This is a genomic window from Pseudomonas entomophila, assembly GCF_013523165.1.
GTDB classification, from domain to species: Bacteria; Pseudomonadota; Gammaproteobacteria; order Pseudomonadales; family Pseudomonadaceae; genus Aquipseudomonas; species Aquipseudomonas entomophila_A.
This window is the reverse complement of sequence record NZ_JAAMQI010000001.1, coordinates 1-57,671: the sequence shown is the minus strand read 5'-3', so window position 1 is coordinate 57,671 and position 57,671 is coordinate 1. Positions and strand designations below refer to the sequence as shown.

General features: G+C 62.7%; 37 protein-coding genes and 5 tRNA genes (1 of these 42 running past the window's edge). 16 read left to right on the top strand and 26 right to left on the bottom strand.

All coding sequences use genetic code 11. The features are described from left to right. From G7Z99_RS00210 to G7Z99_RS00185, 6 genes are all read right to left on the bottom strand, one after another. Positions 1 to 974, bottom strand: partial view of an autotransporter outer membrane beta-barrel domain-containing protein gene (locus tag G7Z99_RS00210; protein WP_181090923.1) — the beginning only. 1,204 nt of this gene lie to the left of the window's left edge; 974 of the gene's 2,178 nt are visible here — the first part of the coding sequence; its start codon is at positions 972 to 974; the stop codon falls past the left edge of the window. A 124-nt stretch (positions 975 to 1,098) separates the two neighbouring features. After that, entirely contained in the window at positions 1,099 to 3,090 is a 1,992-nt protein-coding gene (locus G7Z99_RS00205; RefSeq protein WP_181090921.1) for a hypothetical protein, read from the bottom strand. A gap of 321 nt (positions 3,091 to 3,411) precedes the next feature. After that, on the bottom strand, positions 3,412 to 7,386 hold the full coding sequence (locus tag G7Z99_RS00200; RefSeq protein WP_181090919.1) for an RHS repeat domain-containing protein: 3,975 nt from the start codon (positions 7,384 to 7,386) through the stop codon (positions 3,412 to 3,414). Between the two features lie 11 nt (positions 7,387 to 7,397). Further along, a complete protein-coding gene (locus G7Z99_RS00195) occupies positions 7,398 to 10,265 on the bottom strand; it encodes a hypothetical protein (RefSeq protein ID WP_181090917.1) in 2,868 nt (955 codons plus the stop codon). Then, positions 10,262 to 12,733 carry a hypothetical protein gene (locus tag G7Z99_RS00190; protein WP_181090915.1) on the bottom strand — a complete coding sequence of 824 codons (2,472 nt, stop codon included), beginning with the start codon at positions 12,731 to 12,733 and terminating at the stop codon, positions 10,262 to 10,264. The genes G7Z99_RS00195 and G7Z99_RS00190 overlap by 4 nt, the downstream gene beginning before the upstream one ends. Positions 12,734 to 12,756: 23 nt before the next feature. Next, positions 12,757 to 14,580 (bottom strand): hypothetical protein, encoded by a 1,824-nt coding sequence (locus G7Z99_RS00185; RefSeq protein WP_181090913.1) that lies wholly within the window; start codon positions 14,578 to 14,580, stop codon positions 12,757 to 12,759. Positions 14,581 to 14,849: 269 nt separating this feature from the next. On the opposite strand from G7Z99_RS00185, the gene G7Z99_RS00180 reads away from it, so the two are divergent. From G7Z99_RS00180 to G7Z99_RS00165, 4 genes are all read left to right on the top strand, one after another. After that, positions 14,850 to 15,899, top strand: coding sequence for a hypothetical protein (locus G7Z99_RS00180; RefSeq protein ID WP_181090911.1), 1,050 nt, complete (start codon positions 14,850 to 14,852; stop codon positions 15,897 to 15,899). Between the two features lies 1 nt (position 15,900). Next, complete coding sequence (locus tag G7Z99_RS00175; RefSeq protein WP_181090909.1) at positions 15,901 to 21,045, top strand: RHS repeat domain-containing protein; 5,145 nt, start codon at positions 15,901 to 15,903, stop codon at positions 21,043 to 21,045. Positions 21,046 to 21,306: 261 nt separating this feature from the next. Continuing rightward, entirely contained in the window at positions 21,307 to 23,829 is a 2,523-nt protein-coding gene (locus G7Z99_RS00170; RefSeq protein WP_181090907.1) for a fimbria/pilus outer membrane usher protein, read from the top strand. A 2-nt stretch (positions 23,830 to 23,831) separates the two neighbouring features. Then, positions 23,832 to 24,917 (top strand): fimbrial protein, encoded by a 1,086-nt coding sequence (locus G7Z99_RS00165; RefSeq protein WP_181090905.1) that lies wholly within the window; start codon positions 23,832 to 23,834, stop codon positions 24,915 to 24,917. Between the two features lie 97 nt (positions 24,918 to 25,014). Here the strand turns inward: G7Z99_RS00165 and G7Z99_RS00160 are convergent. The 5 genes from G7Z99_RS00160 to G7Z99_RS00140 form a co-directional block, all read right to left on the bottom strand. Then, a tRNA-Gly gene (locus G7Z99_RS00160) sits at positions 25,015 to 25,090 on the bottom strand. 83 nt (positions 25,091 to 25,173) lie between these two features. Next, positions 25,174 to 25,249 (bottom strand) — tRNA-Gly (locus G7Z99_RS00155). Between the two features lie 3 nt (positions 25,250 to 25,252). After that, positions 25,253 to 25,328, bottom strand: a tRNA-Glu gene (locus tag G7Z99_RS00150). A 91-nt stretch (positions 25,329 to 25,419) separates the two neighbouring features. Then, positions 25,420 to 25,495, bottom strand: a tRNA-Gly gene (locus tag G7Z99_RS00145). A 2-nt stretch (positions 25,496 to 25,497) separates the two neighbouring features. Further along, a tRNA-Glu gene (locus tag G7Z99_RS00140) sits at positions 25,498 to 25,573 on the bottom strand. A 277-nt stretch (positions 25,574 to 25,850) separates the two neighbouring features. Between G7Z99_RS00140 and G7Z99_RS00135 the strand changes: the two genes are divergently transcribed. Next, on the top strand, positions 25,851 to 26,618 hold the full coding sequence (locus G7Z99_RS00135) for a hypothetical protein (RefSeq protein WP_181090903.1): 768 nt from the start codon (positions 25,851 to 25,853) through the stop codon (positions 26,616 to 26,618). Between the two features lie 11 nt (positions 26,619 to 26,629). Here G7Z99_RS00135 and G7Z99_RS00130 read toward each other — a convergent pair whose 3' ends face one another. From G7Z99_RS00130 to recQ, 3 genes are all read right to left on the bottom strand, one after another. Next, complete coding sequence (locus tag G7Z99_RS00130) at positions 26,630 to 26,911, bottom strand: SelT/SelW/SelH family protein (protein WP_181090901.1); 282 nt, start codon at positions 26,909 to 26,911, stop codon at positions 26,630 to 26,632. Positions 26,912 to 26,955: 44 nt separating this feature from the next. After that, positions 26,956 to 27,393 carry a transcriptional regulator SlyA gene (gene slyA, locus G7Z99_RS00125; protein ID WP_181090899.1) on the bottom strand — a complete coding sequence of 146 codons (438 nt, stop codon included), beginning with the start codon at positions 27,391 to 27,393 and terminating at the stop codon, positions 26,956 to 26,958. A gap of 289 nt (positions 27,394 to 27,682) precedes the next feature. Then, entirely contained in the window at positions 27,683 to 29,821 is a 2,139-nt protein-coding gene (gene recQ / locus G7Z99_RS00120; RefSeq protein WP_181090890.1) for a DNA helicase RecQ, read from the bottom strand. Positions 29,822 to 30,064: 243 nt separating this feature from the next. Between recQ and G7Z99_RS00115 the strand changes: the two genes are divergently transcribed. The 6 genes from G7Z99_RS00115 (at position 30,065) to G7Z99_RS00090 (ending at position 36,239) form a co-directional block, all read left to right on the top strand. Then, positions 30,065 to 30,652 carry a YecA/YgfB family protein gene (locus G7Z99_RS00115; protein ID WP_181090888.1) on the top strand — a complete coding sequence of 196 codons (588 nt, stop codon included), beginning with the start codon at positions 30,065 to 30,067 and terminating at the stop codon, positions 30,650 to 30,652. A 3-nt stretch (positions 30,653 to 30,655) separates the two neighbouring features. Then, positions 30,656 to 31,015, top strand: coding sequence for a YbaN family protein (locus G7Z99_RS00110; RefSeq protein WP_181090886.1), 360 nt, complete (start codon positions 30,656 to 30,658; stop codon positions 31,013 to 31,015). A 165-nt stretch (positions 31,016 to 31,180) separates the two neighbouring features. After that, on the top strand, positions 31,181 to 32,968 hold the full coding sequence (locus G7Z99_RS00105; protein WP_181090884.1) for an N-acetylglutaminylglutamine amidotransferase: 1,788 nt from the start codon (positions 31,181 to 31,183) through the stop codon (positions 32,966 to 32,968). 3 nt (positions 32,969 to 32,971) lie between these two features. Further along, a complete protein-coding gene (ngg, locus tag G7Z99_RS00100) occupies positions 32,972 to 34,717 on the top strand; it encodes an N-acetylglutaminylglutamine synthetase (RefSeq protein WP_181090882.1) in 1,746 nt (581 codons plus the stop codon). A 15-nt stretch (positions 34,718 to 34,732) separates the two neighbouring features. Then, on the top strand, positions 34,733 to 35,926 hold the full coding sequence (locus tag G7Z99_RS00095; protein WP_181090880.1) for an osmoprotectant NAGGN system M42 family peptidase: 1,194 nt from the start codon (positions 34,733 to 34,735) through the stop codon (positions 35,924 to 35,926). Between the two features lie 85 nt (positions 35,927 to 36,011). After that, positions 36,012 to 36,239, top strand: a complete 228-nt coding sequence (locus tag G7Z99_RS00090) for a YheU family protein (RefSeq protein ID WP_181090878.1) — start codon at positions 36,012 to 36,014, stop codon at positions 36,237 to 36,239. Between the two features lie 530 nt (positions 36,240 to 36,769). On the opposite strand, the gene G7Z99_RS00085 is transcribed toward G7Z99_RS00090, so the two are convergent. Next, entirely contained in the window at positions 36,770 to 37,102 is a 333-nt protein-coding gene (locus tag G7Z99_RS00085; protein ID WP_181090876.1) for a YnfA family protein, read from the bottom strand. Positions 37,103 to 37,317: 215 nt separating this feature from the next. Between G7Z99_RS00085 and G7Z99_RS00080 the strand changes: the two genes are divergently transcribed. After that, positions 37,318 to 37,470, top strand: coding sequence for a DUF3309 family protein (locus G7Z99_RS00080; protein ID WP_085987307.1), 153 nt, complete (start codon positions 37,318 to 37,320; stop codon positions 37,468 to 37,470). Positions 37,471 to 37,490: 20 nt separating this feature from the next. Here G7Z99_RS00080 and G7Z99_RS00075 read toward each other — a convergent pair whose 3' ends face one another. The 10 genes from G7Z99_RS00075 to G7Z99_RS00030 all read right to left on the bottom strand — a co-directional run bounded on the left by G7Z99_RS00075 (position 37,491) and on the right by G7Z99_RS00030 (position 51,813). Then, on the bottom strand, positions 37,491 to 38,702 hold the full coding sequence (locus G7Z99_RS00075; protein ID WP_181090874.1) for an EAL domain-containing response regulator: 1,212 nt from the start codon (positions 38,700 to 38,702) through the stop codon (positions 37,491 to 37,493). Between the two features lie 2 nt (positions 38,703 to 38,704). Next, positions 38,705 to 42,400, bottom strand: a complete 3,696-nt coding sequence (locus G7Z99_RS00070; RefSeq protein WP_181090872.1) for a transporter substrate-binding domain-containing protein — start codon at positions 42,398 to 42,400, stop codon at positions 38,705 to 38,707. Next, positions 42,397 to 43,023 carry a response regulator transcription factor gene (locus G7Z99_RS00065; RefSeq protein ID WP_181090870.1) on the bottom strand — a complete coding sequence of 209 codons (627 nt, stop codon included), beginning with the start codon at positions 43,021 to 43,023 and terminating at the stop codon, positions 42,397 to 42,399. The genes G7Z99_RS00070 and G7Z99_RS00065 overlap by 4 nt, the downstream gene beginning before the upstream one ends. 23 nt (positions 43,024 to 43,046) lie before the next feature. Further along, complete coding sequence (locus G7Z99_RS00060; RefSeq protein ID WP_181090868.1) at positions 43,047 to 44,255, bottom strand: hypothetical protein; 1,209 nt, start codon at positions 44,253 to 44,255, stop codon at positions 43,047 to 43,049. Further along, positions 44,252 to 44,989, bottom strand: coding sequence for a molecular chaperone (locus G7Z99_RS00055; RefSeq protein ID WP_181090867.1), 738 nt, complete (start codon positions 44,987 to 44,989; stop codon positions 44,252 to 44,254). Before G7Z99_RS00055 ends, G7Z99_RS00060 begins: the two co-directional genes overlap by 4 nt. Before the next feature lie 157 nt (positions 44,990 to 45,146). Continuing rightward, a complete protein-coding gene (locus tag G7Z99_RS00050; protein WP_181090866.1) occupies positions 45,147 to 47,630 on the bottom strand; it encodes a TcfC E-set like domain-containing protein in 2,484 nt (827 codons plus the stop codon). Positions 47,631 to 47,739: 109 nt separating this feature from the next. Then, positions 47,740 to 48,219 (bottom strand): CS1 type fimbrial major subunit, encoded by a 480-nt coding sequence (locus tag G7Z99_RS00045; protein WP_181090864.1) that lies wholly within the window; start codon positions 48,217 to 48,219, stop codon positions 47,740 to 47,742. 207 nt (positions 48,220 to 48,426) lie between these two features. Then, positions 48,427 to 50,091, bottom strand: a complete 1,665-nt coding sequence (locus G7Z99_RS00040) for a cation acetate symporter (protein WP_181090862.1) — start codon at positions 50,089 to 50,091, stop codon at positions 48,427 to 48,429. Beyond that, on the bottom strand, positions 50,088 to 50,399 hold the full coding sequence (locus G7Z99_RS00035) for a DUF485 domain-containing protein (protein WP_060393003.1): 312 nt from the start codon (positions 50,397 to 50,399) through the stop codon (positions 50,088 to 50,090). Before G7Z99_RS00035 ends, G7Z99_RS00040 begins: the two co-directional genes overlap by 4 nt. A 559-nt stretch (positions 50,400 to 50,958) precedes the next feature. Continuing rightward, positions 50,959 to 51,813, bottom strand: coding sequence for a glycine betaine ABC transporter substrate-binding protein (locus tag G7Z99_RS00030; RefSeq protein WP_181090860.1), 855 nt, complete (start codon positions 51,811 to 51,813; stop codon positions 50,959 to 50,961). A gap of 217 nt (positions 51,814 to 52,030) precedes the next feature. On the opposite strand from G7Z99_RS00030, the gene G7Z99_RS00025 reads away from it, so the two are divergent. Continuing rightward, complete coding sequence (locus G7Z99_RS00025; protein WP_181090858.1) at positions 52,031 to 53,605, top strand: glycoside hydrolase family 17 protein; 1,575 nt, start codon at positions 52,031 to 52,033, stop codon at positions 53,603 to 53,605. A gap of 36 nt (positions 53,606 to 53,641) precedes the next feature. Here the strand turns inward: G7Z99_RS00025 and G7Z99_RS00020 are convergent, their stop codons facing one another. Then, on the bottom strand, positions 53,642 to 54,001 hold the full coding sequence (locus G7Z99_RS00020; protein WP_181090856.1) for a hypothetical protein: 360 nt from the start codon (positions 53,999 to 54,001) through the stop codon (positions 53,642 to 53,644). Between the two features lie 233 nt (positions 54,002 to 54,234). Between G7Z99_RS00020 and G7Z99_RS00015 the strand changes: the two genes are divergently transcribed. From G7Z99_RS00015 to G7Z99_RS00005, 3 genes are all read left to right on the top strand, one after another. Next, positions 54,235 to 55,533, top strand: coding sequence for a serine/threonine protein kinase (locus G7Z99_RS00015; protein WP_181090854.1), 1,299 nt, complete (start codon positions 54,235 to 54,237; stop codon positions 55,531 to 55,533). Further along, positions 55,526 to 56,341, top strand: a complete 816-nt coding sequence (locus tag G7Z99_RS00010; protein WP_308812263.1) for an MlaA family lipoprotein — start codon at positions 55,526 to 55,528, stop codon at positions 56,339 to 56,341. The genes G7Z99_RS00015 and G7Z99_RS00010 overlap by 8 nt, the downstream gene beginning before the upstream one ends. A 115-nt stretch (positions 56,342 to 56,456) precedes the next feature. Further along, on the top strand, positions 56,457 to 57,455 hold the full coding sequence (locus tag G7Z99_RS00005; protein WP_181090852.1) for an NADP-dependent oxidoreductase: 999 nt from the start codon (positions 56,457 to 56,459) through the stop codon (positions 57,453 to 57,455). Positions 57,456 to 57,671: the final 216 nt, after the last annotated feature.

The following is a 57,671-nucleotide window of genomic DNA, read 5'->3' as shown; positions in this document are numbered from 1 at the left end:
TACTGATTGGCCTCGCCAAAACGCACTTCGCCTGCGCTCATGTTCAGCTTGCCGATCTGACTGTCTTCGATCAGGGTCCAGCGTCCCTGGTTGGCCAGGGTAAGGCTATCGACGTTTTGCAGGCGCCCGGCAAGGTGCGCCTGATTGGTGAGCGTCACGGTGGCCGAGGAGCCCAGCTCAGCGCTGATATCGCCGTTCAGTTGCGCGCCATCCGCCGTGAAGTTCGCCGTCGAGTCGTTCACGACCTCCAGCAATGTGCCGTCGCTGCCTTTCAGGGTCGCACCCGGGCCTACCAGAATGTCGGCTTGGGCCTGCCCCAAGAAGGGATTGCCCACCAGGATCGCGGCGCCGTCCAGACCCTCGACATGCGTGTCGACGAGGTTGATTCGGGTCGCTTCGGGAAACGCTGTATCGACGAACACTTGCAGGCCATCGCTGGCGCCAATCATCGTGCTGCCCTGAGCGTTCAAGGTGCTGCTGCCGAAGAGCAGTGCGGCAGCCGACGTCCCGGTGCCAACCAGGGTGCTGTTCTGCAGGCTCAAGGTCGAATGGGCGCTGAGCGATGCCCCCCCGGCACCCCCTGTGATCTGGCTACCGTTCACCGTCACCGTCGAACCGGCAGCGTCCCGGCGCAGCAAGCGCAGGGCAGTGGTGTTGGAGCGTACGCTACTGTCAGCGATGAACGCAGTCGATGCCGTAGTCGCCACTCCTTCGGCTCGCCCGCCATCGACCGTACTACTCTGCATGTTCAGCTCACCACCCGGGTTTATCGAAATACCGAGCGTACTGGCACCCGTGGCATTGAGCCGCCCGCCAGCGTTGACCTCGTAGCTGTCTAGTGGGTCGGTTGGACCGATGGTTTCCTCCTGATCCACCGGAGTAAGCGCCCAAACGGGCGTAGTGCAGAACATCAGCATCGATGCGCGAAGCACGCGTGTCAGCGACGTGAAGGTCAAGGCGTGAGTGCTGGTCATGAAAATCCCTGTGACAAAGGAGACATGGAATGACCCACCGGGTCGAAGACCCGCGAAATTACCCAGAAAAACCGCCAAACGATGTAGGAAAAGCCGACAATTCTGTTCGGCTTTTCTACAACCCTCAGGGCCTCAATGGACAGGCGCCGATGACGTCATGCATGGATACGATCTGCTCCTCCACATCCGAGGTATACACCTTGTTCGCTAAGGTGAATGAGTAATGCACCCGCCCGCGCCCATCAAGCGTGGGTGGGACACTCTGATCGAACTCATAGATGGGCAAGATGTGCTGGTCATAGGGTTGGACCCGCCACACGAAACCATTGAGGTTGGCCGCCGTCAGCACGACGTCCTCACTGAGGTCGACCCCCGGTATGGGGGTCTCGTCCGTAAAGCCGTGTACGGCAGTCCACTTGAGGGTGACCGTGCTGCCAACGGCAAGCCCATATTGCGCCAGATCGGGCACCTGTACACGGATGGCGGGGTCAAGGGGGCTGGGCGCTGCATCATCATACAGCGCGGCGCACGTCAGCCAACCGACGGGCGCTTCGGTGTTGCCGCCCAGAAACTCAGGCTTGTCTGGATGGATACCGATGGCCGACACCGCCACCGGCACGTTTCTGGACAGCACGATGTTCGGGTTACCCGGGCGACCGACTCGGTAATGCACAGGAATGTCGCCGTTGCCTTGCGCCTTGATCGCAGCCCAGGGCACCACGCGTTCCAGCACTTGTCCGATGTCAGCGGCGGCAAGCAAGTAATCGAGCGTATCGAGATGCACGTCGTTCCAATAGAAGGTGAGAACATCGTCTTCGCGCAACGAACCATCGACCAGCAGTACCAGTCTGGCGTCCTGATACTCGTCCTTGGGCAACAGTTTGTTGAGCGTATCGGACGTTTCCCCGTAGACCTTTGGTGCCGGCAGACGGGGGTTGACCGGGTCAGGCCAGTCCGGATCAGGATCGGGTCCCGGATCGACTGGACCAATCCGCTCCAGATTGACACTGACCTGAATGGCACTCCTGCCTTGGGGAACCGTGCCCCGACGCACCTCATACGCGACGTCGACCGTTACCTCCCCCGTGCTGGCAGCACCGTAGCTGTTCCAGACGGTTCTGCCAGAAATGTCGAAGACCTGCGGAAACACACCGGCATTTCCCAGCTCACGCCACGGTTGAGCCGCACCGCCCCAGATGGCGCGAACCTGGTCGGTTGGTTTGTAGTTGTCGAAGGACGGTACATGGACTTGGACACCATTGAACACATCCTGCTGCGTGACCAGGCCTGCCGTCACAGTCGGGACCAACGGCGCCTTCAGGTTACTTGGCAGGGACCCAATGGCCACGCCGATTTCCGTATACTCGGAAAGACGGCTGACGTTACCGGCCTTGTCCTCCAGCGCGTACAGCACATAAACCCCTCCGTCGCCCAGGGCGCGAATGGTGTCGGCAGGCACGGTGAGCATTTGCGGCAAGGTCGCCTCGACCGGTGCCATGCCAGTCGGTGGCACCGCGCTGGGGTCGTCAGGTAGCTCGTTGAGCCAGAACCAATACACCTTGTCGCCGTCTGCCCGATCGGCATAAGGGGGCAACTGCAACTTCACCGCCCCAATGTTGCTGTCGGTAACGTCGGCAATGGAAGGGAATTTCGCCGGTGTGGTGTTTCGATAAGGGGGGAAGCGATCGAACTTCAGCGCCAGGTCGTCCGACACACTGGATGCATTGTTGTAGCTGCGCACTTCGTAGTTGAAGGTGTTATTGCCCTCCCCCCATTCATCGAGTTGCGACCTGGAAAAATCGAGCTGCAACGGAAACTCGCTGGCATTGTTCTGGTTGTACTCCCCACTGAAGACCACCTTGTTGCTCTGCACATGCCTGACGGTCAGCGTGTCTACCAGGCCCGGTACTGGGGGCGCCAGATTCGGCCAAGACGCGATACTCAGCCTGAACGTCAGCTTGTCGTCCAGCAGGTACCTGGACCAAACGGTCATGTCTGTCTTGTCTGCCAACAATGTATCATCGATCCGTGGTGCCTCGAGTGGCGCCAAGGCCTGAACGTGGGCGGCACGGCGGATGGCCTTGCGGTATACCTGCTTGTCGTTGAAATCATTCATGGCGCTGAGGTTCCCGGGTCAGTTGGACCTCTGATCGCTTTCATCCTTCAGAGGTGTTCGATGCGGCCCGCTCGGTGGCTCAGACAGAGACGAACCAGAACGTGTCGCTTACGGTTGAGCACCAGCGTGCTCATAACCTGACAGCGCCACAACTGGCATTTCTATCAGTTCGCTGACCGCTTGAACGTTGATACGAGCGATCGAGCAGCTGACGCCCACTGCAGCCAGGCGGGCTGCGTCACGCGCAGTGCTCCATGGCATGGCGCACCCTGAAAAAGGCCCATGCATGCACGGGCCGATTCACTTCAGCTGCCTGGTGTATCAACTGCTCTGGCTGGCCAGACGGTCCACAGGGTCGTAACCGTATGTGCAGGATTGCGCCAGCTCATCCTGCGTCGCAGGCACGTTGACTTCGATCAGCCTGCCAAGAGGGTCGTAGCTCAAGGCACGCTGCTTTTCATCCTTGATCAGGTTCCCATTATCGTCGTAGGTCAACGTCACATTGCCGGATTGATAATCGGCATGGTCGTTCTCGATTCCGGTCAATTGCGCAGGGTCGGCGGCATTGCCGAACAGGTAACGGGCCGTATTGCGCCCCTCTGGGAACGCCGTCCGAACCTGGATGATATTGTCCAGTTCGTCCATGCGGAACAGCTGCTCCTGAATAACCTTGCCGAATGGGTCGATCGGGGACAACTCGCCCTCGCTGGTGTACTTTTCCAACCGAGCGCGGTCATCGTACTGGTAGGTTTCCGCGCGCAGGTTCGTCTGCCCTTCAGCCAGGGTGCGGCTGACCAACGCATCCCGCACGTCATAGGTCTGCGCCAAGGTTTGCACGGTGCCGTTGATGTCGAACGTGCGCAGGATTTCACGATCGAACTCGTCATAGGCCAGGGTCGTGGTGAGGTACTGCGCCCCGTCCTGAGTGTGCACCTTGATTTGCCGACCCAAGGTATCGTAATGGAAGCTGGCGCTCAGATCCCCGAGCCTGGTTTCATGCAGATCGCCCGCCGCATTGTACGTATAGTGCTGAGTCTGGCCCAGCACGTCGGTGTAGCTCAGGTCTCGCTCACGCAGGCTCATCTGGTAGTGCATGGTGTACTCGTCGGCCTCAAGGCCACGGGTCTCCGACTTCACCGCCCCAAAGCTGAAATACGTTCGCTGCAGGGCCTGCCCTTGCTCGGCACAGTCGACTAAACGCGCATTCTTCGGATCGAAGCTGAAGGTGGTTTCCAGATTCTGGGTGCGGGCGGCGCTGCCGGGATTGACGACCTTGCGGTGCACGGGTTGCTCGCTGAGCTGAAGGTTGTAGCGGTATTCGATGGTTTCCCCGGCAGGCGTGATGACTTTATGCGGCTGGCTTTGCCCTGGGCTGTAAAACAGCTTGCGCACTCTCCCGCCAGTCGTGGCCTCGATCATGCGATCCAGGCCGTCGAAGCGCTGCTTACCCAGTACCTTGCTGCCGACCTTGATCAACACCGGCAGGTCCTCATGGCTATGCGCAGCATAATCACGGTGCACCACGCTTCCGTCCGCCAGCCTCTGGTCCACCAATCGGTCGAACACATCGTACGTGGACTGCTGGGTAGCCTTGCGCGCATCGACTTCGGTCGTCAAACGCCCGAGGCCATCGTAGTGGTAGTGCTGCACGCTGTAGGAAACGCTTGCCATGGACGAGCGGTCGATACTGAAACGCTCGACCTGCACAGGCTTTTCGAACAAGTTGAAACGGGTGACCGTCTTGCCGGTACGACCAAGGCCGCCTGGCTGCAGCAGCTCGCCGCTGCCGGCATCGCGCAACTCACCATCGGCTGATTCACGCCAGACCGTCTGCATTGGCCCGAAGCGCCAGTGTTCATCACCCTGCGGGTCGGTCTGCTCGAAGTGCTTGACGCCATCCGGGGTTATCTGGCAATACGACTGACCCCAGTCATCATACAGATAACAGGTGGTGTACCCGGTCTCCGCCGAGGTCGCATGCACGGGTCGATCAGCCCGTTGTGTCGATCGTGCATCAATGTTGACAGGGTCGTAATCCAACCAGTCATATTCGGTTTCCTCGACCAGATTGCCCAGCCCGTCGTATGCCATGGCGTTACTGGCACGAAATGCCGGAGCACGCAGTTCGTCAGGGTTGTCCGCATCGTAGCGTTCCACTGCGACCGCACGGCTCAAACCGTCGACCCATGTGCGTGTGACCACGCCCTTGACATCTTCGCTGGTCTGCTGAGCCTGCTGGCCGGCGATCGTCACGAGGCTATACGTGTAGCGTCGAGACGCCTTGAAGGAGGCGTCATTAGGCGAGACGGTCTCTTCGACCACCCGACGCAGAGCGTCATAGGTATAAGCGATCTCCACGTCGTTGTCATCACGGTTGAGCAACGGCTGATTGATCAACGTATCATGCCGCAAGGTAATCACCTTGCGACTGTCTCGCAAGGTTCCATCTTCCAGCGCTTCGCCATGATCGAAACCAAGCAGCGTCTGCACGGTTTGCAGCACATGGTCACCGATGACTGCGGACATGTCGTACTGGTAGGCGGTCGTGGTGGATTCGCCGCCCTGGGTCGCGACCTGCTGCCTGACGCGCCCATGACGCAGCGGGTCGTCACTGGCGACAAAGTAGTCGTAGGCGGTGAAACGATGAACCTGCCCGGTCTCGCTTTCCTCACTGGCAAGCGCCAGAAGCGTTTCGTCCTTGGCCTGCAACATGCCTGCCGTGTCCTGCGCACCGTCCAGTGCCTGCAGACCTACATAGGTATACCGGGTCCGCAGGATCGCGGCCGCTGGCTGGTCGTTGTCGCCCGCGCCCGGGATCACGGTCTGGTCACGCAGACTGCGGACGAAACCGTGAGGATCAGGCGGGCAATCGCCACCCTCCCCCGCTGCGGGGAAATAGCGATACCGCGTGCGAGTCCCATTGGCCAACGCCTCTTCCAGCGGATTGCCGAAGTCGTCGAACGTGGTCCTGTCGACTTCCTCGCGCGGCCAGGTCGACCCTGTGCCCAGTCGCCAGCGGCGCGTGGTGCTGGCGGGCATCTGGAAGTACCGAGGCTGCACGGAAAAGCGCTGGCCAGGCCTTTCGTGGTAGACCGTGACCACCTCCTGCTCGTGGCCATTCTGCAGGGTGACGTGTCGGGTCAGGAGGTGAAAGCGGTTGTAATAGCTGGTTTCAAGGCGCACCACTTGCCCTGGCGCTTGCTCATCGGCGTTCAGGTAGTGGCTCGTCACCGTATGGTACTCGTAGTCACTGCCGGTAAACATGTAGAGGTTGTCCAGGCCATTGTCGACCCAGCCCACACCCGCGGCACCCCAGCCCAGAAAGTTGCGATCCGAATAGGCATAGGTGGTCAGCATGGCCGGTTGTCCGGCACCGGGATTGAGCACATGACGCTTGACTCTGGGCAACGGCGGGTGCGCATCCCCAGGAAACTTATGTCCGAGATTAGTACCATGCTCATGCTCGATGTGCTCGGTGCCACCGACCGGGTTGTACACTGTTTTCAGCAACGCCAGGCGACGCCCTGATGCCTGTTCGACCTGGTTGTATTCGAAGCGCCAGCTGCCCTTGTTCGGCGAAGCAGCATCCTGGTCATAGGGCAGTTCTACCATGTACACGACCCGCAGGGCTGGCGACCCCCGATTTTCGAGCTTCAATCCATAGCGCGCCAGCGGTCTGCCCTGTCCTTGCGCCTGCGGATGCAGATCCAGATACACCTCGCCGCTGGCATAGCTCACTGCCAGCAGGGGCAGCCCGGTGCCATCCTCGACTCGCGTCAGACAGGGCACGCCATAGTGGCTGTGGCCATAGGAAAGACTGATCCAGTGTCCGGTAGCCGCTTCGACACGCACTGGCAGCGCCACGGCATTTTCGCCCGTCCCTTGCAACCGCAGAAATTCCACCAAGCCCGATTTGTGCACGACCCGCCAACTGTTGGTACTGTCCTGATGCAATTGGAACGTCAACAGCTTGCGTTCGTCGATACCCAGGCCGGTGCCATCACCCTGATCAGACCCGGTCACTTTGTAGCGCTCACCGGTGTGCAGGTCGAGCATGTTGCTTGCTGGTACATACTGGGTGAGATTCAAGCTCCATCCATGGCCAAAGCCTGCATCCTGCTGGCTCATCGGGTTGAAGCTCAGGCGCAACGGTAGCGCTGGGCCACTCAGGTGATTGCCTGTCAGCTCCGGCAGCACCACGCCAAGAGCGTACTGGCCTGTACGCGGATCGACACTGTTCTGCATGAAGCTCATGAAGTTGAAGGCATTGGAATGCACGAAGTTTTTATCGTTCATCAGTGGCCTCCTTAGGCGCCTACGTTGAGTACGAGGGTATTGCGATTGTCCATGACCGAACGCCCTTCGAAATCCACGCGAAGGCGATGCCGGTTGCCGTCTTCGTCGAACAGCTCGATCTGCAGGGGCTCATCCAACGCACTCCGGTATTGCTTGTGCAGGCTGCCCTTGGCCATCTTGTCGTGCCAGTAGGGCATATTGGGTAGCCGATGCAGGCTGATCAGCAACTGGCCTTTGCCGGGCACTTTGTGGTCGACGAAGTCCTTTCTCAGGCCTTCGTACTTCAGCTCCTCAGCCATCGCCAGCAGGCGCCCGTCGATGGTTAATTCAGTGGGAGCCTCTTCGCCTGGGGGGTTGAAGGCATAGGCCAGGTAGCTGAAGTAGGTTTCATTCACCTGCTCGCTTTCCCAACGCACTGCCGATGCCGCACTCAACGTGCAGGTGCGAAAATTCACGGGCACCCCCAGGTGGGTACAGGACAACGTCCAGTAGTCGATGCTCTCATCGCAGAACGCGAACTCTTCCACGGGATATCCCGGCTGCGGCGCGGGCGGTGGCGGATCATTGAACACGCGCTCACGCTTGAGCTCGTATTCACTGATCGCAAAGCTCGGTGCGGCCAGGCTTCGCACCTTGAGTACGGTACTCATGTCCCGCGAGTCCCATTCCCCGCCAGTATCTTTGGTGAATTTGGCGTACAATTCGGTGCCCCCTGCAACGGTGCTGTGCAAATAGAACAGTTTGCGGCGGATGGCACCCTCGCCCTTCATCAACCTGCCTGGCGTAGGCGAGCCACGGTACCTGAACGGGTTACGCGCAAGGTTGACATGCCAGGGTGCCACGCCCGGGCCGGGCAGCACCCCCTCGGCGTTCGCTTCCACGAACGGCAGCTGGACGTTGCTGATCTGGTCGTAGAACTTCAGCGTCGACAGTTCAGTCGGGCTTATAGGGATCTCCAGCAGGTTCACCGTTTGGGTTTCGATCGTGACCAGCACCTCTATCTGTTGCATGCCGTTGGCCAGGCATTCGCTCGTACCTACTGCCTCAAGGCTGAACGTGTTCAGACTACTCCAGGTGGGGGGCACCGTCGAGCGCTCGGCCAACTCGACGAGCGCGTAACCGCTGGCCTTGCCATCGACTTCCGCCATGATCAGGCTTGCGATACTGCCGCGCTGAGGGGGTGGGGTGAAGAGCCCGTCCTGGGTGATGGTCCCCTCGCCGAAGACCTTCCAAAGCGTGGCGTTAGGCATGGGCAGTTTCAGTGTGCGCCCATCCTTGAGGGTAACGACGTCATCCTTTATCCGAAACTGCACAGGCTCACTGGCCTGCAGTTCGCTCACATAGTCGGGATCGAGCGTCAGGGTAGGCGCCCAGGCGAGGATCATGACGACTGCCTCTGCCTCGACATTGCCCTCGCGCGCGATGACACGCTGAAAAAGCACTTCCGGCTTATAGCCTTCGGGCACGAATGGCTCAAACTTCGCAAGCCCTCCCCCCAGGTCCTCCAATATGCCAAGTTGGGGCTCGTCATCGGCCAGCGACCAGGTGACCGTCGGCGAACTTAGCAGGTCTACAGCGGCATTTCCCTCGGCCCAACCGGTCACTCGCGGTGAAATCGTCAACGACTCGTCAGACTCGACGATCAGGGCATTGCGCAGCTGCGGCCCCGCAGGCCCCTGATGTTGGTTGGAAACCACGACTACCTGCTGCGCCTGGCGCAGCGTGCCCTTGGACGATGCGGTATAGCGTCCCTGGCTGCTGATGTCAGACGTGCCTGTGGAATACTGTATGTGTTCGGCGCTCCACTGCTGCGGGTCAGCCGTCTGCCGGGTCGCCCCCAGCAGCACGAACTGCCGTGCCTGGCCCGCCGTGACCTGGCTGCGCAAAGGCTCGACCATGAGGGAGCGCACGGAGGGGCCAACGCGGCCGAACACAGCCCGGTCCAGCGGGTCATGCTGCTCCAGAGCATCGATCTGAAACGCATTGGGCATGCGCACCTGATCGAACAGATTGACCTGGTAGCCATCGAGCAACCCCTTGAGCTCACTGTTGAGCAGGACGGTGGCACTGAAGGGTGAAGCGCCTCGTGCGTCGAGGTCATCAGGAATCAGATAAGGAAACGCTGCCGGGTTGCTCGGCAAGCTGCCTGGCCTACTGCCGACGTTGAGTTGGCAAAATAGCACCAGAGCACCATCACCCTCATGCACAGCCCCCTTGAGCGTGGCTTCTGGATGAGGCTGGGTACGCACGGCGAACGTTTTCGGGGACAGCGGCCCGAAGGCACTGAAATCGAGGCTGAGGGCCACTGAGGTTTGCCGATACGAAGGATGCTCGAGGATCCGCTTGCCGAAACGATCGCCTATCACCAGGTCGGCGTAGGGAGTCCCCCCCAAATTGCAGATCGGCTGCTCGGCCTTGGCCAAGTCCACGACCAGCCGTCCTTGGTTGGTAATACTTTGGGTCCGTACCTCGAGCGGCAGGGTCATGCTTACTCGGTAACCCATGTTTTCATGCAGGTTCATGCTGTAATTAAGCCTCGGCGGACGCCCGGCGAAATGCAGCTTGGAGACCACGCTGCCGGTCAGGATCGGCATGCTGAGCGTGGCACTGGCATTGGCCATCGATGCGTTTTCGAACGACAGCTGGGGTGGACCGAGCACGACGTTGGACAATGTCATGCGCTCGGTACTGGTTTCATCCACGGAAAATGTGTCACTGAAAGGCAGGATGAACCGCTGATCGTCGAATGCCGCCAGAAACTCCTGCTCAAGCAGACGATTGAGTTGCGAGCGGCCGATCGCCACGATCGCCCCCCAGTCGTGCATCACTCCACCTTGGGCCAAACGCTGTAACAGGGCGGTCTTAGAGTTGACGGTCATGGTCTTACCTCTTTGGTCATGCTGATGAAACTGCTGGCAGTTACGAATGGGACGGGCAGAATGGCCATCGCCCAGTACCAGTTTCTTAAGTCATATTCCACCGCCGCTACCACGGCATAAGCTTCTTCAGAGTCTGAGTCAGGGATGTAGAGCCCGTTCTCGAACGTCCCAGAGCCTTTGATCAGGTACCACGTAGTGTCGTCAGGATCGACGAGGTAGTCCCCTTTCTTGCCACTTGCCCAGAAAGTCAGTTGCACACCGGCGCCTTTGCCCTCGTAGGTGAACCAATTGGTCAGGTTCTCGAGCGGCAGCAGCACCTGGACTTCCTGACGACTGCCTTTGCTCCCCACGGCCTGCACTTGCTCAACCGCCAGCAGTTGGTCAATGTCCTCCTCGGCACGCCAGGCCTTGCTTTTACGATATTCGAGCCACTCGGGAGCGATCGCCGCAGGCCCGGGCATGGCTTGCGCCGTTGCGGCGGGGGGCACGTAGAGCTTGGAGTAGGGCACGTCAGGGTCGGCGTTCGGGTCGTCGATTACCTTGCCCAAGGCGTTTGCCGACATGCTGAAGGTCAAGGTATCGGTCGGATCCAGCGGAGTAGCGCGAACCTTGTAACCATTGATGCCGCGGTTGACCATCATCACCAGCGGGTCCAGACCGAGGTCTCGGCTCACGATGCCCACTAAGGCTTGGCTTGATGCCGAGCCGGATTTTGCCGTGGCAGTGACAATCACACGCGTGTGCTTGCTTACCAGCGCCGATGCCGGAGGCGAGGTATAGACTCCCGACGTCGCATCAATGGTGCCAGGATTGCCGGTTTCACCTGGCAAGCTCTTGACTGCCCAGGTCACTTCCACACCCGCTGGGTCGGTTTTGAAGGGGTAGGTTTTGCCGCCTGCCGCTACGACGGTCTCGACGGGCGCTACTTGGAAACGTGTCGAATCGGGCGCCAATTGGCCCAGGGTCATCAGGGCGCCCTGTGCACCCACCGAGGTGGGTTTGAAGCTCTGGTCACCTCTGAACAACACGTTATTCAATAAAAACAGGTCAAGTTCGAATCCTATGGCCTGGAATTTAGAAAACTGTGCCTTTACCAGTTCATCAAATGCACGCTTGACGTGCCCGAACCCATCGACCGCTAGCACAGGGAACAGGTATTTTCCGGTCCACCCGTCTTCGAAGGTCACGGTTGTAGACACATCCGTGTTGAGCGCCTGTAAACCCACTCGGCCCGACTCGAGAATACAAAATTCAAGCTCAGTCTTTGCTGAGAACTTACAGACCGACCTAAACCTTTCAACTGATTCAGCGGATATATGATCATCTGGTTGATACAAGATATCGCTTAATGTGGATGAGGTACCTTGCCAATTCACGATCATCTTACCCTGCTCTATACTGAGCTTCGCATTCCCTTCCATGTTCCCGCCTACCCAGTCAAATTCTGAGAACGCGACCTGATTTTTAAAATAACTAAACTTATAATCAGTTGCAATATCGAGCCTAAAACCGTCCTCTATGACATAGCCATTTGTACTGCTCAGTATACCCTCGTCATACTCGAACACCAGGGCGCTCTCAAAGCCGGGGAACGATGCCGTCAAGACACGGATATACTGTGCAAGCACATACGCGTTCTTGAGGATCAAGTTAGCGCTGTAGTCGCCAACGTTTTCTGGCAACAGGTATTGAAACCTACGGCTTGGCAGAGAGGTCTGCGCTTCGTCAAATCCGTCCATGCCGACAAAGCACAGCACCGCACCGTCGCCGGCGGTTGTGCCAAACAGGTGCGTATCAGGAGAAGGCTGAGTACGTACCACGACACGCGTGGGCTTTATCACACTGTCTGTACGTTTGAGTCGGCTGATCTCGAAGGTTTTCTTGTCGCTGCTCAACTGATCGAACTTTTCCTTGAACTTCAGGCCGCCAAGGGTGTCTTCTTCGGCTGTATCAGCGTAGGTGAGATAAAATTCTGTTCCCTTGCTGAGATCAAGACCGATACGACTTTCATTGACAGTGATGTTGACTTCTTCCAAACGTATGCGCATGTGCAAGACGGGCCCATTCAGGGCGTCTGCCATTTTAAGCCGCGTGATTTGGAATTGTTTAGGGTTGTTCGGGTTCTCGATGGTCAATTGCTTGCCACCGACAACGCGCATTTTCAAGTCAGCGCGAGACGACTCGAGATCGGCATTTTCGAACGATAACCGCGGCGCATCGAGCTGATAATCGATCACACGCTCCACGACCGACGGTGTGGACGACGCTTCGAAACTCATTGGCTCTAGCCAGGAGGCACTATTGAAACGCCCGATGTACTCCTGCAACAACACAATGTTCGTTTTGTTTCTGTCATAGGCAAGGATCGCGTCCCACCCTAACAGATTAGGATTTTCCTCCAGGTATTTAATCAACTCATCTTTCGACACACGTGCGACGGCATTACCTTCACCGACCAACTGTTTCATCACTGTTCTCCTAAAACCAGAGGTCAAGCCTGCAGCGTCAACACCAGCGACGGGAAGTCGAACCAGGTGTCGTCTGATGTTTCGTTTTCAAAATTGACTCTCACTTCAATGGTGAAATCAAACCCTTGGCCCTGACTGCTCAACACCTCTCTGCTGAGCATCACGACCACGTTTTCTTGCTGAACTTCATCCGCCGTCACATCCGCGTCCCGCAACGTGGTCACCAGTTGCTGGTGATTGGCTTTAACCCCCCTGAAGATGACACGGACTCTCTGCCCCGCCGCCATGAATACCCAGTCTCGCAAGATCAACGTAGCTCCGTTTGCTGGTACGGCCGCCAGCGACAAGGTGCCACCCAAGGCCTTGTCACATTGGATGGTCGGGTAGCGTGACCGGAGCAATGGCAAAATACGTAATTGCACCAACGGCGACTCTTGGTAGCCACCTGCATCGCGTACCAGGCGGTAGAACACCGGGAAACGCTTGTCTTCGGTCTTATCAGCGGTGGCCTCCATGTTGGCGGCCACGACCGAGGCGGGGACGGCGAAGCGGAAAGGCGGCTTGCTGCCCTCCGGCAGCGTATGCACATGGCGGCCTGCGCTGGAGCGCCCTTGCCAGTGCAACTGCAGACACTCGCCCGAACGCAGCCCAGGGTCGGGTACATCCACATACGCACCGGTTGTCGCGAGGTCCGCATCCAACACCATGTTGGGTTCCGGCGACTCCGACTCCGCATTGTCGATCTGCACGCTCGAAAGCTCCCTAGGCCGCAGCACTTCAAGGTCCAGCTCCTGGGAAACCAATCCCAGGCCCTCACGTGCCACCTGGTACCTCAGCCTCAGCTGCGTCTGGTCGTCCAGCGCATCCGCTCCCAGACAGATTCCCTGGATGCCACTGGCCAGGGTAGTGAGATCGGCACGCAGTGCAGCGCTGCCTGGCTCGTCGTTGACCTGCAGCAGCGTCCAGTCGGCCGTATGCAAGTCTTTATAGGGCGGTATGCGAATGGTCAGACCCTCGGGGAAATCTGCTGGGTCCAGAGGACCGCCCGCATGCCCGAGGATGAAAGGCGCCGCAAGCAATGCCGGGTCGGCAGGAGGCGGTCCGATGCGGTAGGTCTGCGGCGCGCTTTCGAGGAAGCAGCCGTCGACGAACGCTATGCGATAGAAGACGTCGGCATGGCCCCCCTCGAGCCAGTTGAACTCCCCCCTCGGCACTGTCCAGCGGATGTTTCGGCCAACGTTCTGATCGGTTACCAGATAGTCGAACACGAGCTCTCTATCGAATTCGCCATCTTCAAAGTAACCGCTGAAATGCAGGGTGACCTGATCATCTGCCTGCATGGCCTGATACGCCGGCGCCAGGAACCGGCATCCTGCGCTGCCCAACGTTGCAGGATCGATATGCAAAGCATGTCCGCTCAACGCCTGCGCCACCGGCATGTGCTCCATGCGATGGCGACGCACACCGACGAAACAGAACGTACGTAGCGATTCTTCGGGTACGCCAGTGAGGCGCTCATAGGAATAGAACGCATACCCCTGATCGGCTCCGACCAAGAAGGCATTTGGAATGTTGACTTTCAACCGCTTGCTGACCGGATCGAAGTCAGGCGTCTCGACTTCCATCTCCGTGCTCACGTCATCCAACGGCTCACCCGTGGCACTGGCACCTCGCCAATTGAGACGCAGCCGATCGCCCAGTTGGATACCGTCGTACTGGATGAACGTCACCAGAGACTGATCCGCCAGACGTTCAAGGTCAATCTCGTCATAGCCATTGAGAGATTCGATGATCGGGGCAGCGAGCCGCGCCGAGGTGGATAACGTTCTTGCCGTTGAGTCGTTCATGAAGTTGACCGTTGCTTAATAAGACTGGACAACAGTTATAGGCCGATGTGGAACATGCACCAACTGGTAGAATTGACAGGTCAACCGCGAGCACAACGCAATGGGCTGCGCATGTGGCACTCTTTGCGCGCGGGGGGTGGTCGTTTCAGCTGGACTGTTATTTCTATCAGGTGCTTGCCACAGGCGATCGGATTAATCTTTCCTGAGAACGATGAACACGATGGCGTGACATCCGTGTCCGCCGAGCATGTATAGGAGAATGAACCACCATGTCCATTTACAGACCAGGACGGCTAGCACTCGGCATTGCAGTGGCGGCCAGTTGTATCGGTGCTCAGGCATCGCCCGGAAACTTGACTTTACAGAACAAGAACAATGGCACGTGTAGCTTCTCTACCCCTGAAGCCGGCTCGGGATTGACTTACCAGTATTCGGTGAACAGTCCAGCCTACGCCTGCTTTCCGGAAGGCGTTCGAAAAATCCGTTTCAACGACCTGCCCTCGGCCATGGAGATCCTTCTGACGTCCAACCGGGACTGTCGCACGGACCTGGCCAAGGAGGACGAATACTGGGTACGCCTCAAGACCATTGCCCGCAACACGGGCGACGAGCGCGTCTATTCGTTCGAAGAACTACAAGCCTTTGCGAAGAACAAGACGATATTTCGAGGCCTCAAAGTGATCGACAAGAAGGTCGCTGCGGCTAACACCATGCGTGATGCCACCTCGTGCATACGTATTTCGGCATCGCCGGATATCGACACGCCGGCACCCCTCGATGCACCGACGTTTTCCAGTCATTATGATACCCCAAAAGAATCCGAACGGGACGCCCCCCCTGAGCGCGCCTGTTCCAGCAACTATTTCATTACTGCACGCTATCATGCCGGTGACGAAAAAGCAGGCACGAATTATACCTGCAGCCGTGTGGACGGGTACACAACACATTCGCCACACTGGTCGCCTACATTTCGCGAGTCCGGCCTTGATAAGACAGAAGGCGCCCAGGTCACCGCCAATGACAAGCGTTATATCTATTTCACCTGCCCCCTCAATACCGTGATGACTGCACGCTGGCACAGTGGCGATGAAAATGGCAATACGAAGTATCAGTGCTCGAGTGTGTCATCCCCCAGTGGGCAGGACGTTCTCGTAGAGCCCGGCACCTGGTCCGATGAGTTCAAGGAATATTCTAGAACCTATGAAACATGCGGTCCGAATCAAGCCATGATCGGCCGCGCGCACAAGAATGACGAAAAAGGCGAGACACGTTTCCTCTGCGCGACCCTGCGCCCGCTTGCCGCGAAAGGAGCAAACTGACATGTCGATCACGTCAACCGCACAGTCCAACGCCTTCAACTTCACCAGCTTCGTGCAAAACAGCGTCGACCCGCGTACCGGCCAGTACACCTTGGGCATCGAATTGCCGGAACTGGTCGGCAACGACCAACAAGGTCCTGCACTGCCTTTGCGCCTGAGGTTCAACCCCATGAATCACATCGACGCAGGCTTTGGCCATGGCTGGAACTTGAACCTCAGCCAGTACCAACCCGCTAGCAACCTGCTTAGCCTGCAGAATGGCGAGACCTACAAGGTCACTGGCAGTGACATGGGCGATGGCACCGGTCTTGGGATTGCCGAACGCAAGGTGGAAAGTTTCCATCTTCACCAGGAAAGCAGCACCTGCTGGCGCGTGGAATACAAGACGGGTCTGGTCGAGTTTCTCGAACTCATGGGCCCCGCCCATCGCCAAATTGCCCTGCCAGTACGCATCGAAGCGGCCTCGGGGCATTGGATCAGTCTGACCTACGCATACGACCTCAACGGCAATCTCTGCCTGACCGGTATCACCGACGTCAATGCCACCACACTGCTGAAGGTGAGCTATGACAGTGGCACCGTCTCGTTCGAGCTGTTCCCTGATGCACCCACGGGCGACCCATCCCGGGCCACCTATCGTATGCAGCTGAAAAACCTTGGCAGCCCCACCTTGCGTCTGGTCACCAACGTGTTCCTACCGACAGCCGAAAGCGCCTGCTGGCAGTTCGAATATGAGCACCTCGCCTATACCGACGGGCAGAACCTGGCACTGCTCAAGCAGGTCAAGACGCCCTTGGGCGCGACTGAAACCCTTGAATACTGGCAAGGTGACAATGGTCATCGCTTCCCAGACGATGCCCGCCCACCCATGCCGCGGGTCAAGCGCCACCAGCTGGATCCAGGCTTCGACCAACCCGCGATGGTCACCACCTATACCTATACCGACAACAACTTCCTTGGCCACGGTGCCAGCGGCGTGGTATGGCGCGACGATGGGCAGGACAACCTGTACCGGTTCACGGGCAGCGACTATGAATACGGGTCCACTGCCAGCCTGTGGCTCAAGGACAAGGATGCAGGTCTTCCCGGCGATGGCAAGGTTCTACGCACGGTGACCCGGCGCTACAACCGTTTCCATCTAATGTTGCGCGAAACCGAGACGCAGAATGGCCATGTCCAGGAAACCAGCACCGTTTACCATGAAAAGCCTGGGCTGACATTCGACCGGCAGCCGCCCTTCTTCCAGTTGCCTCACCAGGTCACCGTGCAATGGAAGCTCGAAGGCAGCGCCACCTGGCCTCGCCAGGAGACCAAGACCACCAGCTTTGACGTGCATGGCAACCTGCTCAAGGAAGTCGAGCCCGACGGCAGATACACCGAGTACACCTACTATGCCATCGAGGGCGAAATCGAGCAGACAGGGGACGCCGAGGAGATAGCCTGCCCACCCGACCCACAGGGCTTCAAACGCCGTATCAAGTACAAGACCAGCTACCCTGCCGAGTCGGAAGAAGGCCAGGCAGTGATCCTGCGCAGTCACTACCGCTACCGCGCCATCGACCCCGTCACCGGTGCTCGAAAAACGTTCGGGGAAGCGGTAGTCAAGCATCAGCGTACGCTGCAGCTGAGCGATGCCACCGACGAAACCGGCACCCTGCTGCAGCTTAGCGAGATGACGTATCTCGACACGCCGGACAATCCGTTGCTGCACATGCGCCTGGACCATCAGCGTCAGACGCTGAAACACGGCGGTGATCCACTCAAGGACCGCACCACCACCACCCGGTTCGTCTACAGCCGGATCCAGGATGAAAGCGGCCACGAGAGCCTGCTACAAGTCCGCCAGACCACGCAGGGCCACGACCTGGCGCAACGCACCTTGCACAGTGCGGTCTCCCGCTATTGCGGGCTGACCATGCGCCAACAGGATGCCAATGGCGTGTACACCCATAAGCACTACGACGCCTTGCGCCGCCCGGTCCGTCAGACCGTTGCACCCGACAAACCGGAACTGAGCGCGACACGGACCTATGCCTACCAGCTCAGCGTCAAAGGTACGCAAGCCAGTCAGAGCGAAACCGATGTGCAGGGCGTGGTCAGCACCCAATGGCTCGATGGTGCCGGGCGCAGCGTGCGTGAAACCCGTGAAGTGACCGAAGAAGACGACCAGCGCCAATCCAAACGTGTCACGCACACCGTGCAGACTTACCAGTACGACAGTCTGGGTCGACAGCTTAGCCAGACCACTCATGACCAGCTCGACGACACAGGTCTCGAACTGACCAGCACCTTCGAATATGACGACTGGGGTGACCGCTGCACGACCATTCGCCCCGATGGCGTCATCGAACGCCGCGAACGTTCACCGTTTGGCAAAGAGGGCGATATCGTCAACACCTGGCAGGAACGCCCGGATGACGAAACATCCGTCAAGCGTCAATGGCAGGTGACCGAGCTGAACCGCTTTGGCAAACCTGAGTACCGGCAACGCAACGCCGAGGACGGCCAGGAGGCAGGCAGGCAGCAGTACTTCTATGATGGCCTTGGCCGCTGCGTGCGCGAAGTCAGTCACCTGCGTGACCCGCTGGACGAGCATGACCTCAAGGCGCCACTGGTACGCACCACACGGTTCACCTACGACGCGTGGGGCCGCATGACGCACCACGAGCGTCCCGACGCGAGTACGCTGGTCCGCCACTTCGCTGATTTCTGCACTGACGAGCTGGTGACCCGCCTGGCGTTGCAGGCGGGCGTTGGAGAATCACCTCGTATCGTCTGCACCCGCACCTTCGACGGGCTGGCGCGCATGAAAACGCTGACCGTTGGTCCACGCACCGAATCCTATACCTACCAGGGTGAGCAGACGTTGGTGCATCAGCACCAGCGTGCCAGCGGTCGTACACGCACGTACAGCTATCAGCCCGAGGTGTCCACCGCCCCCACCGGCATCGTCACCACGAACCAGAGCGGTGTCGCGAGCCTAGACCCGTCCAACTTCGACTACGAACGCCCGGACGCCGCCATTACTGCCGCCACCAATGCCGAAGGCAAGCGCCGGTATCATTACACCGACCAAGGCTACCTGCGGCGCGAAGCCTGGGCGACCCAGGGTGTGGACGGCAACTACGAGGATGAGCACTTCACCGAACATCGGCATTCGTTGCAAGGCCGTGCATTGTCGCGCATCAGTGACGCTGGCGCTTCCACTCAGCACACCTATGATTCCCTGGGCCGTGTGAAACAGACCGTGCAGGGCGACCTGCAAGCCGACTTCGAGTATGACACCGATGGTCGGGTCTTCAAGACCGTCACGCTCGACAAGCACAGCCAGCGCACCTTGACCTGCTTGCGACAGTACGATTGTTTCGGCCGTGAAACCGATCGTACCTTGACCTTGGACGATGGCACGACACAGACGCTGACCCTGGTCTGGCGCGACGATGACCAGTTGCACCAGCGCGTCCGATGCCAGGACGGGCAGCTGCTGCTGGAGGAAACCTTCCAGTATGATGACCTCGACCGGCTGGAAAGCGTCGAATACGACGGCACCCAGTTGCCCACCAACGCCGCCGGGCGCGCCATTAAACGTCAGCTGTTCCGCTTCGACGCCCTGGACAACGTGACCCGTTGCCAGACCAACTTCACCGATAACCAGAGGGACGATGCGCGTTTTACCTATAAGTCTGACGACAACTTCCAGCTCGAACGAGTAACGCACAGCCTGCAAACCGACTATCCGGCCGACCAGACCTTCAGTTACGACGCCGACGGCAACATGCGCAATGACGAATGGGGCCGCCAGCTGCATTACGATGATCTGGGTCGGCTCAGTGAAGTGCGCAGCCAGGATGATCAGCATGTGCTGGCCCGCTACCGCTACGATGGCCACGATCATCTGCTGGGCGTGCGCCACGGCAACGCTGCCGAGGTCCAACGCCGCTATCAGGGTTACCGCCTGAGCGCCACGCTTGAAGACGGCATGCTCAACCAGTACCTGTACGACGGTGAGACGGCACTGGCCATGCAGACCGAGGGACAACCGAACGACAGTCGTCTGCTGCTCACGGATGCCGCCAACAGCGTGCTTGGCGAATATGCGGCTGACGGCCTGCATACCAGCAGCTATAGCGTCTACGGGGAGCGTGCCAAGGACGAACAGCTGCGCAGTCTGCTGGCGTTCAATGGCGAAGCGTGCGAGCCGGCATTCGACCAGCAACCCGCCGGCTGGTATCTGCTGGGTCGTGGCTACCGGGCTTACAACCCTGGGCTGATGCGTTTTCATAGCCCCGATTCGTTGGCACCGGAGGTGTCCGGGATCAACCCTTACGTCTATGTACTGGGCAATCCGGTCAACTGGCAGGACCCCACCGGTCACTACGGCGAGGCCTTGAACGACCCTTTGCCGGGGTACCAGGACCCGATCAAGCAACCCAAGGCCGGTTTCATGGATAAGTGGGCGAACGTGCTGTTCGCCGGCATCGGGGTGATCACCGGGCTGGCCTTCACCTTCATCTTCCCTCCAGCGGGTATAGGTATTGCGCTCGCCGTGGTGGGCAACGCCCTGGCGATCGGTGGCCTGGCAGTGGCAGTGGCCGGTACCTTGAGTGATGATCCAACATTGACCATGTACGGACTCCTCGGCTCTGGCATCGGGGGCGCCCTTGCCAGCCTGAGTGCGATCGGCAACAGGATTCATGCAGCCAGGAAGGCGAAGGCCAATGCCAGGGCAGGGACCGCCGAGATCGGGATGGGCACGACGCCTCGTGGAAGCGTTGCGAGTATGAACGGCCCTGAAAGGGTGGATGCGGGTACGCAAGTGCCCCCTGCACCTCCGCCTAAACCCGTGCGGAACAACGTTGTCGCACCCCCAGCCCCACCCCTACCTGGCCCTGGTCAATCGCGCCCCCTCTCGGCGGATGCTACGGCGCCGGTAGTGAAGCCTGCGCCGAAAGCGCCTATCGCACCGTCCGCAGGGAGTGGCCTCAAAGATTTAGATCCAAACGTAATTAAAGATGCAAGGAATAGACTGCGACATCGGGTGCTGGTAGCAAAAACGGAAGAAAACTCTGGTTTTGAGCTCCGTGATAACAAGCATAATGGCGCGATAGGCTTGACCGCCGAAGAACTGGCAAGCCTCGGAGGTTAACTCCCCCATCAGACAGCATGAAGCTTCACCAGATTTCGCGAAAGCGTTCTGCAGGGTCCTCCGGGACCCTGCTTCTTACGATGGCTCTGCGTTTCCAACTATCCCCCGCCAATCATAGACATCCCCTACAGCCCCCACCCCCTTTAAACCCTATCGTTCGGGCCCTGCGCCCGCTGTCGCCTCACCCGCCAGCCGCGCCTTCCATGCCCCGACCCGCTGCCTCATGGTCAGGCGGGCCATCGTCGACAGGAATGCTCCCCGATGCTCCATCCCCCTCGATGCACACGCGCATCCTCGCGCAGCCGCCTTGCACCGCTGCTGGCGCTAGGTGGCACCAGCCTGCTGCTGTGCGCCTACCGACCGGCGCTGGCCACCTCAGCACCGGAGTTCAACGCCGCGTTCCTGCGTCAGACGCCCAGTGAGATGGCCGACGCCGGACAACGCGCCCTACAGGCTCTGGTCAGCCAAGCCCCGCTGACGCCCGGGCGTTACCACGTTCAGGTCACCGTCAATCTTGCACGCCTGGGCGAGCGTGAGATCGAGGTACTGCCCGGCGCGGACGGGCAAGGCCTGCAAGCCTGTCTGCCTGCAAGCCTGCTGCGCGAACTGGGACTGCGCGAGCAAGCCCTGAATCGACCCTTGGACGATACCCTACCCTGCCAGAACCTGGCCGAACACTTGCCCGATGCCAGCGCCGAATTCGATCCCGGTAAGCTGCAGCTGGCCCTGTCGGTGCCACAGTTCGCCCTGCGTCGCGGTATAGAAGGCAGTGTACCGCCCGAGCAATGGGATGCAGGTATCGATGCGGCCTTCGTCAACTATCAGGTCGCCACCCAGACCCTCAACCGTCAGGGCAGCAGCCAGTCCAGCCACGACCTACTACTCAACAGCGGCGTCAACCTTGGCACCTGGCGCTTGCGCAGCAGCCAGGCCCTGCGTGTGGATGGTCAGGGCGATCGCAGCTGGACCCGTAGCAACACCTACCTGCAGCGTGACCTTCCTGACAACCGCGGCAACCTTACCCTCGGCGAAACCTTCAGCCATGGCGAGGTCTTTCGCAGCTTGCCCTTCAAGGGCATGCAGGTCGCCTCCGACATGGGCATGCTGCCCGACGTGATGCAACACTACGCGCCAGTGATTCGCGGGGTGGCGCAGACCCGGGCCAAGCTGGAGGTGCTGCTCAACGGTTACCCCGTGTACACCACGTTCGTCGCGCCAGGCCCTTATGTCATCGATGACCTGGGCGTGGGCGGTGGCAGCGGTGAGCTGGAGGTGGTATTGACCGAGGCCAACGGCCAGGTGCGACGATTTCTGCAGCCCTACTCCAGCCTGGCCAACCTGTTGCGCGAAGGGGTATGGCGCTATAGCGCCACGCTGGGCCGCTACAACGGTGCCGAACACCTGGACACACCCCTGCTGTGGCAGGCGAGCCTGGCCCGCGGCGGCAGCTGGGGCACCCTCTACGGCGGTGTGCAAGGTGGCGACTACTACCGTGCCGGGCTGATCGGCATCGCCCGTGACCTCGGGCTACTGGGCGCCATGTCGCTGGATGTGACCCAGGCGGGCGCCGATCTGGGCCAACGGCTAGGGGAGGTGCAAGGCCAGAGCTATTCGGTACGCTACGGCAAGGCGTTCGACACCGGCACCAACTTGCGTTTTGCCGGGTACCGCTACTCGAGCGAAGGTTATCGCGACTATGACGAAGCCGTGCGTGAACGGCACGCCTACTCGGACTACCTGGGCAACCGGCGCAGCCGCCTTGAAGCGTCGCTCTACCAACGTCTGGGCAACCGCAGTTCGCTGAGCTTCACCTTGTCCCAGGACGACTACTGGCGCACGAACCTTGAGCGTCGACAATACCAGTTGCAGTTCAATACTCAGTACCGCGATGTCAGACTGAACCTGTTCGCCTCGCAATCACTGGCCACCGGCAACCGTCAGGATCGACTGTTCGGCCTGAGCATGACCCTGCCACTGGACTGGTTCAGCGGCTCCACGCTCACCGTTGGAACCCAGAGCAGCAACGGACGCCAGAGTCAACGGGCCAGCCTCAGCGGGGGCGCCCTGGACCACCGCTTGCGGTACTCGGTGTCGGCCAACCGCGATGCCCGGCAGCAGACTTCGGGCGCACTGTCGTTTGGCTATCAAGGGTCTCGTGCCAACATTGGTGTCGGCTACACCCAAGGCAGCAACTACCACTCGTTGTCGGCCAACGCCAGCGGCAGCGTGTTGCTGCACGACGCGGGCCTGACCTTTGCCAGCCAGTTGGGTGAGACCAATGCCCTGATCGAAGTGCCCGGCATACCCGGACTGGGCATGCAGAACGCACCGGGCGGCGCCACCGACAGCGGCGGCTTCATGACCACGCCGCACCTGCGGCCCTACCGCAACAACTCCCTGCAGTTGCAGACCGCCAATCTCGACCCACAGATACAGATCGACAATGGCAGCGCTCAGGTAGTACCTCGCCGCGGCGCGATCGTCAAAGTTCGCTTCGCCGCGCGCAAGGTCACACGCCTGATCCTCACGCTGCAACAGAGCGACGACAAGCCATGGCCGTTCGGCGCCCAGGTCACTGACTCAAAAGGCCAGACCGTGGCTGTGGTCGGTCAGGCCGGCCAGGCCCTGGTCGCCACCGACGACAAGGCTCAGTGGCTACACCTGCGCTGGGGCCAACACACCTGTCAGGTGCACATCACCCCTGCCGACATGCGCCTCGAGCAGGGTTATCGCCTGCAGACGCTGCAATGCCCACTTCCCCCTCAAGACAACCCACGGATCTGAACATGAAGCGATTAGCCCGTACCACAATGATCCCGGCAACCCTTGTCCTGCTCAACAGTGGTGAGGCGATGGCCATCTGCGAGTGGATGAATGGCGTGTCGGGCGAGCTGGTGCACAACTTGCGCCTGCAGCCTGTGTGGGTGCCACGCGACGCGCCGATCGGCAGCGTGATCGGACAGGCCGATGTACGTTACAACCTGCCGAACGAGGCAGGATTGATACTGGCGTGCAATAACGTCAATGGCACCGAATACCTCACTGCGCAAGTACTCAATACTCAACCGATCGTCACCAACCCGCTCCCCCCCGTCGCCGGCGAAGACCTGACCGGTCGCGTCCTGGAAACCGGGGTGGATGGCGTGGGCATCCACGTACGCCTGGACTGGCCATACACGGGCAAAGGCGGTAACCCACAGAATTGGTGGAATGCCAGCACCTGGCACTCGGTGCCCTGGCAGGGATACGCCAACCATCGCACCGGACCGATGGGCATCCAGATGAGCAACCTGCGTGCTTTCATCACGCTGATCAAGACCGGGCCGATCGCACCTGGGCCGCATGCGTTCAATGGCGTGCAACTGTTCAGTGGCAGCTACGACACGATCGGCTCGGTGTTGCGCTATCACCTGCACGGCACGGTCACCGCCGCGCAGTGCTCGCTCAAGGCCGATGCCGTCAATCCAGACCCGGTGGCATTGGGCACTCATGACGTGAAGGATTTCAGCGGCCCCGGCCACACCACGGCCCCGGTCACGTTCGAGATTCGCCTGAACGACTGCGATGACGATCCATCAGGCAGCAGCGCCAGGGCCCACATACACATGGAAGCCGCACAAGGCTCTACCACCCTGGATCCCGACCTGGGTTTGTTCAGCCTGTCCAGTGGTTCGGGGGCGAGTGGCCTGGGCATCCAGGTATTGCACGAAGACGGCCTGACCCCGGTTCGGCTCGACGATGAGGTGCCGGTGACGCCACTGGTACCGGGTGAAACGCACTTGAAGTTCCAGGCACGCTATTACCAGACCGCGCAGTCAGTCACACCCGGTCAGGCAAACGGCGCATTGAATTTCACCGTGACGTATCAATAAGACGACCCGGCCTGGCAGCTCGTTTGCCACGCCGGGACCTAGTTTCAGGCATGCGAAAACGAAGAAAGAGACTTTCGTCTCTTTCTTCGTTTCTGTTTGGAGCGGGAAACGAGACTCGAACTCGCGACCCCGACCTTGGCAAGGTCGTGCTCTACCAACTGAGCTATTCCCGCATGGTGAAGCGTTACCACGTTTGGCGTGAAGCGTCTTGACGACCTTCACCACCCTGTACCGCATAGACGCCACAGTGTTGAACTGGAGCGGGAAACGAGACTCGAACTCGCGACCCCGACCTTGGCAAGGTCGTGCTCTACCAACTGAGCTATTCCCGCAAATGGCGTCCCCTAGGGGACTCGAACCCCTGTTACCGCCGTGAAAGGGCGGTGTCCTAGGCCACTAGACGAAGGGGACACACGACACTTTTCAGTGCACCCGACCTGAACCTCACGATTCGGCCTGGATTTTCTTTTCCTGCCCCGCCATCAGGCGCTGCCGGAGAAACTGGAGCGGGAAACGAGACTCGAACTCGCGACCCCGACCTTGGCAAGGTCGTGCTCTACCAACTGAGCTATTCCCGCAATGGCGTCCCCTAGGGGACTCGAACCCCTGTTACCGCCGTGAAAGGGCGGTGTCCTAGGCCACTAGACGAAGGGGACACGCTACAACATTCACTTCCTGCATTGCGTGGCGTTATGCTTTGCGCTGCAAGTGGCGCGCATTCTAGGGAGGCTGCACAGGGGCGTCAAGCCCTTTGTATAAATTTATTCAAATCAATCACTTCGCCCCCATTGCCTAGTCCCACGGTCGCACCTGCCAACGGCCCAGAACGCTGCACAAACGTCGAAGACGCCCTTCTCTTTCATAGGGACGCTATTCGCTGCCGCATGAACTCACTACACTCCAACCAGGCAAAATCTGACAGAGGCGTTACCGGTGACACCATTTCTGATCACCCTGCTGGTCGTGGCGGGCATCGCCCTGCTGATCGTCATCGGCTACCTCAACAACCTGGTGGAAAACACCCGGCTCGACCGCGCACGCCTGAAGATCGACCTCAACGAGCGTCAGCGGCGCTGTGGCGATATCAGCGAGACGTTCCCTGGGCAGTTCATGAGCCCTGCGCTGAAGCTGCTGCTGGCCCGGATCGAGCTCGATTTGGACCAGCGCCTGCTGGCCATGGACAAACGCGACGTCCAGCTCAAAACACGCATCGCCGAACTCGAACAGCTCGTTGCGCTTGGCGAGAAGATCCCGGTGAACAACCCGCCCAGCCCGATCGGCACCGAGGCCAAGGCCAAGGACATCCGGGTGCTGCTCGAGGTACTGCACCATCACGTGGTGCGCGCCACCCACGAGAACGTGCTGACGCGGGAGGAAGGCAAGTACTGGGTCAAGCACATCCAGCATGTACTGGTGCTGCTGCACATCGAGTTCTTCAACAACCTGGGCCAGCAGTGCCTGGCCAAGGGTGAGCCAGGCCAGGCGCGCCTGGCTTTCGAGCGCGGGGTGCAGTACCTGCGCAAGCAGCCTGACCCTGCGACTTACAAAGAGCAGCTGACGTACCTTGAAAAACTGTTGGCGCGCGCCGACGCCCAGACGTTGGACCAGCTGGAGCCGACCGAGGACGAAGACAACCAGTTGACCCAGGGGCTCAAGACCGACGAGGACGAGAACTGGAAGAAGAAGGCGTTGTACGACTGAGGGTCGATGCCTTAGCGGTCGTTGTGTCCCAGATCGCGCCTGGGGTCGATCCGGTCGCGAATGCGCTGCTTGAGTACCTTGGCCTCGGGAAAGCCGCCATCGACCTTGCGCTCCCAGACCTGCACACCGTCGCAGGTGATGCGAAAGGTACCGCCGCTGGCAGGCTCCAGGGCGACGCGGCCCAGTTCGTCGGCGAACGTCGACAGCAGCTCCTGGGCCAGCCAGGCGGCACGTAGCAGCCACTGGCACTGGGTGCAGTAGGTGATGACGACCTCAGGTTTGCGCAGGTTCATCGGGAGTGTTCTCTTGCTGGCCGGGTGACGACGCCTTCAAGGCGTCAGGAACGCTCGAGGTTGTCGAGAATCTTGGCATGCACACGCATGCACACCTCCAGATCCGCCTCGCTGACGCCCTCGAACAATTCGGCCCGCAGGGTATTGGCGATGGTCTCGATCTGCTCGATCAACGGCTTGGCAGGTGCGCACAGCTGGATCTTCTTGGCTCGACGGTCTTCGGCGACCGCTTGCCGCTGCACCAGCCCTTGAGCCTCCAGGCTGTCCAGCAATCGCGCCAGGGTCGGCCCTTCGACGCCCACGCTCTGCGCCAAGGCACGCTGGGTCGGTGCCTCTTCGAACCGGGCCAGGTGCAGCAGCACCAGCCACCGGGCCTGGGACAGATTGAGTCCGGCCAGCCGACGATCCAGCTCGGCGCGCCAGCCACGCGACATCTGGGCCAGTTGCATGCCGAAGCGGTGTTGGTTGTTGGTCAGTGGCATAGGTCACTCGGTCATCGAAACTAATTATTAGGCAGCTAACCATGGCCTTGGTCCGCCTGCAAGGCCCGCTCTGTAGGAATACGCGCTTTGTGCTGTAGACAGAGGCGTTCGATGACGCGCCTCACACTGAGGCATGCCTTTGAGCCAGGCGGTGATTGCCCTGCCGCCATCGCGGGCAAGCCCGCTCCCACCCCGAGTACACCTCAGCATGGCGATCACACCTCTACGTGTGGGAGCGGGCTTGCCCGCGATGGCGGTGGAACAATCACCGCCCTGCATGAAAGACGACCTACAGTTCGAACTCAGCCGCCAGTGCCGCACGCACACAATGCAGCACCCCCTCCGGCACGCGCCCGGCGAACTGGGCGGCCACGCTCGAGACTGGCGGCAGCTCGCCTTCGCCGTCGAGAAACGCATCCTGCAGCTCGCTGAGCAGGTCCTCGGGCACGTCCAGCGCCTGCTCCAGGCTCAGCTCCTGGCGCCCCAGCGATTCGGCCAGCAGGCTGTAGACGTTCTTCTCGCTGCAGTTGAGTTGACCGGCGATCTGCAGCGGCGTCATGCCTGCGCGGGCCAGGCTCACCAGTTCGTGGCGCAGGTCGATGACCCCCTTCGACGCGTCGTCGCTGCCACCCGCACCGTTGAGCACCTCGAGGAACGCCTGGCCATAACGCTCCAGCTTGCGCGCCCCTACCCCGCTGACCCGGCCCATCTCGGCCAGGCTGGTGGGCTGGCTGCGCAGCATCTCGAGCAGGGTCGAATCCGGGAAGATGACGTACGGCGGCACACCATGCTCTTCGGCCAGTTTGCGCCGCAGGCTGCGCAACGCCTCCCACTGTTCGCGCTCCTCGCCGCGCACCAGCTGGCTGGCCGGGCTGCCGCCGCCGCTCTTGGCCACGGTCTGCGGCTTGAGGTCGCGACGCAGCTGCAGCGTCACCTCGCCGCGCAACAGGGGTCGGCAGCTGTCCGACAGGCGCAGGCCGCCGTAGCCTTCGATGTCGATGTCCACCAAGCCACGGGCCACCAGTTGCCGGAACAGCGAACGCCACTCGTGCTCGCTGGTGGCCTTGCCCACCCCGAACACGGCCAGCTTCTCATGGCCGAAGTTGCGCACCTTGTCGGTGCTCTTGCCCAACAAGACGTCGATCAGGTGCCCGACCCCATAGCGCTGGCCGGTGCGGTAGATCGCCGACAGTGCCTGGCGCGCCGGCTCGGTGGCATCCCAGGTCTGCACCGGATCGACGCAGTTGTCGCAGTGCCCGCACGGCTGCTCGAGACGCTCGTCGAAGTACGCCAGCAGCGCCTGGCGCCGACAGCCGCTCTCTTCGCACAGGGCGAGCATGGCGTCGAGCTTGTGCTGCTCGATGCGCTTGTGGCGCTCGTCACCCTCGGAGTTCTGGAGCATCTGCTTGAGCATGACCATGTCTTGCAAGCCGTAGGCCATCCAAGCGTCGGCAGGCAGGCCGTCGCGGCCGGCACGACCGGTTTCCTGGTAGTAGGCTTCCAGGGACTTGGGCAGGTCCAGGTGCGCGACGAAGCGCACGTTGGGCTTGTCGATACCCATGCCGAAGGCGATGGTGGCGACCATGATCAGGCCTTCCTCGTTGAGGAAGCGCCGCTGGTTGGTCGCACGCGTCTCGGCGGCCAGCCCCGCATGGTACGGCAGCGCCGGGAACCCCTGGTCACAGAGGAACGCCGCCGTTTCATCGACCTTCTTGCGCGACAGGCAATAGACGATGCCGGCATTGCCGCGGCGCTCGCCCAGGAACGCCAGCAGCTGCTTGCGGGGCTGCTCCTTGGGCACGATGCGGTAGAAGATGTTCGGCCGGTCGAAGCTCGACAGGAACCGCTCGGCGCCTTGCAGGTGCAGCCGCTGGACGATCTCTTCGCGGGTACGCATATCGGCAGTCGCTGTCAGGGCGATACGCGGCACGTTCGGGAACAGCTCGGCCAGTTGACCGAGCTGCAGGTACTCCGGCCGGAAGTCATGCCCCCACTGCGACACGCAGTGCGCCTCGTCGATGGCGAACAGCGAAATGTGCAGCGAGCTCAGAAAATCCAGCATGCGCGGTTGCACCAGGCGCTCCGGCGCCAGGTACAGCATTTTGATTTCACCCCGACGCAAACGCGCCGCCAGCTCACGCTGCTGGTCGTTGTTCAGGGTCGAGTTGAGCGCGGCCGCCGCGACGCCCAGCTCGTCCAGGGTGGCCACCTGGTCGTCCATCAGCGCGATCAGCGGCGACACCACCACCGTCAGGCCAGGCCGCAACAGGCCTGGAACCTGGAAGCACAGGGACTTGCCACCCCCGGTGGGCATCAGCACCAGGGCGTCGCCGCCGCTGGCCACGCATTCGATGATCGCAGCCTGTCGACCACGGAAACTGTCGTAACCGAAGACGTCCTTGAGGACGCGCTGGGCCTGTTCGAGCATTGGGAACTCCACGAATCGCTTGATCCTGCGGGGCACAGGCTGACGGAAAAACCGGCCTGGCACACCCACGAATCCGTAAGCGGCTTTTGCCGAGCGAGCAAGACCGCCCGCATCGGTGGAAAACCGCCGAGTATACCCCAGCACAGGTTCCGACAGGCGTTTCGCTGACAGGCGTTCCCTTTGCCCCGCAGCGACTGCAAGGTGCTAGAATTCGTTATCGTTTATTCCCAAGGTAGCCCTGTAATGTCCTTCGCCGAGCAACTGACCCGCCTGCAAGCCTTCCTCGACGCCGACGAGCTGCACGAAGAAGCGCTGGACTACGTCGCCGCCCACGGCTACCTGACCGCGCTGTCGATCTGCGCCGAAGACGTGCCGGAACGTGAATGGATCGACGCGCTGTTCGCCGAGCAGCCACGCTACACCAGCGAGGCGCAGCGGACCGAAATCGAGACCACCCTGGCGTCGCTCAAGGCGCACATCGCACGCCAGCTGGCCAGCGACGAAGAGTTCGAGCTGCCCTGCGACCTGGACCTGGGCGACGAGCCGGACGATTCCGACCTGCGCGGCTGGTGTATCGGCTTCATGGAAGGCGTGTTCCTGCGCGAGGAAGCCTGGTTCGAGAACGCCGAGGAAGAAGTCAGCGAGATGCTGCTGCCGATCATGGTCGGCTCGGGCCTGTTCGACGAGCAGCCGGAGTTCGAGGACATCGCCCGTACGCCGAGCCTGCAGGACGACATGATCGTGCAGATCCCCGAAGCACTGACCGCACTGTTCCTGCTGCTGCAAGCACCGGACGAGAAGCCTGCCCTGCTCAAACCCCGCCACCACTGATCCGTGACGCGCTACCTGCTGCTGGCCCTGGGCTGGCTCAGCGTCGCGCTGGGGGTGATCGGCATCGCACTGCCGCTGCTGCCCACCACCCCGTTCCTGCTACTGGCCGCGGCCTGCTTCGCCCGAAGCTCGCCGCGTTTTCACACCTGGCTGATCGAACACCCTCGCCTGGGGCCCTGGATCCGGGGTTACCTGGACGGCGAAGGCATTCCACTCAAAGGCAAGGCCTGGGCCATCGGCCTGATGTGGGCGAGCATCGCCCTGTCATGCTACCTGGTGCCCGTGCCGTGGGCACGGGTGTTCATGCTGATCAGTGCGATCGGCGTCACGGTCTACATCCTGCGTCAGAAAACCCGTCGGTAAGTCCCGCTTCACCACCGCGCCACGACGAACGCCTGCAGGCCAGTCAGGGCCTCACCATCTGTCTATATAACCAAACGCTCTAAAACTCTCGGCAACCGCTTCAGGTCACTACCTGAGTGCTCCACGTTGGAGCACCTTCCCCAACGGAAAAACCGGTAAGGACTTATGTGCGGATTAGCTGGCGAGTTGCGCTTCACCCCCTTCAACCAAGCCCCACGTCCGGCGGACCTCGCTGCCGTGGAGCGGATCACCCATCACCTGGCGCCACGTGGCCCGGATGCCTGGGGGTTCCATAGCCAAGGGCCCGTCGCGCTCGGCCATCGGCGCCTGAAGATCATGGACTTGTCCGACGGGTCGGCGCAGCCGATGACCGATGGCCACTTGGGCCTGGCACTGGCGTTCAACGGCGCCATCTACAACTTCCCTGAGCTGCGCGAAGAGCTGCAGGCCCTGGGCTACGCCTTCCACTCCGACGGTGACACCGAAGTGCTGCTCAAGGGCTACCACGCCTGGGGCGAGGCGCTGTTGCCCAAGCTCAACGGCATGTTCGCCTTCGCCGTGTGGGAGCGCGACACCCAGCGCCTGTTCCTGGCCCGTGACCGCCTGGGCGTCAAGCCCTTGTACCTGTCGCGTAACGGTGAGCGCCTGCGCTTCGCCTCCAGCCTGCCGGCGCTGCTCAAGGGCGGCGACATCGACCCGATGCTCGACCCGGTGGCGCTGAACCACTACCTGAACTTCCACGCCGTGGTGCCGGCGCCACGCACGCTGCTGGCCAACGTGCAGAAGCTCGAACCGGCCACCTGGATGCGCATCGACGCCCATGGCCAGGTCGAGCAGAAGACCTGGTGGTCGCTGAACTATGGCCCCAACGCCGATGAGCAGCACCTGACCTTGGAAGACTGGACCGACCGCGTGCTCGATGCGACCCGCGATGCCGTGGCCATCCGCCAGCGCGCAGCGATCGACGTCGGCGTGCTGCTGTCCGGCGGTGTCGACTCCAGCCTGCTGGTCGGCTTGCTGCGTGACGTCGGCGTGGACGACCTGTCGACCTTCTCCATCGGGTTCGAGGATGCCGGTGGCGAGCGGGGCGACGAGTTCCAGTATTCGGACCTGATCGCCCGCCACTACGGCACCCGGCACCACCAGCTGCGCATTGCCGAACACGAAATCATCGACCAGTTGCCGGCCGCGTTCCGTGCGATGAGCGAGCCGATGGTCAGCCATGACTGCATTGCCTTCTACCTGCTCTCGCGTGAGGTGGCCAAGCACTGCAAGGGCGTGCAGAGCGGCCAGGGGGCCGACGAACTGTTCGCCGGCTATCATTGGTATCCGCAGGTCGATGGCGCTGCCGACCCCTATGCCGCCTACCGCGCAGCCTTCTTCGATCGCAGCTACGACGAGTACCGGCAGACGGTCAAGGCGCCCTGGGCACTCGACTATGACGCCGCCGGCGACTTCGTCCGCGAACACTTCGCCAAGCCCGGCGCCGACGCGGCCGTGGACAAGGCCTTGCGCCTGGATAGCACGGTGATGCTGGTCGACGACCCGGTCAAGCGTGTGGACAACATGACCATGGCCTGGGGCCTGGAAGCGCGTACGCCGTTTCTCGACTACCGGCTGGCGGAGCTGTCGGCGCGCATTCCGGCACGCTTCAAGCTGCCCGACGGCGGCAAGCAGGTCCTCAAGGAAGCGGCACGTCGCGTGATCCCTCACGAGGTCATCGACCGCAAGAAAGGCTATTTCCCGGTTCCCGGCCTCAAGCACCTCGAAGGTGCCACACTGGGCTGGGTACGCGATCTGCTGACCGACCCGAGCCAGGACCGCGGCCTGTTCGAACCGGCCATGCTCGACACCCTGCTGAGCAACCCCCAGGGCCAGCTCACGCCGTTGCGCGGCTCCAAGCTCTGGCAACTGGCGGCGCTGAACCTGTGGCTCAGCGAGCAAGGACTCTGATCGATGAAACCCCACGAAACGTCCTACGGCCAACGCCTGCTCCGCGGCCAGACTCCGTCCTATGAACGCCTGCAGGCGCGGCTGGCCGAGGACGGCAGCGAGCCCCATCACCATCCGCGCGCCGTGCATTGTGGCTGGGGGCGGCTGCTGATCGGGCACACGTATCCGAGCCCGGCCAACCTGGCGCAGGCCCTGCTCGATGAGCAACCGGGTGAGCGCGACATCGCGCTGTACGTTGCCGCGCCGCAGCAGGTACTGGCCTATTCGCCCCAGCAACTGTTCCTGGACCCGTCCGATACCCTGCGCCTGTGGTTCACCGACTACCGGCCGGCCCAGCGCGTGTTTCGCGGCTTCCGCATTCGCCGCGCGCAAGTCGACAGCGACTGGCAGGCGATCAACACCTTGTACCAGGCACGCGGCATGCTGCCGATCGACCCGGAGCGGCTGACGCCTCGCCATCAGGGTGGCCCGGTGTACTGGCTGGCCGAAGACGAGGACACCCAGGCGATCATCGGCAGCGTCATGGGCCTGAACCACAGCAAGGCCTTCGACGACCCCGAGCACGGCTGCAGCCTCTGGTGCCTGGCCGTGGACCCGCACTGCACGCGGCCGGGCGTGGGCGAGGTGCTGGTGCGCCATCTGGTCGAGCACTTCATGAGCCGCGGCCTGGCCTACCTGGACCTGTCGGTGCTGCACGACAACCGCCAGGCCAAGCGCCTCTATACCAAGCTGGGGTTCCGCAACCTGCCGACCTTCGCGGTCAAGCGCAAGAACGGCATCAACCAGCCCTTGTTCCTCGGCCCAGGCCCGGAGGCCAAGCTCAACCCCTATGCCCGCATCATCGTCGACGAGGCGTTCCGCCGTGGTATCGAGGTGCAGGTCGACGACGCTGAGGCGGGCCTGTTCACCTTGAGCCTGGGCGGGCGTCGCGTGCGCTGCCGCGAGTCGCTGAGCGACCTGACCAGCGCCGTGAGCATGACCCTGTGCCAGGACAAGCGCCTGACCCGCCAGGCCCTGCATGGGGTCGGCCTGAACGTGCCGGCGCAGCAGTTGGCAGGCGATCCCGAGGAGGACCTGGCATTCCTCGAACAGCATGGCGCGATCGTGGTCAAGCCGGTCGATGGCGAACAAGGCCAAGGCGTCGCCGTCAACATCACGCGCGTGGACGAGCTGACCCAGGCCATCGAACAGGCCCGACGCTTCGACAGCCGCGTGCTGCTGGAAAGCTACCACCCGGGCCTGGACCTGCGCATCGTGGTCATCGGTCATGACGTGGTGGCCGCCGCCGTGCGCCATCCAGCCCAGGTGATCGGCGACGGCACTCACACCATCAAGGCCCTGATCGAAGCACAGAGCCGACGTCGCCAGGCGGCCACCGGAGGCGAGAGCCGCATTCCGATGGACGAGGAAACCGAACGCACCTTGCGCGACGCCGGCCTGGACTACGACCACGTCCTGGCCAACGGCCAACGCCTGAACGTACGGCGCACCGCCAACCTGCACACCGGTGGCGTACTCGAGGACGTCACCGAGCGGCTGCACCCGGTGCTCGCCGAGGCAGCCACCCGTGCGGCCCGCGCCCTGGACATTCCCGTGGTCGGCCTGGACCTGATGGTCCGCGCTGCCGACCAGCCTGACTACGTGTTCATCGAAGCCAACGAACGCGCTGGCCTGGCCAACCATGAACCGCAACCCACCGCCGAACGTTTCGTTGACTTGCTGTTCCCGCACAGTCGTTCGATCACCTGACCCGAAGGAGCGTGCATGCCTGACCCGACCTTGGAACCCGACCTGGACTACCTGCGCAAGGTGCTGCTGGAGATGCTCGCCATCCCCAGCCCGACCGGCTTTACCGACACCATCGTGCGCTATGTCGCCGAGCGCCTGGAAGAACTCGGCATTCCCTACGAGCTGACCCGGCGTGGCACCATCCGCGCCACCCTCAAGGGCCGGCAGAGCTCCCCGGACCGCGCCGTCTCCGCGCACCTGGACACCATCGGCGCCAGCGTGCGTCAACTCATGGACAATGGTCGCCTGGCCCTGGCCCCCGTCGGCTGCTGGTCGAGCCGCTTCGCCGAAGGCAGTCGCGTCAGCGTCTTCACCGACGCCGGCGTGTTCCGTGGCAGCGTGCTGCCCCTGATGGCCAGTGGTCACGCCTTCAACACCGCCATCGACCAGATGCCCATCAGCTGGGACCATGTCGAAGTGCGCCTGGACGCCTACTGCGCCACCCGCGCCGACTGCGAGTCCCTGGGGGTGGGCGTGGGCGACTTCGTGGCCTTCGACCCCTTGCCCGAGTTCACCGAAAGCGGCCACATCAGCGCCCGTCACCTGGACGACAAGGCCGGCGTCGCAGCGCTGTTGGCCGCGCTCAAGGCCGTGGTGGAAAGTGGTCAGCAGCCGCTGATCGACTGCCATCCGCTGTTCACCATCACCGAAGAGACCGGCTCCGGCGCAGCGGGCGCCCTGCCCTGGGACGTCAGCGAGTTCGTCGGCATCGACATCGCGCCCGTGGCGCCGGGCCAGGCGTCCAGCGAACATGCCGTCAGCGTGGCCATGCAGGACTCCTCGGGCCCTTACGACTATCACCTGTCCCGCCACCTGCTGAAGCTGGCAGGCGAACACGAGGTGCCGGTGCGCCGTGACCTGTTCCGCTACTACTACAGCGACGCCCACTCGGCGGTGACGGCGGGCCACGACATCCGGACGGCCCTGGTGGCGTTCGGCTGCGATGCCACGCATGGGTACGAGCGCACGCACATCGACAGCCTGGCCGCCTTGAGCCGTCTGCTGGGGGCGTACCTGATGAGCCCGCCGGTGTTCGCCAGCGACTCGCATCCATCCACCGCGTCCCTCGAACAGTTCAGTCACCAACTGGAACACGACACGCAGATGGAAAGCGAGACACGCGTACCGGCCGTGGACAGCCTGCTGGGCCACAAGGCCGATTCGCACTGACCGCACAGGAAGGGGGCAGCGTCGAGCCCCCTCTTCTTCCTACATTTGACGTACTATCGTCTGACCTGAACCGGACGATCTTCTCATGCTCATTCCCTACGACCAGCTCGAAGCCGACACCCTGACCCGCCTGATCGAGGACTTCGTCACCCGCGACGGAACCGACAATGGCGACGACACGCCGCTGCAGACGCGAGTGCTGCGGGTCAGGCAAGCGCTGGCCAAGAGCCAGGCGTTCATCCTCTTCGACCCGGAAAGCCAGCAATGCCAACTGCTGGCCCGTCACGACGTGCCCAAGGAGCTGTTGGAATAAGGCTCAGGAGGCCAGGCTTTTCGACATCCTCGGAAAAGCGCCACGACAGGGTCGTTGTCGTATCCATAGATCAACCGGCTCGATACGGGCACGCACAGTCCATCCTGTGGGAGTCCGCCCGCCGCCTTGGCGCCGCGCTGTCGCGCAGAGAACATGGCGATAGCTGGCAGTGCTCAGATGCTGTGTTGCTGATCGATTTCTGGGGCCGCTTTGCGGCCCATCGCGGCCGGTCCGGCGCCCCGGCAGGGGCCGCATACATGGGACCGCGATTGCCTGTGCCACTGCGGTGGGTGTAGGAGCGGCCCCTGTGCCGCGATTGGGCCCGCAGGGCCCACAAAGCTCTGTAATTAATTCCTTTAAAATCAACAATTTAACTCATGTTCTATCAGGGCGGGCTTGCCCGCGATGGCGTCCGGCCGATCACCGCCTGCATCGCGGGCAAGCCCGCTCCCACAGAGGGTGTGAAACGCTCTGCCCGGTCAGCGATGGAGCCCACATCGTGTCAGCCAAAGACGTTGAAAGGCCTGGATTCAGGACGCCTGAAAGCGCGGGCCGAGCACGATCAGGCTGGCGCCGATCACGCACAGCAAGGCGCCCCACCAGTCGCTGGCCAACGGCCGCGCGCGCTCGACCAGCGCCAGCCAACCCAACGAGCTGACGATGTAGATCCCTCCATAGGCGGCGTAGGCCCGCCCGGCATAGGCAGCCTCGACCCGCGTCAGCACCAGTGCGAAACAGGTCAGGCTGAACAGCGCCGGTACGACCCACCAGGCGCTCTTGCCCAGGCGCAACCACAGGTAGAAGGCATAGCAGCCCGCGATTTCGAAAATCGCCGCCAGCAGGAACCAGCAATAATTGACCATGATGCGCCCTTGCAGAACATTCGCTGCGCAGCATACCTGAGGGTCACGGGCGATGCCGAGGTGCGCGCCTGGGTCAGACAACCTGCGACGACCCCCATCAGTCGTTGGCGCGCCATTTTCTCGCACGCACTCCGATGGAATCTTCCCATCACGACGGCAGTCGGAAGAGTAAGCGGCCTCGTACCGCTTCCCCTGGACATCACAAGGACTTCGACATGACCACGATCCTCATCATCATCCTGATTCTGCTGTTGGTGGGCGGTTTACCGGTATTCCCGCATTCGCGCAGCTGGGGCTACGGCCCGTCCGGCATCATCGGCGTGATTCTGGTCGTGCTGCTGGTGTTGTTGCTGCTCGGACGCATATGACCCACGCCTGAGCCGCCTGCTCAATCGCAGCCAGGGTCGAGGCGCTGATCGCAGCGCACTCGCCTGAGCAACTCCTCGCGATCGAGCGGCGGTGCCAGGTAAAGGCCCTGGGCGCTTTCGCACCCCAGGGTCAACAAGGCCAGATGCTGCTCGGCCGTGTTCACCCCGACCGCCGTCAGGCGCTGACGCAATTCGGCGGCCAGCCGCAGGCAATGATGCACCACCGCACGACAGCGCACTTCATGGGGCAAGCCCTCGATGAACTGCTCGTCCAACCGGATCTGCGTGAACGGCAACTGGCAAAGCAGTTGACTGCTGCCCTTGTCACTGCCAAACCCCGCCAGCCCCAGCTCGCACCCGATCAGACGCAGGCGCAGCAGGTTCTCCTGCTCGACCACGGTCAATCGATACAACCCGCGGCCAGCCAGGTCCAGGCATAGATGGCCCTGTCGACACCCATACCGACGCACCAGCGCACACACCCGCAGGCAGAACCGACGATCATTCAACTGGGCGGTATGCAGGCGCATCGACAGGTGCAATGAACGCCCTTCGGTCTTGAGCACTTGGTACAGCCTCAACCCCTGCTCGAGCATGGCCATCCAGACGTCGTCGAACAACCCGCACCGCTCCACCACCGGCAAGAAGAGGTCAGGTGCCAGGATGCCCAGCAGCGGATGGTGCCACCGAGTCACCAGCTCGACCGCTTCGATGCGCCCGGTCGCCAACTGGAAGATCGGGAAATAGCAAGCGACGAACTGACCGTCCTGCAGGGCTCGACGCACCTGATCTTCATCGGGCCAGAGACGTTCGGGCAGGGGTAACGCCGGCGCCACCAGTGACGGTGCATTCAACCACTGGCGCAACGGATCGAGCGGCAACGGGGGCTCGATGTCGCCGAAAAACTGCATGCCCAGTTGTTCGACCATGCCTTGCAGGCCACGCCGCAGGCTCGGCCCCAGGCAACCACTGACCAGCACGCCCTTGGCCAATCGGTGGTGACCGACCCAGTGGATGAACTCGAGACCATCCATGTCTCGGTCGCTGTCGTCGCGCACATCGCACGCGACCACGTCGACACCGCCGATGCGTCGCAGCACGGCCAGCGCATCGCTGGCCACGGTGGCTTGCAGGACGTCGGCGCAGCCCAGACGCTCGAAGGTCCGCACGGCGACCGCACGCCGGAAACCATGAGGTTCGAGCACCAGAACACGTAGACCTTCAGTCGTCATCGTCAGCCTCCATGGCGCGCATCCTGCCCACCGATCTCACGTGCGCGGGCGTCCGGCGGCCCCGTCCGCACGTGCTCACGCCGCCCCCGCAACTCGTCCTCGAGCGCCTGCATCGCCTGCCGAATGGCGTCGACGCGCACGTTCAGCACGTCCAGGGACACCGGTTTTCCCAGGCAACTGCGTTCGACCTGTTCACAGGCCTTGACCAGCGCGCTGGCACGCACCAGGCGCGCGCCGCCCTTGATGCGGTGTGCCAACCTGGCCAATGCGGGCAGGTCGCCGCACTCGGCCAGGCGCTTGAGCTCGGCCAGGTCCTGGCGGTTGCTGTCGAGCAGATCGCGCAGCAAGCCTTTGAAGGCATCGGGGTCGTTGCCGGTCAACCGGCGCAAACTGCCCAGGTCGGCATCGATGGCCCCCTCGTGGGCGTTCGCGGGCTGGCGATCATCAGAGTGGATAGCGTCGAGCACGGCGGCCAATGCCTTGAGGCTCAGTGGCTTGAACAGGCAGTCGTCCATGCCGGCCGCCAGGCAACGCCGGCGTTCATCGGCCACGGCATTGGCCGTGATGCCCACCACCCGGCAACGCGGCCAGCCATGCCGTTGTTCGTGAAGGCGGATCGCGCGGCACAGCGCGTAGCCATCCATGCCCGGCATGCTGCAATCGCTGATGACCAGGTCGAAACGCCCGGCGATCCACTGGCGCAGGCCCTGGATACCCTGCTCGGCCATGCTGGCCTGATGCCCCAGGTACGCCAGTTGGTGAACCAGCAGCAGACGATTGGCCGGATAGTCGTCGACCACCAGCACCCGCAGGCCCGGTCGTGCGTTCGCTGGCGGCGCCCCTGGTGGCTCGGCAGGCGCCGCGGGGCCGGACGCCGCCTTGGAGGCAGGCTCGACGGCCATCTCGATCTCGATGCGTGTTCCCACGCCCAAGTCACTGTGCAAGGCCATGCTGGCGCCCATCAATTGGCAGAGCGTCTGGCTGATGGACAACCCGAGTCCCGCGCCACGTCCACTGGACTGCCGGTGGTTGCAGGCTTGCCAGAACGGTTCGCCCAGCCGGGCAAGGTCCGCTTGCGGGATACCGATGCCGGTGTCCTCGACCGTCAGGCTCAGGGCCAACAGCGCATCCTCGCGCGGCATCAATCGCAGGCTCACCCGCACCGTGCCGTGCTGGGTGAACTTGATGGCATTGCTGACCAGGTTGGCGAGCACCTGTTTGAACCGCAACGGGTCGATCAGCACCTCACGCTCGACCTCGCCTTCCAGTTCCAGGCTCAGGTGCAAGCCCTTGGCCCGGGCCTGTGGCTGGAACAGCTGCACCACGCTGCCGGTGTGACGGGCCAGGGGCACGGCTTCCCGGTTGATCTCCAGGTGCCCGGACTCGATGCGCGTCACATCGAGGATGTCGCCGATCAGCGCCAGCAATCCACGCGCCGCCTCGGAGGCCACCTCGATGGAAACCCGGTCGAGGATGCCCTGCTCAGCCTTGCGCAACGCCAGCTCCAAGGTGCCGAGCACGGCGTTCATGGGCGTACGGATCTCATGGCTCATGGTGGCCAGAAAGTGCGTCTTGGCCTGGTTGGCCTGCTCGGCCTCCTCTTTGGCCCGCTGCAGGTCGGCCTGCAACTGGTAGCGCTCGGTGACGTCGATCCAGCCAGCGATCACGCTGGCGCCGGCATGGTCGCTGCGGCATGGCAGCATCCAGTGATAGAAGATGCGCTCGCGGCCATCGGCCAGCCGGACCTGCCGATCCTCGACCTGCGCCTGCCCCGAGCACAGCACCTCACGCCAGCCGCGTTGCCAGGCCAGGTGCGGCAGGCAACCGAGCAACTGGCCGACCACCTCGTCCCGGCCCACGCCCAAGGTCTCCAGGTAGCAACTGTTGCACGTGATCAGGCGCCCGTCCCGATCGCAGACGTAGAGGGGATGAGGCGTCCCGTCGATCATCACGCGCATGAACTCCAGCTGGTCGGCCAAGGCGCGTTCGGCCTGGGCGCGGATGCGGATCAGGCGGCGCAGGTAGCGCACCCAGGCCAGGGCCAGCACCAGTAGCAAGAGGATGGCTGTGAAGCCTTGCAAGACCTGCTGCCGGTGCCGGTGCCAGAAATTGTCGCCGACGATCGGCTCGCCCTGCCAGCGACGCGCCATGGCGTCGAGTTCCTGGGGCGCGAGGCTGGACAAGGCCTTGTCGAGGATGGCGCTCAATTGCGTGTCACCCTGGCGGGTCGCCAAGGCGAAGTGCGCCGGTGGCAAGGCCAGGCTGGCGCTGATGCGAAAGCGGCCCCTGGGCAGGCGTGTCGAGAGCGAGCGCACGCACACCAACGGCAGCACGGCCGCCTCCACCTGGTTCTCGCTGACCTTGAGCACCGCCTCCTGCGGCCCTTGCACATCCACGTGTGTGATGCCCGGGTAATGCTCGCGCAGGTAGCGGCTGGGAAAGCCACTGGCCAACGTGGCGACCCGCTGCCCCTGCAACTGGTCCAGGCTGACGGGCGCCGTGTCGTCGGCTGCGGTGACCAGTACTCGCGCCGAGGTCAGGTAGGCGCGGCTGAAGGTCAGGTATTGCTCGCGCGCAGCGCTGGGCGTCAGTGCACCGATCAGGTCGGCACGCCCCTGACGCAACTGCTCGATCATCTGCTCGACGGTGCCGCCACTGGAGAACTCGAACGTCAGGCCTGTGGCGCGCCCGATGCGTTCGAGCACATCGACGCTCAGCCCCCGGAAATGCCCTTCAGCATCACGATAGCTCAACGGCAGCATCTGCTCGTCGAGCAGCACGCGCAGTCGCGGCCTGTTCTGCAGCCAACGTTGCTCGGCCGGTGTCAACGACAGGACCGTCGGGGTGTGCTCGGCCAGTTGCTCGACGAATGGCATCCAGCGCTGATGGATACGTGCGTGCTCCTGTTCCGTGAGCGGGCTCAACACGTTGTCGACCAAGCCGGCCAAGGTCGTCTGCTGCGCCGCGAAGGCAAAGCCGATCGATTGACGCAAGCCACCTGGGCATTCGCGCAGCACCAGATTGCCCATCTGCGCACGCCCGACCAGGTAGTGGCTTTCCAGGGCGCTGCCCACGAACACGTCGGCCTGGCCGAACGCGACGGCGCCCATTGCCTGACGCGTGGACGCATACGGCTGCACCTGCGCCTGCGGGTACTGCGTGCGCAGCTGTTCACTGTCCCGGTAACCGTCGCGCATGGCCACACGCACGACGCCCTCGGCCTGGCAACCAACCCGAGTATTGTCGCGCACCGCCTGACGCGGCATGTCCTCGGCGTAGGCACGCGACAGCACAAGACCCGCCTGCGCAGCCTGCTGCGCGGTGACACCCCCGAGCAGATCGACCTGGCCGGTGCGCAGTGCCACCGTCGCTTCGGCCAGCGAGTCGAAGGTCAGTACCTCGATCGGCAGTCGCAGGTAGTCGGACAGCAGCCCCGCGTAGTCCGCGGTGATGCCTTCGTAGGCGCGACTCGGGCCGATCACGCCCAGCGGCGGCTCGTCGGCCTGGACCACGCCTAGGCTGAGCGCACGCCGGCTCCACAGCCAGCGCAGTTGCGCCTCGTCCGGCGGGGGCAGCGTGCGCCCGAGCACGGCGCGCCCTTGCAGGTGAGCCTTGGTTTCGTCCGCCCGCGCCAGTGGCAGCCACAGCCCTGCCAGCATCCAGAGGATCATGGCGAGGCGTGCCAGGGTGATGATCACACCAGGCCATTGCGCCTGGCGAGGTCCGCCAGGTCGATCAACGATCGCACGCCGAGCTTTTCGATCAGGCGCGACTTGTAGGTGCTGACGGTCTTGTTGCTCAGCAGCATGAGTTCACCGATCGCCTTGTTGCTCAAGCCCCGCGCCAGGTACTGCAGGATGATCAGCTCGCGGTCGCTGAGGCTGGCCAGACACGCCTTCTCGCTGGTCTGCATGTCTTGCCGGCACACCGAACTGAGCGACACCTCCGGGAAATAGGTGAAGCCCGAGCGGATTGCCAGCACGGCCCGGCTCAGCTCGCCCAGGTCGTCGGTCTTGCAGATGAACCCGGCGGCCCCTGCCTTCATGCAGCGCAGCGAAAAGGTGTCGGCCATCTGCGAGGTCAGCATCAGCACCCGCGGCGGGTGCTCCAGCGCAGTGATGCGCTGCAAGACCTGCATGCCGTCGAGCCCTGGCAGCGAGATGTCGAGAATCACCAGGTTCGGCGCATGCTCACGGATCAGCCGCAGGGCATCGACACCGCTGTCGGTCTCGCCGATCACCTTGATGTGGTCATGCTGCAGCTGCAGGCGCACGCTGGTCCGGATGAAAGGGTGGTCGTCGACCACCAGTGCTGTGTACATGGATCCTTCCTCATTGCCTAGCGCTAGAGTTCGGCGTCGAACACGACGGTGGCTTTGCCTTTGTAGGTCTTGCCTGCCCGGCCAAGCATGGGCTGCACGTCCGCTTGAGTGACTTCGAAATGCAGTTCGCCCGGGCGGTTGATGGTAGGGATCACCGAGTCGAACCGAAGCGCCGCAGCGCGCCCGGTTGGCAGTGTCAGGCGCGTGACCGGCCCGCCTTGATAACGGATGCCCGATGGCAGGCTGAGCGACACACGCACCGGCACGTCTTCGCCCAGGTCATTGCGGATCCCGCAGTCCAGGCCGACGTCGTACTCGCACAGCTTGTAAACCTTCAACGGCCCTGTGGACCACACCCGCATCGGCAGGTCGCGGTAAAGCCGCTGCGGCACTCGGCCACCATTCAGCCATGCCTTCCAGCCGCCTACCGGCTCCAGCACGGCCCGTTCGGAACCGGGCGGAAAATCGAAGATGAACGCGTGCTCCACCTCCAGCTCGAAATGGATGGTCAACGTGTTGTCGCTCAAGTCATGCACCTGATCACCAAAGTCGAAATCGCCGCCCGGCCCCACCGTGAAGATGGTAGTACCGCGGTACAGACCTGGCTTCATGCGGTAGGTCGGGGGCATGGCCAGGTTGTAGGCGATGGCAATCCGCGACACCTGCACAGGCTCCACATGGGTGTTGGGCGCGAATACATTGACCTGCCAGCAGCCTGAGGGCGAAGCGACGCTGGTAATGCGAAGCCCCCTGATCGCACGACGCTGCGACTGATAACCGATCCCCCCTAACAATGTACAGCCACCGTTGGGCATGCCGTTGGTAAGCGGATTATGCGAGTAGTCGTTCGAGATGACGTCGAGCATCAGCCCGCTTATTTCGAACGACAGCCTGTGAGGATCACCCGTGTCCTGGTCGTAGACATCGACCTCTCGACGTCGGGGCGTTTGCACGTACAACTGATCGCGCACATTGCCGGTCGCCTTGGTGACCTGCTTGCCATAAGTGAGCGGGATGTCCACCGTCTGGCCCTTGATGCAGAGCGATCCGAACAACCTGCAGTTCTGCGCGGGCGGGGTCGTGTTTTCGAACTGCCCCGTCCCGCCCCCCCGATACTGGGCGGTCAGGGTCACTTCGCTAGCTCCCGCCACGGACGTCAACACGACGAGTACCGCGCCCGCCAGTATCCGCGACAGCCAGCCTGCGCTTCCCGTGTGCGTCATGCCCTTCATGCGCCCACCACCTTGTGTTCATGCCGTTCTCCCTCCTGCAGCTCGAACTGGAACACATGACCGCCCTCGTCCTCGAACAGTCGGGTCCGTCCTGGCAACAGGTGGTGCTTGGTCGCCGGTCCGCAGGCCTGGTCCGCGGACTGACAGACGCGAAAATGATCGAGGGCCACGGTACTGTTGCCGTGGTTGCTGACTTTCAGCTTGCCATCGACATAGTCGAGGTCCGTCTGATAGCGGGGGGCATCAGGCCGCACGAACAGCAGCGAACCATAGCCTGCCAGCAGATTGACGCCGGCCCTGAGGCTGTCGCGGTAGGCGTCGGCTTCGGCTTGATCGACCGCGAAGCCATCGTCGACCTCCGGCAGCACCGGGATGAACCGCACCCGGAAATAGCGCTCGCGCTCACGCGTGCCGCGATACAGCAGACGCACCGACTGCAAGCCGCGCGCCGGCACGATCAGCCGGGCCGGGCTGACCACCAGAGCGCGTGCATCCATGGCCAGCCCTTCCAGGCTGACCTCGCTGGCCTTGCCCTGGGCGTCGTAGACCAGCTCCGCCACGCTGACCTTGACGAAGGCCGTGGTATCGCCACCGTTGCGGATCCGCTTGAGCAACGTGCTCCTGTCGCCCTCGATGTAGTCGTACAGGCCGCCGATGTTGAGCTCCGGCGCCGCCTGCAGCGGCAAGGGGCACATCAGCAGGGCCAAGAACACACCGTACACACGCTTGTTCATCCTGAATCTGTTTCTTCCGATAATGGCCATTCAGTATTACCCCCTCTGCGTGGGTATCGCTTGCGAAGCGCCCACTTAAAGACGCCTCCTACAATGTTTTGAGAAATTTCCTACCGCGTATCGGTGCGACGCCGGCACGCGCACGCCTTCCCCGTAATCACGATCGATCGTCAGGGGCACGTGTCGCGACCGTGGCCAGGCTTTCAGGCTCGCAGCGCTGGTCACCAGCCATCAGCACGTCATGTTCACGATTCAATCGGTTCGGGTCGAGGCTCAACAGGCAGGCGGCTCGCCCGTCCAGACGTACTTCGAGCACGGGGTTCGACTCGCTCATTTCCACGGCGAAATAGCCGTCGACTTCGGTCACGCCACGGCTGGCGTGGTTGATGACCTGTGCACCGCTCAGGCCTCTGCCGTGCGCGTCCAGCAGCCGTCCCAGCACCGTCACGGTGCGCATCACCCGCAACTGCCGGTACTCGATGCCACCGCGATTGAGGTGGTAGTCCAGGCTATTGGGCTGGATCACGGCGGCGGGCGCGTGCCGGTCCTGGAAGTCGATCTGCACCTGGCCCGGCCTGTAGGCCGACACCGGCAGGACGTTGCGCCCTGGGCGCAGGACGGCGCTGAGCCCCTGAAAGTCGTCGGCGCGCAGCATGAGCCCTTCGACGTCCGACTCCACATCGACGATCAGCCCTGCGTCGTGGGCCATGAACTGACCACTGGCGGCGAACGTGCCGGCACCCAGGGCGAAGACGCTCTGCAGGTTCAGACCGGCGCTGACCTCACCGTTGTAGGACGAGCGTTGCGCGTAGACATCGCCGTTGAGCTCACGGCTTTCGAACTGGGCATTGCCGCCGATGCCGGCGCCATAGCGATCCAGCGTGGCGGTGGCGCCGAGGGTGCGGAGCGCGCCTCGATCGACATCATGCTGGTAGCTGACCGAAGCATTCTGGTCACGCCCTCCGTCCCGCGACGTGCGGCTACCCAGGGTCGCGGCGATACGTCGCCCGGGGCTGCCCAGGCTCATGCTCAGGCTCAGGTTGACCCCACGATTGCGGGCCTGCCCGCTGCTGAGGGTGCCAGGACGATCGAACACCGAGAATCGCCAGTTGGCATCCGAGCCCGCCAGCTTGCCGAACTGCGTCCAGCCCAGGTCCACGCCCAAACCCTGGGTAGCCCCCGTGCTGTGAGCCAAGCGCAGCGTGGCCGTACTGCGTGCATTCAGGCGCTGAGTGAGCGACAACGAGGTCTGGCTCAGCACCTGCTGGCGTGCCAATGGCCCACGAAGCGACTGGCTGGACTGCGTCCAGGAACGGCTGTGGCTGAACACGAGCGAACCCGACTCATGGTTGTAGAGGGTCTGCAGGTCATAGCCGTGGCCCAGCCCCTCGGTCTGATTGACGTTGCCGTACAGCTTCAGGCGATCCTTGACGTCCCAGTCGAGCGAGGTGGCGTACTGCAGGGCATCATCGACCTGCTGGACCGACGCACCGACGACGGCGCGCGGGTGCAGCAGGTAGTTGACCATCGCGCCACTGCTCAAACTGCCATCGTGGTCATCGTTCCAGTTGCTCAGGGCACTGGTCTGCTGGCCAAGAAACAGGTTGTAGCGCCAGCGGCTCTCGCTGTTGTTCCAGTTGGAAGGCTTGTAGATGAACGCTTCAGTGCGCGAGGTCTCCTGCCCATCCTCCATCAGGCGCACTTCGATTTCATAGATGCCCCCGGGCAGCACACGGGTGTCGAGCGTCTGCAGCCCCGGCTGCACCGGCTGGCTGTTGATCAGCACCCCATTGCGATAGATCTCGGCGATGCCGTGGCGATTGGGCGTGACGTAGACCGGCGTGGTGCTGGGCTGGCCGCTTTCGATCAACAGGCTGTCACTGCTGCCGAACATCAGGCCCAGGGTCGTGTCGGCACTGTTGCCCAGCAACCGTGGCTGGCGTACCAGGCCTTGGGCACTGGGCGTGAAATAGCCCAGGCGATAGAAATGCTGGTCCACCAGGCGCTCGGTGTAGAGCTGGTCGAGACGATAGCGCGCCCCCTCGCGCTGATCGCTGCCACGGTCGAACTGTGCGTCGGCCAGGGTCGTCCAGCGACCGATGCTGCCCTGGCCTTGCAAGGCATAGCGCCCGCTGGTCTGCTCGCCACCGCCGACCAGGTTGAGCTGGTTGCGCAGCAGCAGGCCATAGCTGCCCTGCTCCGGCAGGGTGTGGTAGATCGCCGCCGGGCCAGTCTTTTCGGCGTCGGCGGTCAATAGCGACAATTGAGAGTTGACCAGGCTGTAGTGAATCGCGCGCAGGCCGTCCACGCAGTCGACCTGGCAATCGCCCAGGGGGCGGCCGTCGGCGAGCCGGGCCTGCCAGCGCCGTCGCACGGCATCCGGTTCGCGGCTTTCCTGGGTATCGGTGAAGTCCAGCAATTGGACATGCTCATTGCGGCTGAGCACGACCATGGCGTCGCCAAGGTAGCGCCCGTCGAGCTCGACCCGCACGGCCAACGGCACGTCGAAAAAATGCGCCTCGAATTCGCGAGGCAAGCCCTGCGCCTGGGCCACCGCTGTCAGCACCGACGGCGATCGTGCCGGCGCCGGTTCGGCGCACACGCCGAATGCAGCGACAAGCCAGGCGCAGGTTGTTGTCATTCGAATGAATCGGCTCATGACCCTGCCTGGAAGCAATGCCCCACCCTGACCGGTGACGGGGTCACCGGCAGGGCGGGCGAGAGGGTGAAGGAAGGAACGACGAGGCAGATCAGGGCGCGGCGGTTTCGAACATCATGCTCACCAGGCCTTGATAGTTACCTGGCGTGTACGCACCCCCGGCAGGGGTCTTGGCGGTGACGACGAAATCCATGACGGTGCCTGGGAGCGCCTGGGCCCCCGTGAGGATCTCGCTGGGGGTGGTGGCCAGTTCGGTGCTGCCCACCTTGACGCTGAGGTCGATGGCATCCAGGCCGCTGGTGATCACGGGCGAGTTGAGCAGGTAGCCGGTGATCGGGCCGATGGTGCTCTTGGCCTGCAACTGGTGACGGATCTCGCCGAAGGTCGATTTGACCGGGTTCCAAGGCAGCTCCTGAGGATCGTTCATCCAATCGCTGCCAACCGGTTCGACGTAGAAGGCGGCCGTCGGCACCACGGCGGTCACCAACACTTGCTTCTCGATCGGATCAGCCGCCTGTGCCGCGCCTGCTGCCAACAGAACCAAGGGAAGGGCCTTGAAGAGCGATTTCATGAGTCATCTCCTTTTATGACCTGCGGACGTTGCAGGTACGATGTCAAGTCGGCCGATGCCGACAGGAAGGAGGATTATTCGCCAGTGCCGTATGACAGCAGAACAGGACCGTTCCGAGCGTATCTCGGAAATTTCCCAAGGTGGGCGGAGGTGCTCCCAGAACGCATGAAGCCGCCCGAAGGCGGCTTCATGCAGGACAGTGGGCAATCAGTGCGAGACGGCGCCCGAGGCCCCCAGGCCCGTTTGCGAACGGACGAACTGCGGGTAGAACAGCGCGCGTTCCTTCTCCGCCGCTGCTGACTTGTCAGTGACCGAGAAGAACCAGATCCCGACGAAGGCGATCAGCATCGAGAACAGCGCAGGGTACTCGTACGGATAGACCGGTGTGGCGTGACCGAGAATCTGCACCCAGATGGTCGGGCCGAGCACCATCAGCGTCACTGCGCTGATCAGGCCGAGCCAGCCGCCGATCATCGCGCCACGGGTGGTCAGGCGCTTCCAGTACATCGAGAGCAACAGCACCGGGAAGTTGCAGCTGGCCGCGATGGAGAACGCCAGGCCCACCATGAAGGCGATGTTCTGGCTTTCGAACAGGATGCCCAGGCCAATCGCCAGGATGCCCAAGGCCACGGTGGTGATCTTCGACACGCGGATCTCGTCACGGTCGTTGGCCTTGCCCTTGCGCCACACGCTGGCATACAGGTCATGGGACACCGCCGAGGCACCGGCCAGGGTCAGGCCGGCGACCACCGCCAGGATGGTGGCGAAGGCCACGGCCGAGATGAAGCCCAGGAACACGCTGCCGCCGACCGCATCGGCCAGGTGAACCGCAGCCATGTTGTTGCCACCGATCAGGGCGCCAGCGGCGTCCTTGAAGGCCGGGTTGGTGCTGACCAGCAGGATCGCGCCGAAGCCGATGATGAAGGTCAGGATGTAGAAGTAGCCGATGAACCCGGTGGCGTACAGCACGCTCTTGCGCGCTTCCTTGGCATCGCTGACGGTGAAGAAGCGCATCAGGATGTGTGGCAGGCCGGCAGTGCCGAACATCAGCGCCAGGCCGAGGGAGAACGCCGAGATCGGGTCCTTGACCAGGCCGCCCGGGCTCATGATCGCCTCACCCTTGGGGTGTACGTCGATCGCCTGGGAGAACAGCGCGTTGAAGTCGAAGTTGACGTGCTTCATGACCATCAGCGCCATGAAGGTGGCGCCCGACAGCAGCAGCACCGCCTTGATGATCTGCACCCAGGTGGTGGCCAGCATGCCGCCGAACAGCACGTACAGGCACATCAGGATGCCCACCAGGATGACCGCCACATGGTAGTCGAGGCCGAACAGCAGCTGGATCAGCTTGCCGGCACCGACCATCTGCGCGATCAGGTAGAACGCGACCACCACCAGCGAGCCGGAGGCCGACAGGGTACGGATCTGCGTCTGGCCTAGGCGGTACGACGCCACGTCGGCGAAGGTGTACTTGCCCAGGTTGCGCAGGCGTTCGGCGATCAGGAAGAGGATGATCGGCCAGCCGACCAAGAAGCCGATCGAGTAGATCAGCCCATCGTAGCCCGACGTGAACACCAGCGCGGAAATGCCCAGGAAGGAGGCCGCCGACATGTAGTCGCCCGCGATCGCCAGGCCGTTCTGGAAGCCTGTGATGCGACCGCCCGCAGCGTAGTAGTCGGAGGCCGACTTGTTGCGCTTGGAGGCCCAGTAGGTGATGCACAGGGTGAAGCCGACGAAGGCCAGGAACATGACGATCGCCGACACGTTCAGCGGCTGCTTCTGCACGTCGCCGGTCAGTGCGTCGGCGGCCCAGGCCGCAGGCGCGAAGGCCCCGATGGCCAGCACGGCCAGGCTGTTGAAAGAACGGCTCATGGCTGCGCCTCCTTCAGGATCGCCTTGTTCAGCTCATCGAACTCGCCATTGGCGCGGCGCACGTAGATGGCAGTCAGGACGAAGGCCGACAGGATCAGGCCGACACCCAGCGGGATACCCCAGGTGATCGACGAGTCGGCGGCGATGCGCGTGCCGAGCACCTGGGGACCGTAGGCGATCAACAGGATGAAGGCACAGTAGAGGCCGAGCATGATGGCCGAGAGAATCCACGCGAAGCGTTCGCGCTTGGCGACCAGCTCCTTGAACCGTGGGCTGTTCTGTATCGAAAGGTAAATGCTGTCGTTCATTGTTTTTGTCCTAGCAGCACGGAGTAGGTAGAACCCACCTTCACTTTAGGCTGCCGTTGGCGCTCAACCAGACGACCTTAGTCTTATAGGTAAGGGTGGGTTGCAGGAGGGGTAACAATGAGGGGGGTCGAAGGGAGGTGCCTGTGCGTTCCCGGGTGAGAGGTTTTTCTGTGGGTGGGAGGTATGCCTGGAGGGGTTGAGTGGCTGGTTTTACGGCCCCTGCGGGCCCGATCGCGGCACAGGGGCCGCTCCTACATGGGTAGGTGGTGCCCTGGCAAATCAGCGCTGCGGTCCTGTAGGAGCTGCCCCTGTGCCGCGATCGGGCCCGCAGGGGCCGTAAAGCCAGCAATCTGATTGCGGCAGTTGACCCGAACAGGTTTAGCGACACGACGCCGCCTATAAGACAGTTTCCCCCACAGGGTGGCACAGTCACCGCGCTGATGCCGGCTGCTTGGAATGAAGACTGGGGGCGTGTCGGCGATGCGGCCCCAGAGGGGCCGCAAGGTCATGCTTCGATTCAGTAGCCGATCCTCACAGGATCAGTCACCCATGGCGCGCATCACTGCCCGACCCACTCCTTCACCCGCTCAGGGTGCTTGGCTACCCAGTCCTTCGCCGCCGCTTCAGGCTTGGCGCCTTCCTGGATCGCCAGCATCACCTCGCCGATCTCGTCCTTGGACTGCCAGGAGAACTTGCGCAGGAACTGCGCCACTTCCGGCGCCTTGCCTTCGAGGTCCTTGCTGCCGATGCTGTTGACGGTCTCGGCAGCGCCATACACGCCCTTCGGATCGTCCAGGAACTTCAGCTTCCACTTGGCGAACATCCAGTGCGGCACCCAGCCAGTGACCACGATCGACTGCTGCTTGGCATAGGCGCGGCCCAATTCGGACGTCATCGCGGCGCCCGAGCTGGCCTGCAGCTTGTACCCGGTCAGGTCATAGTCCTTGATCGCCTGGTCGGTCTTGAGCATGACCCCGGACCCGGCGTCGATGCCGACGATCTTCTGTTTGAAGGTCTGGTCGGTCTTGAGGTCGGCGATGCTGCTGGCCTTGACGTACTCCGGCACGATCAGACCGATGCGCGCTTCCTTGAAGTTGGCGCCGTAGTCGACCACCTTGTCCTTGTTCTTGGCCCAGTATTCGCCGTGGGTCACGGGCAGCCAGGCCGAGAGCATGGCGTCGAGCTTGCCGGTGGCCACGCCCTGCCACATGATGCCCGTGGCCACGGGCTTGAGGTCCACCCCGTAGCCCAGCTTCTGTTTGATGACTTCGGCGGCCACATGGGTGGTCGCCACGCTGTCCGCCCAACCATCCACGTAACCGATACTGACTTGCTTGGACTCGGCCATGGCCTGCCCAGCGCCCATGGCCAGAACCAGTGCGGTACCCACCCCCAGAAAACGTCGCAGCTTCATCACGGCATGCCTCTTTCAGGTCTTGGAGACAGCATCATCGGCCTGTGCCCCCTGACGTCCGGGTCTGCATGCGACCTCCAACGAGCACTGGGCGACCGCGCATGGCTATCCACGCCATCGGCGCCGGCGGCTCAGCGCGATCCTTGCATGACGCCACTTGACGATCCCCCGCAGTGATGCCTAGCTAACCGTTCGCACCTGACGATGGATCGACGCGATGCCCGCTCTCATTCGCCACCCCTGGTTCATCTGCCTGCTGGCCAGCCTGGGCGTCCTGCTCGCCCTGGGCGGGTTCTGGCATGCGCTCGGCAAACCCGTGCACCTGCCGGATGCCGCCAGCGCGGCGCACCGCCTGCAATGTGCCTCCTACACGCCGTTCGACAAGGACCAGTCGCCGTTCGACCAACCTTTCGTCCTGCGCCCGGCGCGCCTGGACGCCGACCTGGCCTTGCTGGCGCGGCGTTTCCAATGCATCCGCACCTACTCCATGACCGGGCTCGAAAGCCTTCCGGCACTGGCGCGTCGCCATGGCCTGAAGATCATGCTCGGGGCCTGGGTCAACGCCAATCCGGTGGACACCGACCGGGAAGTGGCGATGCTCATCGCAGCGGCCAATGCCAACCCGGACGTGGTCACGGCGGTGATCGTCGGCAACGAGACGCTGCTGCGAAAGGAGGTGACCGAAGCGCGCCTGGTCGAGTTGATCGAGCGGGTCAAGCGCGAGGTCCAGGTGCCGGTGACCTATGCCGACGTGTGGGAATTCTGGCTACAGCATCCCGGTATCGCGCCGGCCGTGGACTTTCTGACCCTGCACCTGCTGCCCTACTGGGAGGACGACCCGCGCGGCCTCGAAGACGCCTTGGCCCATGTCGCCGACGTGCGCCGGGTGTTCGGGCAGCGCTTTGCGCCCAAGAACATCCTGATCGGCGAGACCGGCTGGCCCAGCGAAGGCCGGCAGCGGGAAACCGCCGTGCCGAGCCGCGTCAACGAAGCGCGCTTCGTCCGTGGCTTCGTCGCCCAGGCAGAGATCGAAGGGTGGCAGTACAACCTGATCGAAGCCTTCGACCAACCCTGGAAGCGGGCCAGCGAGGGCGCCGTGGGCGGGTACTGGGGGCTGTACGACGCCGATCGGCAGGACAAGGGCATCCTGGAAGGACCGGTGAGCGACGTGCCGCTGTGGCGGCTGTGGTGGTGGGTCAGCGTCAGCGTCGTGGTGCTCACGCTGGGGCTGGCGGGACGGCCTCGCGATCGGCGTACCGCGCTGTGGCTACCGTCGTTGGCCGCCGTGGCAGCCGTGGGCCTGGGGCTGTGGGGCGAGCTGACCCACAGCCATGCACGTTTCGCCAGCGAATGGGGCTGGGCCGGCCTGCTGGCCGGGTTGAACCTGGCCGTGCTGGCCCATGCCGCCCTGGCGCTGGGCCAGCGCACGGGCTGGCGTGCACGGGCCTATGCCTGGCTGCAGGCGCATGCGGGTTGGCTGTTGCTGGCGGCCGGGTTCGCCGCCGCGGTCAGTACCCTGGCCCTGGTATTCGACCCTCGCTACCGCAGCTTCCCTACTGCAGCGTTGCTGTTGCCGGCGGTGGTGTACCTGTTCAGGCCCGTTCCGGCATCGCGGCCTGAGCTGGCGTTGTTGGGATGGATCGTGGGTCTTGGTATCGTGCCGCAGCTGTATCAGGAAGGGCTGGGCAATGCCCAGGCGCTGGGTTGGGCAGGGGTCAGTGTGCTGATGGTCGGTGCGATCTGGCGGGGGTGGCAGTCACGGGCCGATGAAGGCATGCGGGCTCTTGCATGAGCTTCGTTCAATGGCTTGCCTGGCGGTATGCCCTCCTCACTCCCGCCGCACGACCCGCAACGCCCCCAGCACGATCGCGAACACCGCCAGGCTGGCGGTGTACAGCACCATCGCCGGGATGCCCAGCAGCACTGCGACGAACCCTACCCCTTTCCCTCCTCCACCTCGCAGCACCTGAGCCAGCAGGGCCAACCCGAATGCCACCCAGGCCAACGCCTGGTGATGGATCATCAACCCCAAGCCTGCACGCACCTCGCACATCCAGGGAGCATCCTCGCCTGCACAGCGGCCAACCCAGCGTGCGTCCTCCATCAGGCCGTACCGCACGGCGTAACTGCCGAGCAGGCAAGCGCCCAGCGTCATCATCATTCCTACCCATGTAGGCCAGCGCTCCATACAGGCTCCTTTTCGATCGTTCAGGACCCACCTCGGTCATGGCCGAACGCCAACCGCCAGCGGATCGCGTCATTCAACCCGATGATGCTGTGTCACCCTGTTTCACACGCTTGTCGTACGGTCGTTGGCACGGCACTATTTCGCGCAGATAAATAGGCCGCCCTCGGCAACTTTGCCAGGGCCACCATAGTCTTAGCCTGCATATCGCACCACTGCCGTCCCTGGGGGAATTCATGCTTCGATCCTTACGCCTTGCAGCCTTGCTGGGCGGCCTGTTCCTGAGCGCGGTCGCCACGGCGCGGGACATCGACGCCGCCACCTACGGCTACCCGCTGACCAACCCCTTCGAGGCGACCATCGCCACCACGCCGCCCGACCAGCGCCCGACGCTGCCGCACGACGAGGACATCGACCAGGACGACTATAGCCTCACCCTGCGCCCCGAGCGCGCCTTCACCCTGCCGGACAACTTCTGGCCCGTGAAGAAGCTCACCTACCGCCTGGCCCGCCAGGACCACCAGGCCCCGCTGATCTTCATCATCGCCGGCACCGGCGCGCCGTATTCGAGCAGCATCAACGAATACCTGAAGAAACTGTTCTACCAGGCCGGCTACCACGTGGTACAGCTGTCCTCGCCGACCAGCTGGGACTTCATGAGCGCTGCCTCGCGCTCGGCCACCCCCGGCATCAGCCAGGAAGATGCCGAGGACATGTACCGCGTCATGCAGTCGGTGCGTGCCCAGCATCCGCGCCTGCCAGTGAGCGAGTTCTACCTCACCGGCTACAGCCTCGGCGCGCTCGATGCGGCGTTCGTCAGCCACCTGGACGAAACCCGGCGCAGCTTCAACTTCAAGCGCGTGCTGCTGCTCAACCCACCGGTCAACCTGCAGACCTCGGTGTCGAACCTGGACAAGCTGGTGCAGACGAGCGTCAAGGGCATCGACAGCCGCACCAACTTCTACGAACTGATGCTGCACAAGCTGACGATGTACTTCCGTCAGAAAGGCTACGTCGACCTCAACGAAGCCCTGCTGTACGACTTCCAGGAGTCGCGCCAGCACCTGTCCAACGAACAGATGGCGATGCTGATCGGCACCTCGTTCCGCTTCTCGGCGGCCGATATCGCCTTTACCTCGGACCTGATCAACCGCCGTGGGCTGATCACGCCGCCCAAGTACCCGATCACCGAAGGCAGCAGCCTGACGCCGTTCTTCAAGCGCGCACTGCAATGCGACTTCGAGTGCTACCTCACCGAGCAGGTGATCCCCATGTGGCGTGCACGCAGCGACGGCGGCAGCCTGTTGCAACTGGTCGATCAGGTCAGCCTGTACGCCCTGCGCGACTACCTGAGCCACAGCTCGAAGATCGCCGTGATGCACAACGCCGACGACGTCATTCTCGGCCCGGGCGACATCGGCTTCCTGCGCCAGGTCTTCGGCGACCGGTTGACGCTCTACCCCCATGGCGGCCATTGCGGCAACCTCAACTACCGCGTCAACAGCGACGCCATGCTGGAGTTCTTCCGTGGTTAATCGACTGCTGCTCGTCACGGCCCTGCTGGCCGCTGCCCCCGTCATGGCCCAGGAAACCGCGCCGCGCACCAGCGTGCTCGAGGCCGACGTGCTCGACACCCATGGCGCGCAGAGCGACGGTTTCACCAACCCGTTGCAGGCGCTCAAATTCAACCCCGGCCTGGACCAGCGCGAGTTCGAGCGCTCGACCTTCGACGCACTGACCGTGCCGGACCCGTTCGAATCGTTCAACCGCCGCGTGTACCACTTCAACTACCGGTTCGACCAATGGGTGTTCCTGCCGGTGATCGACGGCTACAAGCGCGTCACCCCTGGCTTCGTGCGTACTGGGGTGAGCAACTTCTTCAACAACCTGGGCGACGTGCCCAACCTGTTCAACAGCGTGTTGCAGCTCAAGGCCGAACGTGCCGGGCAGATCACCGCACGCCTGCTGTTCAATACCGTGATCGGTGTGGGCGGTCTGTGGGATCCGGCCACGCGCATGGGCCTGCCGCGCCAGAGCGAAGACTTCGGCCAGACACTGGGCTTCTATGGCGTGCCGGAAGGCCCCTACATCATGCTGCCGATCCTGGGCCCGTCGAACCTGCGCGACACCGCCGGGCTGGTGGTGGACTACGCAGGCGAGCAATCGGTGAACTACCTCGGCATCCCCCGGTCCACCACCGACCACCCGGAGCTTTTTGCCCTGCGCGTCGTGGATCGCCGCTACACCACCAGTTTCCGCTACGGCCAGCTGAACTCGCCGTTCGAGTACGAGAAGGTGCGTTACGTCTATACCCAGGCGCGCAAGCTGCAGATCGCCGAATAAGGGAGGCGCCATACGCTGCAAGCAGCGCAGCCGATCTGGCGCGCTGCTGTCGCCTCCATGCTCAGTTCACAGTCAGCCACATGCAGCTCCCCTCCCCCTTCCCCAAGGAGTCCCCATGACCGCCACCAACCGCCGTTTCCTGCTCGCCAAGCGTCCGCAAGGCGAGGTACGCCGAGACGATTTCACCTTCGAGACGGTCCCCGTCGCCGAGCCGGGCGAAGGGCACGTCGTGGTCAAGAACCTGTACCTGTCGCTCGACCCGGCCATGCGCGGCTGGATGAACGAGGGCAAATCCTACGTGCCGCCCGTGGGCCTGGGCGAGGTCATGCGTGCCTTGGGCGTCGGTGAGGTCACGGCGTCGCGCCATCCCGACTTCAAGGTCGGCGACACGGTCAGTGGCGTGCTGGGCATGCAGGACTACTACACCGGTGACGCCAAGGGCTTGCAACGCATCGACCCTTCGCTGGCGCCGCTGCCGCGCTACCTGTCGGCGCTGGGCATGACCGGCATGACCGCCTACTTCGCACTGCTCGAGGTCGGCCAGCCCAAGGCGGGCGATACGGTGGTCATTTCCGGCGCGGCCGGGGCCGTCGGCAGCATCGCCGGGCAGATCGCCAAGCTCAAGGGCTGCCGGGTGATCGGCATCGCCGGAGGCCAGGAGAAAGGCGACTACCTCAAGACCCTGGGCTTCGATGGCGTGATCGACTACAAGGCCGAAGACGTCAAGGCCGGGCTGGAGCGTGAATGCCCCCAGGGTGTCGACGTGTACTTCGACAACGTCGGCGGCGACATCCTCGATGCCGTGCTGGCGCGGCTCAACTTCAAGGCGCGCGTGGTGATCTGTGGGGCGATCAGCCAGTACAACAGCCAGGATGGCGTGAAGGGCCCGGCCAACTACCTGGCACTGCTGGTCAACCGAGCGCGCATGGAAGGCTTCATCGTCACCGACCACCTGGGCGAGTACCCCAAGGCGGCGCGCGAGATGGCCGGCTGGCTGGACAGCGGTGAGGTCAAGAGCAAGGAGCATGTGGTCGAAGGGCTGGAGACCTTCCCCGACACGTTGCAGAAGCTGTTCAAGGGTGAGAACTTCGGCAAGTTGGTGCTGAAGGTCTAGAGGGTTCGCTGGCTGCCGGATCGCGGTGATCCTGGGGCGCGGCGGGGCTGGCTTTTACGGCCCCTTCGGGCCCGATCGCGGCACAGGGGTGAACTGGCTTAATGATTTTGGACACCTTCTTCGGACGCTATAATGGCGTCCAATTGGAGGCAAAATCAGTGCGCAATTCTTATTCGAAAGAACACAAAGTTCAAGCTGCTGAAATGGTGCTGGACG

What these genes read in the sequence shown, in the direction of transcription:
- G7Z99_RS00190 (WP_181090915.1), bottom strand. Translation starts at nt 12,733, where the DNA reads ATGAAACAGTTGGTCGGTGAAGGTAATGCCGTCGCACGTGTGTCGAAA.
- G7Z99_RS00045 (WP_181090864.1), bottom strand. Translation starts at nt 48,219, where the DNA reads ATGAAATCGCTCTTCAAGGCCCTTCCCTTGGTTCTGTTGGCAGCAGGC.
- G7Z99_RS00030 (WP_181090860.1), bottom strand. Translation starts at nt 51,813, where the DNA reads ATGAAGCTGCGACGTTTTCTGGGGGTGGGTACCGCACTGGTTCTGGCC.
- G7Z99_RS00195 (WP_181090917.1), bottom strand. Translation starts at nt 10,265, where the DNA reads ATGACCGTCAACTCTAAGACCGCCCTGTTACAGCGTTTGGCCCAAGGT.
- G7Z99_RS00130 (WP_181090901.1), bottom strand. Translation starts at nt 26,911, where the DNA reads ATGAACCTGCGCAAACCTGAGGTCGTCATCACCTACTGCACCCAGTGC.
- G7Z99_RS00105 (WP_181090884.1), top strand. Translation starts at nt 31,181, where the DNA reads ATGTGCGGATTAGCTGGCGAGTTGCGCTTCACCCCCTTCAACCAAGCC.
- G7Z99_RS00040 (WP_181090862.1), bottom strand. Translation starts at nt 50,091, where the DNA reads ATGAGCCGTTCTTTCAACAGCCTGGCCGTGCTGGCCATCGGGGCCTTC.
- G7Z99_RS00065 (WP_181090870.1), bottom strand. Translation starts at nt 43,023, where the DNA reads ATGTACACAGCACTGGTGGTCGACGACCACCCTTTCATCCGGACCAGC.
- G7Z99_RS00050 (WP_181090866.1), bottom strand. Translation starts at nt 47,630, where the DNA reads ATGACAACAACCTGCGCCTGGCTTGTCGCTGCATTCGGCGTGTGCGCC.
- G7Z99_RS00115 (WP_181090888.1), top strand. Translation starts at nt 30,065, where the DNA reads ATGTCCTTCGCCGAGCAACTGACCCGCCTGCAAGCCTTCCTCGACGCC.
- G7Z99_RS00205 (WP_181090921.1), bottom strand. Translation starts at nt 3,090, where the DNA reads ATGAATGATTTCAACGACAAGCAGGTATACCGCAAGGCCATCCGCCGT.
- G7Z99_RS00035 (WP_060393003.1), bottom strand. Translation starts at nt 50,399, where the DNA reads ATGAACGACAGCATTTACCTTTCGATACAGAACAGCCCACGGTTCAAG.
- G7Z99_RS00055 (WP_181090867.1), bottom strand. Translation starts at nt 44,989, where the DNA reads ATGAACAAGCGTGTGTACGGTGTGTTCTTGGCCCTGCTGATGTGCCCC.
- slyA (WP_181090899.1), bottom strand. Translation starts at nt 27,393, where the DNA reads ATGCCACTGACCAACAACCAACACCGCTTCGGCATGCAACTGGCCCAG.
- G7Z99_RS00090 (WP_181090878.1), top strand. Translation starts at nt 36,012, where the DNA reads ATGCTCATTCCCTACGACCAGCTCGAAGCCGACACCCTGACCCGCCTG.
- G7Z99_RS00180 (WP_181090911.1), top strand. Translation starts at nt 14,850, where the DNA reads ATGTCCATTTACAGACCAGGACGGCTAGCACTCGGCATTGCAGTGGCG.
- G7Z99_RS00080 (WP_085987307.1), top strand. Translation starts at nt 37,318, where the DNA reads ATGACCACGATCCTCATCATCATCCTGATTCTGCTGTTGGTGGGCGGT.
- G7Z99_RS00170 (WP_181090907.1), top strand. Translation starts at nt 21,307, where the DNA reads ATGCTCCATCCCCCTCGATGCACACGCGCATCCTCGCGCAGCCGCCTT.
- recQ (WP_181090890.1), bottom strand. Translation starts at nt 29,821, where the DNA reads ATGCTCGAACAGGCCCAGCGCGTCCTCAAGGACGTCTTCGGTTACGAC.
- G7Z99_RS00025 (WP_181090858.1), top strand. Translation starts at nt 52,031, where the DNA reads ATGCCCGCTCTCATTCGCCACCCCTGGTTCATCTGCCTGCTGGCCAGC.
- G7Z99_RS00185 (WP_181090913.1), bottom strand. Translation starts at nt 14,580, where the DNA reads ATGAACGACTCAACGGCAAGAACGTTATCCACCTCGGCGCGGCTCGCT.
- G7Z99_RS00060 (WP_181090868.1), bottom strand. Translation starts at nt 44,255, where the DNA reads ATGAAGGGCATGACGCACACGGGAAGCGCAGGCTGGCTGTCGCGGATA.
- G7Z99_RS00015 (WP_181090854.1), top strand. Translation starts at nt 54,235, where the DNA reads ATGCTTCGATCCTTACGCCTTGCAGCCTTGCTGGGCGGCCTGTTCCTG.
- G7Z99_RS00200 (WP_181090919.1), bottom strand. Translation starts at nt 7,386, where the DNA reads ATGAACGATAAAAACTTCGTGCATTCCAATGCCTTCAACTTCATGAGC.
- G7Z99_RS00075 (WP_181090874.1), bottom strand. Translation starts at nt 38,702, where the DNA reads ATGACGACTGAAGGTCTACGTGTTCTGGTGCTCGAACCTCATGGTTTC.
- G7Z99_RS00020 (WP_181090856.1), bottom strand. Translation starts at nt 54,001, where the DNA reads ATGGAGCGCTGGCCTACATGGGTAGGAATGATGATGACGCTGGGCGCT.
- G7Z99_RS00175 (WP_181090909.1), top strand. Translation starts at nt 15,901, where the DNA reads ATGTCGATCACGTCAACCGCACAGTCCAACGCCTTCAACTTCACCAGC.
- G7Z99_RS00165 (WP_181090905.1), top strand. Translation starts at nt 23,832, where the DNA reads ATGAAGCGATTAGCCCGTACCACAATGATCCCGGCAACCCTTGTCCTG.
- ngg (WP_181090882.1), top strand. Translation starts at nt 32,972, where the DNA reads ATGAAACCCCACGAAACGTCCTACGGCCAACGCCTGCTCCGCGGCCAG.
- G7Z99_RS00085 (WP_181090876.1), bottom strand. Translation starts at nt 37,102, where the DNA reads ATGGTCAATTATTGCTGGTTCCTGCTGGCGGCGATTTTCGAAATCGCG.
- G7Z99_RS00095 (WP_181090880.1), top strand. Translation starts at nt 34,733, where the DNA reads ATGCCTGACCCGACCTTGGAACCCGACCTGGACTACCTGCGCAAGGTG.
- G7Z99_RS00005 (WP_181090852.1), top strand. Translation starts at nt 56,457, where the DNA reads ATGACCGCCACCAACCGCCGTTTCCTGCTCGCCAAGCGTCCGCAAGGC.